The 53,978-nt window shown below is 31.2% G+C and carries 42 protein-coding genes and 2 pseudogenes; 13 read left to right on the top strand and 31 right to left on the bottom strand.

The window, feature by feature from the left end; genetic code table 11:
• Positions 1-5,135: pseudogene (locus tag Q0998_RS06715) on the bottom strand (hypothetical protein); the annotation flags it as partial.
• 477 nt (positions 5,136-5,612) lie between these two features.
• Between Q0998_RS06715 and Q0998_RS06710 the strand changes: the two are divergent.
• The 3 genes from Q0998_RS06710 (at position 5,613) to Q0998_RS06700 (ending at position 10,602) form a co-directional block, all read left to right on the top strand.
• A complete protein-coding gene (locus Q0998_RS06710) occupies positions 5,613-8,717 on the top strand; it encodes a histidine kinase (RefSeq protein WP_299667945.1) in 3,105 nt (1,034 codons plus the stop codon).
• A 255-nt stretch (positions 8,718-8,972) separates the two neighbouring features.
• Entirely contained in the window at positions 8,973-9,752 is a 780-nt protein-coding gene (locus tag Q0998_RS06705; RefSeq protein ID WP_299667942.1) for a LytTR family DNA-binding domain-containing protein, read from the top strand.
• Positions 9,753-9,828: 76 nt separating this feature from the next.
• A complete protein-coding gene (locus Q0998_RS06700; RefSeq protein ID WP_299667939.1) occupies positions 9,829-10,602 on the top strand; it encodes a LytTR family DNA-binding domain-containing protein in 774 nt (257 codons plus the stop codon).
• A 206-nt stretch (positions 10,603-10,808) separates the two neighbouring features.
• Here the strand turns inward: Q0998_RS06700 and Q0998_RS06695 are convergent, their stop codons facing one another.
• The 5 genes from Q0998_RS06695 to Q0998_RS06675 form a co-directional block, all read right to left on the bottom strand.
• Positions 10,809-12,479, bottom strand: a complete 1,671-nt coding sequence (locus Q0998_RS06695; protein ID WP_299667937.1) for a ribulokinase — start codon at positions 12,477-12,479, stop codon at positions 10,809-10,811.
• A 10-nt stretch (positions 12,480-12,489) separates the two neighbouring features.
• Positions 12,490-13,773, bottom strand: a complete 1,284-nt coding sequence (gene fucP / locus Q0998_RS06690) for an L-fucose:H+ symporter permease (RefSeq protein WP_299667935.1) — start codon at positions 13,771-13,773, stop codon at positions 12,490-12,492.
• A gap of 21 nt (positions 13,774-13,794) precedes the next feature.
• A complete protein-coding gene (locus Q0998_RS06685) occupies positions 13,795-15,564 on the bottom strand; it encodes an L-fucose isomerase (RefSeq protein WP_299667933.1) in 1,770 nt (589 codons plus the stop codon).
• Between the two features lie 99 nt (positions 15,565-15,663).
• Positions 15,664-16,878 carry a DUF6786 family protein gene (locus Q0998_RS06680; protein WP_299667931.1) on the bottom strand — a complete coding sequence of 405 codons (1,215 nt, stop codon included), beginning with the start codon at positions 16,876-16,878 and terminating at the stop codon, positions 15,664-15,666.
• Between the two features lie 240 nt (positions 16,879-17,118).
• The gene (locus Q0998_RS06675) at positions 17,119-18,132 is read right to left on the bottom strand and encodes a substrate-binding domain-containing protein (protein WP_299667928.1); all 1,014 of its coding nucleotides are present in this window, start codon (positions 18,130-18,132) and stop codon (positions 17,119-17,121) included.
• A 304-nt stretch (positions 18,133-18,436) separates the two neighbouring features.
• Between Q0998_RS06675 and Q0998_RS06670 the strand changes: the two genes are divergently transcribed.
• The 6 genes from Q0998_RS06670 to Q0998_RS06645 all read left to right on the top strand — a co-directional run bounded on the left by Q0998_RS06670 (position 18,437) and on the right by Q0998_RS06645 (position 29,509).
• On the top strand, positions 18,437-21,595 hold the full coding sequence (locus tag Q0998_RS06670; RefSeq protein WP_299667925.1) for a TonB-dependent receptor: 3,159 nt from the start codon (positions 18,437-18,439) through the stop codon (positions 21,593-21,595).
• A gap of 11 nt (positions 21,596-21,606) precedes the next feature.
• A complete protein-coding gene (locus Q0998_RS06665) occupies positions 21,607-23,346 on the top strand; it encodes a RagB/SusD family nutrient uptake outer membrane protein (protein ID WP_299667922.1) in 1,740 nt (579 codons plus the stop codon).
• A 541-nt stretch (positions 23,347-23,887) separates the two neighbouring features.
• Complete coding sequence (locus tag Q0998_RS06660) at positions 23,888-25,336, top strand: sulfatase (RefSeq protein WP_299667919.1); 1,449 nt, start codon at positions 23,888-23,890, stop codon at positions 25,334-25,336.
• Positions 25,337-25,380: 44 nt separating this feature from the next.
• Positions 25,381-26,913: an arylsulfatase gene (locus Q0998_RS06655; protein ID WP_299667916.1), complete on the top strand. Its 1,533-nt coding sequence runs from the start codon at positions 25,381-25,383 to the stop codon at positions 26,911-26,913.
• 8 nt (positions 26,914-26,921) lie between these two features.
• Positions 26,922-28,994: a glycoside hydrolase family 172 protein gene (locus Q0998_RS06650; protein WP_299667913.1), complete on the top strand. Its 2,073-nt coding sequence runs from the start codon at positions 26,922-26,924 to the stop codon at positions 28,992-28,994.
• Positions 28,995-29,149: 155 nt separating this feature from the next.
• Positions 29,150-29,509: a hypothetical protein gene (locus Q0998_RS06645; RefSeq protein ID WP_299667910.1), complete on the top strand. Its 360-nt coding sequence runs from the start codon at positions 29,150-29,152 to the stop codon at positions 29,507-29,509.
• Between the two features lie 88 nt (positions 29,510-29,597).
• Here Q0998_RS06645 and Q0998_RS06640 read toward each other — a convergent pair whose 3' ends face one another.
• The 25 genes and pseudogenes from Q0998_RS06640 to Q0998_RS06520 form a co-directional block, all read right to left on the bottom strand.
• Entirely contained in the window at positions 29,598-31,187 is a 1,590-nt protein-coding gene (locus Q0998_RS06640; RefSeq protein ID WP_299667907.1) for a solute:sodium symporter family transporter, read from the bottom strand.
• 122 nt (positions 31,188-31,309) lie between these two features.
• A complete protein-coding gene (locus Q0998_RS06635) occupies positions 31,310-32,335 on the bottom strand; it encodes a UDP-glucose--hexose-1-phosphate uridylyltransferase (protein WP_299667904.1) in 1,026 nt (341 codons plus the stop codon).
• Between the two features lie 17 nt (positions 32,336-32,352).
• Positions 32,353-33,501 carry a galactokinase gene (galK, locus tag Q0998_RS06630; protein ID WP_299667901.1) on the bottom strand — a complete coding sequence of 383 codons (1,149 nt, stop codon included), beginning with the start codon at positions 33,499-33,501 and terminating at the stop codon, positions 32,353-32,355.
• Between the two features lie 13 nt (positions 33,502-33,514).
• Positions 33,515-34,405 (bottom strand): aldose 1-epimerase, encoded by an 891-nt coding sequence (locus Q0998_RS06625; RefSeq protein ID WP_299667898.1) that lies wholly within the window; start codon positions 34,403-34,405, stop codon positions 33,515-33,517.
• A 2-nt stretch (positions 34,406-34,407) separates the two neighbouring features.
• The gene (locus Q0998_RS06620; RefSeq protein ID WP_299667895.1) at positions 34,408-35,403 is read right to left on the bottom strand and encodes a GntR family transcriptional regulator; all 996 of its coding nucleotides are present in this window, start codon (positions 35,401-35,403) and stop codon (positions 34,408-34,410) included.
• A 59-nt stretch (positions 35,404-35,462) separates the two neighbouring features.
• Positions 35,463-36,353 carry a L,D-transpeptidase gene (locus tag Q0998_RS06615; RefSeq protein WP_299667891.1) on the bottom strand — a complete coding sequence of 297 codons (891 nt, stop codon included), beginning with the start codon at positions 36,351-36,353 and terminating at the stop codon, positions 35,463-35,465.
• A gap of 14 nt (positions 36,354-36,367) precedes the next feature.
• A pseudogene (locus tag Q0998_RS06610) lies at positions 36,368-37,051 on the bottom strand (peroxiredoxin).
• Positions 37,052-37,204: 153 nt separating this feature from the next.
• The gene (locus Q0998_RS06605) at positions 37,205-37,555 is read right to left on the bottom strand and encodes a hypothetical protein (protein ID WP_299667888.1); all 351 of its coding nucleotides are present in this window, start codon (positions 37,553-37,555) and stop codon (positions 37,205-37,207) included.
• 9 nt (positions 37,556-37,564) lie between these two features.
• Positions 37,565-38,017 (bottom strand): pyridoxamine 5'-phosphate oxidase family protein, encoded by a 453-nt coding sequence (locus tag Q0998_RS06600; protein ID WP_299667885.1) that lies wholly within the window; start codon positions 38,015-38,017, stop codon positions 37,565-37,567.
• Between the two features lie 69 nt (positions 38,018-38,086).
• Positions 38,087-39,304 (bottom strand): metallophosphoesterase, encoded by a 1,218-nt coding sequence (locus tag Q0998_RS06595; RefSeq protein WP_299667882.1) that lies wholly within the window; start codon positions 39,302-39,304, stop codon positions 38,087-38,089.
• A complete protein-coding gene (locus Q0998_RS06590) occupies positions 39,305-39,895 on the bottom strand; it encodes a CDP-alcohol phosphatidyltransferase family protein (protein WP_299667880.1) in 591 nt (196 codons plus the stop codon). It lies immediately after the preceding gene.
• Between the two features lie 4 nt (positions 39,896-39,899).
• On the bottom strand, positions 39,900-40,811 hold the full coding sequence (locus Q0998_RS06585; protein ID WP_299667877.1) for a mechanosensitive ion channel domain-containing protein: 912 nt from the start codon (positions 40,809-40,811) through the stop codon (positions 39,900-39,902).
• A 16-nt stretch (positions 40,812-40,827) separates the two neighbouring features.
• Positions 40,828-41,124 (bottom strand): chaperone modulator CbpM, encoded by a 297-nt coding sequence (locus Q0998_RS06580; protein ID WP_299667874.1) that lies wholly within the window; start codon positions 41,122-41,124, stop codon positions 40,828-40,830.
• A gap of 1 nt (position 41,125) precedes the next feature.
• Positions 41,126-42,007, bottom strand: coding sequence for a J domain-containing protein (locus Q0998_RS06575; RefSeq protein ID WP_299667871.1), 882 nt, complete (start codon positions 42,005-42,007; stop codon positions 41,126-41,128).
• The gene (locus tag Q0998_RS06570) at positions 42,007-42,219 is read right to left on the bottom strand and encodes a hypothetical protein (RefSeq protein ID WP_299667869.1); all 213 of its coding nucleotides are present in this window, start codon (positions 42,217-42,219) and stop codon (positions 42,007-42,009) included. The genes Q0998_RS06575 and Q0998_RS06570 overlap by 1 nt, the downstream gene beginning before the upstream one ends.
• Before the next feature lie 8 nt (positions 42,220-42,227).
• Complete coding sequence (locus Q0998_RS06565; RefSeq protein ID WP_299667866.1) at positions 42,228-42,680, bottom strand: hypothetical protein; 453 nt, start codon at positions 42,678-42,680, stop codon at positions 42,228-42,230.
• Positions 42,681-42,754: 74 nt separating this feature from the next.
• A complete protein-coding gene (locus tag Q0998_RS06560; RefSeq protein WP_299667863.1) occupies positions 42,755-43,429 on the bottom strand; it encodes an ABC transporter ATP-binding protein in 675 nt (224 codons plus the stop codon).
• Positions 43,430-44,692 carry an FtsX-like permease family protein gene (locus Q0998_RS06555; protein WP_299667860.1) on the bottom strand — a complete coding sequence of 421 codons (1,263 nt, stop codon included), beginning with the start codon at positions 44,690-44,692 and terminating at the stop codon, positions 43,430-43,432. It lies immediately after the preceding gene.
• Positions 44,689-45,771: an HlyD family efflux transporter periplasmic adaptor subunit gene (locus Q0998_RS06550; protein WP_299667857.1), complete on the bottom strand. Its 1,083-nt coding sequence runs from the start codon at positions 45,769-45,771 to the stop codon at positions 44,689-44,691. The genes Q0998_RS06555 and Q0998_RS06550 overlap by 4 nt, the downstream gene beginning before the upstream one ends.
• A 2-nt stretch (positions 45,772-45,773) precedes the next feature.
• Complete coding sequence (locus tag Q0998_RS06545; RefSeq protein WP_299667854.1) at positions 45,774-46,862, bottom strand: site-2 protease family protein; 1,089 nt, start codon at positions 46,860-46,862, stop codon at positions 45,774-45,776.
• A gap of 14 nt (positions 46,863-46,876) precedes the next feature.
• The gene (locus tag Q0998_RS06540) at positions 46,877-47,488 is read right to left on the bottom strand and encodes a WG repeat-containing protein (protein ID WP_299667851.1); all 612 of its coding nucleotides are present in this window, start codon (positions 47,486-47,488) and stop codon (positions 46,877-46,879) included.
• A 123-nt stretch (positions 47,489-47,611) separates the two neighbouring features.
• Positions 47,612-47,818: a hypothetical protein gene (locus tag Q0998_RS06535; protein ID WP_299667848.1), complete on the bottom strand. Its 207-nt coding sequence runs from the start codon at positions 47,816-47,818 to the stop codon at positions 47,612-47,614.
• Positions 47,808-48,206 (bottom strand): DUF302 domain-containing protein, encoded by a 399-nt coding sequence (locus Q0998_RS06530; RefSeq protein WP_299667845.1) that lies wholly within the window; start codon positions 48,204-48,206, stop codon positions 47,808-47,810. The genes Q0998_RS06535 and Q0998_RS06530 overlap by 11 nt, the downstream gene beginning before the upstream one ends.
• 4 nt (positions 48,207-48,210) lie before the next feature.
• Positions 48,211-48,609 carry a hypothetical protein gene (locus Q0998_RS06525; protein ID WP_299667842.1) on the bottom strand — a complete coding sequence of 133 codons (399 nt, stop codon included), beginning with the start codon at positions 48,607-48,609 and terminating at the stop codon, positions 48,211-48,213.
• A gap of 198 nt (positions 48,610-48,807) precedes the next feature.
• On the bottom strand, positions 48,808-49,578 hold the full coding sequence (locus Q0998_RS06520; protein WP_299667839.1) for an N-acetyltransferase: 771 nt from the start codon (positions 49,576-49,578) through the stop codon (positions 48,808-48,810).
• A gap of 154 nt (positions 49,579-49,732) precedes the next feature.
• On the opposite strand from Q0998_RS06520, the gene Q0998_RS06515 reads away from it, so the two are divergent.
• The 4 genes from Q0998_RS06515 (at position 49,733) to Q0998_RS06500 (ending at position 53,397) form a co-directional block, all read left to right on the top strand.
• Positions 49,733-50,977: a PAS domain-containing sensor histidine kinase gene (locus Q0998_RS06515; protein WP_299667836.1), complete on the top strand. Its 1,245-nt coding sequence runs from the start codon at positions 49,733-49,735 to the stop codon at positions 50,975-50,977.
• Positions 50,974-52,026 (top strand): response regulator, encoded by a 1,053-nt coding sequence (locus tag Q0998_RS06510; protein ID WP_299667834.1) that lies wholly within the window; start codon positions 50,974-50,976, stop codon positions 52,024-52,026. The genes Q0998_RS06515 and Q0998_RS06510 overlap by 4 nt, the downstream gene beginning before the upstream one ends.
• A 118-nt stretch (positions 52,027-52,144) precedes the next feature.
• Positions 52,145-52,999, top strand: a complete 855-nt coding sequence (locus Q0998_RS06505; protein ID WP_299667832.1) for a universal stress protein — start codon at positions 52,145-52,147, stop codon at positions 52,997-52,999.
• Between the two features lie 11 nt (positions 53,000-53,010).
• Positions 53,011-53,397 (top strand): hypothetical protein, encoded by a 387-nt coding sequence (locus tag Q0998_RS06500; protein ID WP_299667830.1) that lies wholly within the window; start codon positions 53,011-53,013, stop codon positions 53,395-53,397.
• The last annotated feature ends 581 nt before the right edge of the window (positions 53,398-53,978 follow it).

The raw sequence follows: 53,978 nt of genomic DNA, 5'->3' as shown, positions 1-53,978 counted from the left end.
GTAGTACCGTTGTAAACCAAAGTGGTTAAGGTTTCATTAGCTGCAACAAGTGCATTTAAATTGGTTAATACATCTTGTATGGTTACATTATTGTCATTGGTTCCGTCACCATCGATGTCTACTGTACCGTCTGTTACAGATACATTGTTGGCAACTGCTGTGGTGTTGATGGTGTTTACCGTTCCTGCTTCATCGGTATAAGTCATCGTTCCGTTTCCATTGTCTACCAAAGTAGTTAAGGTTTCTGTACCGTCGATAATTGCGCCCAAATTAATTGCAATAGGTGTTCCCTCTTCATCGGTATAAGTTAAGATCTCTGTAGTACCGTTGTAAACCAAAGTGGTTAAGGTTTCATTGCCGGCAACAATAGCTGCCAAGGCTACAGTTGCTGTATTTCCATTTTCTAATGTGATGCTTAAATCAGTACCTACAATACTAAAGTCTGTAATTGTTTGGTTATCTGTGTTTACGCCTGCAGCAATAGATGCTAGTGTTGCGCTTACAGTTCCCCCTGCAGAATCTGTAATTACTAAATCGCCTCCTGAAATTGCAAAAGTTGCATTGGTGGTATTGGTATCTACACCAGTAGCAATGTCTGATAGTGCAATAGCTGTTGTATTTCCTTCTGAATCTGTAATTACTAAGTTGCTTCCTATGACAGAAATTGTAGCATTTGTTGTATTTGTGTCAACACCTGCATTAATAGCCGATAATGGCACTGTTGCGGTGTTTCCATCTTCTAAAGTGATGCTTAAGTTTGCTCCTATGATACTAAAATTAGTTACTGTTTGATTGTCGGTATTTACTCCTGCTCCAATAGCAGATAAAGGGATTGATCTTACACCACCACCATCAGTAATTTCTAAATTTGTTCCGTTAATTCTAAAATTTGTAATCCATTCGTTTCCAATAACACTATCTGCATCGTTTACATCTAAATTATCTACATATTGCTTTGTAACTGCATCTGAAGCATTTGTTGGTGTATTTAAATTTGTGATTGTATTACCGTTCATATCTAAATTTCCTGTCATTGTATCTCCAGTAACATTCACAAATCTTCCATCATAAAGAGCAGCGTCAACAGGGTTAATAGCTATCCAAGTTCCTGCTCCACTACTTTCATAAACAAAAGTTTTACCAATATCAGAAGCTGTCCCAGTAGTTGAGTTCACAATATAAATATCTCCTTCCGTAGGTGCTGGGACTTCAGTTGGACTAATAAGTGATGGGTCTGATGTAGGACCTGTAAATACTCCTCCAGGACTCACTACAACATTACCAGATGCGTCTGGTAATGAACCATTTACACTTGCTACTCGCAATTGAGTAATCCAATCTGTACCATTCCAAAAAATACCAGTATTCGCTGCAGCTCCATCAACAAACATGGGTAGGCTTATTTTTTTTGATAAGTCTACACCCGTTCCGTTGGTAATATTTAATGTGGTTGCTGTTAATGTTAAATTTTGATTATCTGTATTCACCCCTGCAGCAATGTCTGATAGTGGAATAGCTGTTGTATTTCCTTCTGAATCTGTAAGTACCAAATCGGTCCCTAAAACTGCAATTGTAGCATTTGTTGTATTTGTGTCTACTCCTGCAGCAATTGCTGATAAAGGGACTGTTGCTGTATTTCCATCTTCTAAAGTGATGCTCAAGTCGCTTCCAATGATGCTAAAATTAGTTACCGTTTGATTATCTGTATCAACGCCTGCAGCAATAGATGCTAGTGTTGCGCTTACAGTTCCTCCTGCAGAATCTGTAATTACTAAATCGCTTCCTGAAATTGCAAAAGTTACATTTGTGGTATTCGTATCTACACCAGCAGCAATGTCTGATAGTGGAATAGCTGTTGTATTTCCTTCTGAATCTGTAATTACTAAATTGGTTCCTATAACGGTAATGGTAGCATTTGTTACATTGGTATCTACTCCTGCAGCAATATCTGATAATGCAATAGTAGCTGTATCTCCTTCTGAATCTGTAATTACTAAATTGGTTCCTATAATTGAAATTATAGAGTTTGTGGTTCTATTATCTATTAAGTTTAATGTTTTAGAAACACCTTTCTCATCTTGATAAGTTAAGACATTCGAAGTGGCATTGTAAGATAATACTGTTAATGTTTCGTTGGCTGCCGTTATATTGCTAATGTTGTTTAAAACATCTTGTACTGTTACATTGTTGTCGTTAATTCCATCACCATCAATATCTACGGTGCCGTCTGTAACCAAAACATTGTTGGCAATAGTAGTTGTGTTGATGGTAAAGATATTGCCATCTGAATCGGTATAAGTCATCGTACCATCTCCATTGTCTACAATGCTAGCGGCAGTTCCTGACCCGTTGATAATGGTTCCTAAATCGATTGGGGTGGCATTTCCATCTTCATCTGTATAGGTTAACACTTCTGTAGTGCCATTATAAACCAATGTGGTTAATGTTTCATTGGCCGCTGTTATATTGCTAATGTTGTTCAGAACATCTTGTACTGTTACATTGTTGTCGTTAATTCCATCACCATCAATATCTACGGTGCCGTCTGTAACCAAAACATTGTTGGCTATAGTAGTTGTGTTGATGGTAAAGATATTGCCATCTGAATCGGTATAGGTCATCGTACCATCTCCATTGTCTACAATGCTAGCGGCAGTTCCTGACCCGTTGATAATGGTTCCTAAATCGATTGGGGTGGCATTTCCATCTTCATCTGTATAGGTTAACACTTCTGTAGTGCCATTATAAACCAATGTGGTTAATGTTTCATTGGCCGCTGTTATATTGCTAATGTTGTTTAAAACATCTTGTACTGATACATTGTTGTCGTTAATTCCATCACCATCAATATCTACGGTGCCGTCTGTAACCAAAACATTGTTGGCTATAGTAGTTGTGTTGATGGTAAAGATATTGCCATCTGAATCGGTATAAGTCATCGTACCATCTCCATTGTCTACAATGCTAGCGGCAGTTCCTGAGCCGTTGATAATGGTTCCTAAATCTATTGGGGTGGCATTTCCATCTTCATCTGTATAGGTTAACACTTCTGTAGTACCATTATAAACCAATGTGGTTAATGTTTCGTTGGCTGCTGTTATATTGTTAATGTTGTTCAAAACATCTTGTACTGTTACATTGTTGTCGTTAATTCCATCACCATCAATATCTACGGTGCCGTCTGTAACCAGAACATTGTTGGCAATAGTAGTTGTGTTGATGGTAAAGATATTGCCATCTGAATCGGTATAAGTCATCGTACCATCTCCATTGTCTACAATGCTAGCGGCAGTTCCTGACCCGTTGATAATGGTTCCTAAATCGATTGGGGTGGCATTTCCATCTTCATCTGTATAGGTTAACACTTCTGTAGTGCCATTATAAACCAATGTGGTTAATGTTTCATTGGCCGCTGTTATATTGTTAATGTTGTTTAAAACATCTTGTACTGTTACATTGTTGTCGTTAATTCCATCACCATCAATATCTACGGTGCCGTCTGTAACCAAAACATTGTTGGCAATAGTAGTTGTGTTGATGGTAAAGATATTGCCATCTGAATCGGTATAGGTCATCGTACCATCTCCATTGTCTACAATGCTAGCGGCAGTTCCTGACCCGTTGATAATGGTTCCTAAATCGATTGGGGTGGCATTTCCATCTTCATCTGTATAGGTTAACACTTCTGTAGTGCCATTATAAACCAATGTGGTTAATGTTTCATTGGCTTCTATAATATTTTCTATATTGTCTATAAATTCTTGGAAGGTTACGTTGTCTGGAACGCCATCTCCATCAATGTCAATATTATTTATAGTGATGGCTCCTACTACTTCAGATAAATCAACAGTATTTGTAGTACCTTCTTCATCTAAATATGTTAATACAATAGCATCATCTGCATTGCCTGCAATACCATCTAATCCGTCTGGTGAAGTACCTACTACTGTTAATGTTTCTTCTCCTTTAACAATATTGGTAATATTATTTATAAATTCTTGAATGGTTACATTGTCTGGAACGCCATCGCCATCTACATCTATGTTGGTTATAAATACATTATCGCCATCTACTGAGGTTGTGATGATATTAGAAATACCGTCTTCACCTTTATAGGTCATGGTACCGTTACCATTGTCTACTAAAGTGGTTAGTGTTTCGTTTGCCTGAACAACATTTTTTATATTGTCTATAAATTCTTGGAAGGTTACGTTGTCTGGAACGCCATCTCCATCAATGTCAATATTATTTATGGTGATGGCTCCTACTACTTCAGATAAATCAACAGTATTTGTGGTACCATCTTCATCTAAATATGTTAATACAGTAGCATCATCTGCATTGCCTGCAATACCATCTAACCCGTCTAGTGAAGTACCTAACACCGTTAAGGTTTCTTCTCCTTTAACAATATTGGTAATATTATTTATAAATTCTTGAATGGTTACATTGTCTGGAACACCATCGCCATCTACATCTACATTGGTTATAAATACATTATCGCCATCTACTGAGGTTGTGATGATATTAGAAATACCGTCTTCACCTTTATAGGTCATGGTACCATTACCATTGTCTACTAATGTGGTTAGTGTTTCGTTTGCTCCAACTAAATCTACTAAACTAATTGTATTAGAGGACCCGTCTTCGTCTTTATAAGTAAGTGTGTTGGCTGTTCCATCATACACCAAAGTAGTTAGTGTTTCATTGCCATCTACTAAGTCTAAAAGATTTATTATATTATTAACACCGCTCTCATCAGTATACGTTAATGTATTTGCCACATTATTATATATTAATGTAGTTACCGTTTGAAGTGCTGTTACGTCTTGCTCAGCAACAAACCGAATCCACCTACTACCACTCCAGTAATAATATCCAGGAAATACATCACTCGCTGTTGCCGTATTGTACACCAATAAACTTTCAACATTGCCATTGGCCATAGTTGTGTTATCTATTGTACCTGTTAGAGTAACTCTAGGAATTAAAACTCCTCTTGAGCTAGACTCAATATCTAACATAGAAGAAGCATTGGGTAATGGTGTACCTACCCCTACTTGTGCATTACTGCTAAATACAACTAAAAATAGTGCTGTAAAGACGAAAAAATTAATGCGTAACTTTTTATTCATTTTTCAATTTATTTAAATTATTTTTTTTGAAAATTATCTTAAGATTGGGGAAAGTCTTATAAGATTTACGAATAGGGGGGTATCGGAGTTTACTGGGTACAAATGTATGTATGATTGAGCATTAACCTAAAAATCATGTAACGAACGTTTCATAAGGAAGCATTTACAAAAATATACAACAACTTGATTGTTAACTATTTGTATTTATTTTTCGCTTTAAAAAATATGAAATTGATGTGTTTCGTGTAATAAACGTTTAAATAAGTGCTAAAAATAGGGGTGTATCTATAGTATAATCTTTGCCAATTAAGTATCTATTAAAAAAATGCACATATCTATTAAAAAACTCTTTATTTTAATACTAAAGACATTTTCTTTATTTACATTACATTATATTTCTAAAAAAAATTTCTAAAAGAAAAGAAATCGATGCCATCTAATGAAAAATCTTACAAACAAGATTAAAAAAAACGCCTCTTGAAATTCTTATCAAATAAATTATATTTCTTATTTTTCTTTGCTTTTGTTTTTACTTGTGGTACCCTGTTATCTCAAAACATTAGAACAATTTCCATTGATAGTAAAGGAGCTTCTAAAGTTTTTAAAAATAGAGCAATGGTTTACGACAGTAATGGTATGCTATGGTATGCGAATCCACAAGGCATTGTAAAAGAAACAGGTACTACCAATTTTTTCTTCCCTTTTGAAAAACTGAATAACCGAGGAATTAAAATTGGAAGAGTTACGAATCTTATTTTAGTAAATAACAATGAACTATGGTTACTAAGTAATTCATCTCACATTTACAGATTTAATATAGACACTCAAAAAGGGAAATGGTTATCTCTTGATTCTATTTACCCAACCAAAATACTTGGAGACCATGATGGAAATGTTTGGATGAACAGCAATTCAAATAGTGTAATTAAGTTTAACACAAATTATACTTCATTTAAAAATATTACGCTACCAGATAAAATATCTTCTAGAAATGAGGAATACATTCCTTTTATCTTTATGGTAAACGGTAAAATAATCATTAGAGGAGCTCATCATTTTTTTTATATGGTTAATGGCACTGCATATAAATTGGAAGATTTGCCATTTATTAGTGGTAATAAAATCATCCAGTTACGTCCCTTTGAAGTTGGATATTTAAGAAATTCTAAATCGTCTGGATTTTATAAGTATAATAATATTATGTATACCATTACGTATAGTAAAACGCTCGATTGCCACTTTGCAGAATTGCCTAAGGTGCTTTCTAGAGATTCCTCTAATATAGCAGACTTAAATAAGGTTAGTTTTACAAAATTAATTCCGAAAGATCATTCTATTAGAAAAAATAGCAGTCTCGATTTATTGAGTATTAAAGGTAATATATTAAATTGTTTTTCATTACAGACCAACACTAAAATACCAGAATTAATACTTGAGAAATCCATAAAATTATCAGGCATTGGAAGTGCTATCGCTTTGGGTGCTGATGAAATAGCTGTTCTCTCTGGAAACGCTATTGATGTGATACAATTAACTAACGATAAGCTCTTTGATGGATTCCTTAATAAAAATCTTAATACCATCGTAAGACCGTTAACAGAAAGTATTGATGGCACCTTATATGTACAAAGTAGACAAGGTTTATACAAAAAAAAAAACAATCAGTTTTATAAAATTTCTGATAGCCTCAATTTAAATACACAAGCATATAATGCACACATAAAAACGTATGATATGGAAATTGATAGCCATTCAAATCTCTGGATGTTTGGATGGGATCAATTATTAAAAATAAACCTAAAAAATTATTCTCATAAATATTATCACTTTAATAAATTATACAGTCAGAACCATTTTTTACTTTTTAAAGATGCGGACGCTTTCAAATTAATCATCCCTTCAGAAAAAGGGCTGTATGAATTTAGTGCGAACACAGAAAAACTTACCTCAAAAAGTAAAATTAACAACAATATCAAATTAACACATGTTGATTTTATTCTTAAAGATGATGCACAAAATTTTTGGCTATCTGGTAGTCATGGTATTCTAAAATTAAATACCAATTATGAAGTGGTTCAAAAATTAGTATTCTCAGCGCTTACCAAAAAACTAAAGAATCAAAAAGTAAAGCGATTGTTTTTAACAGATACCAAACATGAACTTTGGATACTATTAGATAGTAATGATATTCTTAAAGTGAATCTACTAACGGAAACAGTAATAAGTGATGAGTTTTTTAAAACGAACTATTTAAAAATTGCTAATATTCTGCAAGATGCTGATGATATTTGGGTAGCGACTTTTAATGGTCTGTATCATTTTAACATAGCTTCTCCCCAAGAAAAACAACGCTACTCTACTTTAGATGGATTGCCAGATAATGAATTTAATACAAACTCCTTTTTAAAATTAAAAAATGGCACTCTTTTATTTGGTGGAATGAATGGTTTCATTCAATTTAAAAGCAAGGATATTTTAAAGGGAAAAACGTTTTCAAAACTAATGCTTGTTAACAATTGTACAGATCAAGATACCATTGATTTAATAACTGTAAATGAATTTAAACTACCCTATAAAGCAGCTAACATTTGTTTACAATTTGCCACTAATTTAGGTCTTTTTAAGGCCGATAAAATAAACTATTACTACAGGATTTTAGACAGAACAAATCATTGGACAGCATTTAATAATAATGGATTGTTAGAATTACAAGCACTACGTGAAGGAAAACATATACTGGAGGTAAAAGCATCCTATAGAGGTAACGATTCTAATATATTGAGTTATGAAATTTTTGTAAATAAGATATTTTATAAACAATCTTGGTTTATTTTTCTAATAGTAGGGTCTGTATTGGTTTTGTTATATGCTTTCATGCGGCATAAAGAATTTTTAAGGCTCCTAAAATACAACAACCAAAAGAACATAGATCAATTAAAGTTAAAAGTTATTCAAGCTCAAATGAATCCTCATTTTTTATACAATACGATTAATAATTTACAGAATATATTGATACATAAAAAACGTGAAGAAATTGATCTCTATTTTAAAGAATTTACAAATTTAATAAGAAAGACTTTAGATTTAAGCCGACTTAAAAAAGTATCTCTTGAAAAAGAAATTGCATATCTTAATTCTTATTTGATTTTAAATCAGATGCGGTTAAACGATGAATTATCTTTTACTATAAAAGTTAATCCGAATATCGATCCTAAAAATATGTATATTCCAACGTTATTAATACAGCCTCATATTGAAAATGCTATTATACATGGGTTAAAACCTAAGAAAGGCTTGAAAAAACTAGAAATTTCATTTCAATTAACTAACAACAAACTAGAAATAATAGTCTTTGATAATGGTATTGGGCGAAAAGCATCTTTAGCGATACAGCGTAATAGTATTTTAAAAACAAGTTCGTTGTCTTCAAATATTTTTAAAAATTACCTACACATGAACAATACAATTAATAAAGATAGTATTCAGATTAAAATTATAGATTTAACACCAGAAACCCATAACAATTTTGGCACTAAAGTAATCATTAGCACTAAGTTTTTTTCTTCAATGAACATTAAATAATAAGCTATCACAAAAAGAAAGAACCAAAATATATTCAATAGTAATATCTTCTGGTTTAAAAGATACAATCAACGTAGACAGACAGACAGACAGACAGACAGACAGATAGATATATAGATAGATTAAAGTCTTGAATTTTAAATATGTTTATTTTGTTTACTATTTTAACTAAATTAGCAAACAATATTAATGTTATTTCATACATTTACCCATTGTTAAATTAATTATGATCCCCCAACTATTAAATTAGAGATCATGAAATTATCTGCGATTATTATCGATGATGACAACCAAAGTACAAAAGCATTAAGCTATATTCTTAAGAAACATGCTTCAAATACTATTAAAGTTGTTGCTACTTCAGACAATACAAAAGAGGCTGAAGATCTGATTAATCAACTTCAACCAACACTACTATTTCTAGATATACAGCTAGATATAGGTACTTCATTTGATTTATTGCGTAAAATAAAACCATACAATTATATTGTGGTTTTTGTAACCTCTCACAAAGAATTTATACTAGAATCTTTTAACTACAATGCAGTATATTACATTGTAAAACCTATTAATATCAAAGAAGTTACTACTTCGGTAACTCTTGCATATAAACAATATCAGTTACAAAATTTTACAGGCAAGAGTCAAATAAAAAAAATAGAAAGCATAATTCATAATCTTGAGGCTAATGATCATAAAAAATTCTTAGAAATTTATAACAAAACAGCCAAAGAACCTGTAAGTTATATTCGACAAGATTTTATTTTATATTGCGAATCTAAAGAGAATTTTACGCAAGCTTATCTTATTGATGGACGAATTCAGATTTCTGAAAAAAATATAGATTATTACGAAGAAAAGCTATCCAGTAAATACTTCTCTAGAATTCATAAAAACTTTTTAGTGAATTTATCTCAAGTAGAATCGATCATCAAAGAGGATGGAAATTACTGTAAACTACACAGTGGTAAATTATTATCCTTAGCAAAAAATAAAACTTCAGAAATATACCAAAAGATAAACTTAGTTGATTAAAACAGCACAAAAAATGACCAAAGAAACTTTAAGATATTCATTTTAAATAGTTAACCAGAGCCTAAAGTTTTCGCTTATGAAATTATCAGCAATCATTGTAGATGATGAAAATCAAAATATAGACATATTAAATTCCACCCTAGAAGATTATGCCACACATTCAATAGATGTTATTGCTACTTCAAACAATGCAAAAGAAGCGGAAAATATTATCAATGAACTTCAACCTAAAGTATTATTTCTAGATATCAAATTAGATATAGGCACTGCTTTTGATGTACTGCTTAAAATAAAGCCATACGACTATATTGTTGTTTTTGTAACCGCCTATGAAGAATATATTTTGGAATCTTTTAGTTATAATGCAATGTCTTATATTGTAAAACCTATTGGAATCAAAGAGATTGTAACTGCGGTAAATTTGGTACACAGACAATACCAATTGCAAAATTTCACTAACAAAGATCAAGTAGAAAAAATAATTCACAATCTTAATCCCTCTAAAAAAGAGAACGCCTTAAAGTATCTTCCTATTCCAGAAGTAAACAGAATTAATTTGGTTGAATTTGATAAAATTCTATTCTGTAAATCCGACGGGAGATATACTGAAATTCATACGGAAAATGAAGCAATTATTGTCTCTGCAAAAAACTTGGGTGCATATGAAAAAATGCTACCAGAAAAATTATTTTTTAGAATGCATAAAAGTTTTATTGTCAATTTGAATAAAATTATAGAAGTAATAAATGATAGAGGAGGAAGTAGTTGTAAGATGTTAAATGAAGAAAAACTGCCTGTCTCTAAAAGGAAATTCCAAGAATTTTTAAGGCGCTTAGATTTAAATACTTAACTAAAAGAATACATTTTATGACACTAACACTCCACCCCATTGTCATTAAATCTTTTATTTAAAAGGAAAATTAGATATTGTATTGGGAGGTAAGCTTTTGTCAAATTATTTACATATTTAAAATTGAATTTATACAGTAAAAGCAACTTTTTGATTCAGATGCTCCCTTTTAAAAATCTACCAAAACTAATGGCTTCTCTTGTAGATTAGTTTTTAAAATCCAAAAAAATTCCTGCTTTTTTATACTTCTGATAACGTTTATTATAGATTTCTGATTTTGTTTCATCAGGTTTATAAATTTTATCAAAACCATGTCCCATACTAGAAACTGCCGTTGTTACATTTTTATGAACACCAGCAATAACTGAGGCAAACATTGCAGCACCAAGGGCACAGGTTTGTTCTGATGTATTTACTTTTATAGACGTTGAAAGTACGTCTGCCATCATTTGCATCACAAAGCCTGATTTTTTTGCAACACCTCCTAAAGCAATAATGCCATTTATTTGCACACCTTGTTCTATAAAATGATCTATTATTTTTTTTGATCCAAAACATGTAGCTTCTACCAAGCTCCTATAGACTCTTGGTGCATCACTACCCAAATTTAAATTAAAAATCGCTCCTCTTAAGTAAAGATTTGCATTTGGTGTTCTTCTTCCATTAAACCAATCTATGGCTAATTCAGAATTTTCGTCAAAAGGTAATTGGTTTGCTTCTTCACCTAGTTTTTTTAGAATGTTAGTTTCTATTTCTTTAATTAATTGTTGTTTGCTACTTTTATCGATATCTGAATCTAAAATATACTTAATGATAGTTTCCGTAAGTAATTTTTTAAACCAATCATAAACATCTCCAAATGCAGATTGGCCAGCTTCAAAACCAATCATTTCAGGTAGTATAGAACCATCTACTTGACCACTTATTCCTGAAACTACTTTATTATTTATTTTACTTTTTGGAATGACCAGCATATCACAGGTTGACGTGCCCATAACTTTACTCAAGTAACCTGGTTCTATTTGACCACCAACAGCTCCTAAATGGGCATCTAATGCACCTATTCCTATTTTTACATTTTCTGAAAGACCTAGTTTTCCTGCCCATTCAGCACATAAATTTCCTGCTAATTTATCTGTGGTATAAACCTCTGAAAATAAAGGATGTTCTAATGCTGTAAAAACAGCATCTAAACTTGTAAAAAAATCTTTTGGTGGTAAACCTCCATGTTCATCAGCCCACAAAGCTTTATGACCGGCAGCACAAACACTGCGTTTTATTTTTTTATAATCATTTCCTCCTGTTAATAAAAAAGGAAGCCAATCACAATGTTCTACCCAAGAAACACAGGCTTTTCTAACTTTTGTATCCATTCTTAATGCGTGAAGCAATTTTGCCCAAAACCATTCTGAAGAATAAATTCCTCCTGAATATTGTAGGTATTTTGTTTCAAATTTTTCTCCATGTGCATTTATTTCATCAGCTTCTTTTTTAGCAGTATGATCTTTCCAAAGAAAAAACATCGCATTGGGGTTTTCGCTAAACTCATCATGTAAAGCTAATGGAATCCCTTTTTCACAAACTGCAATGGGTGTTGAACCCGTTGTACCTAATGAAAGTGCTTTTATTTGTGCAACTATTTCAGGAGGCGTATTTGCTACAATCGTTTTTATGGTGTACTCCAAACCCTCTAAATAATCTAGTGGGTGTTGACGAAATTGATTTTTAGAGGGGTTGCAATATAATCCCTTTTTCCATCTTGGATATTCATATTCAGCTTCGGTAATAATAGTTCCGTTATTGGCGTTCACAAGAATAGAACGAACAGAAGCAGTGCCATAATCAACTCCAATTACATAAGCTTCGTTGTTTTTCATTGTTTATATATTAAGATTCTAAAATATTAGGTTGAATTTTCTTCTGAATTGCTGCATAAACTGCAACAATCGTTAAACAAAACAAAGGCATATAAAAAGATAAATGAATGCTAGCAGTTGTATCTGAAATTACACCTTGAATAGCGGTAAGAACTGCCCCTCCTAGAATAGCCATGATTAAACCAGAACCTCCAATTTTAGAGTCTTCTCCTAACTTAGCCATCCCTAAACCATAAATAGTTGGGAACATTAACGACATACAGCCAGAAGTTAAAATTAAGGCGATGACCCCAACAATACCACTACTATAAATAACTGTAAATATGCACAATACACCAAACAATGCAGCGTACAATAATAATTTTCTTGGCAAAATATATTTCATTAATGCAGTAAATACAAATCTCGATGCAGAAAACAATACAATAGATGCCAAATAATATACGGAAGATTCGTCTTCATTTTTACCTAATTCTTGCATTACATAACGAATCGTATAAGACCATAGACCGATCTGCGCGCCCATATAAAAAAATTGAGCAACAACAGACCATACATAATTTTTATTTTTTAAAAGTCTTTTTAAAGTGGGTAGAATATCTAAATTTTTAATTTTGTCAGAAGCCGTTGGCATTTTTGTAAACTTCACCAATAACCAAACAAATAATAGGAAAATTGCGACACCAACATACGTTCCCATAATTGAGTTTAATTCTTGAGACTGTATGGCTTTTAAACCATCTGCACTCATAGTTGCACGTTCTTCTGAATCTAATAAATTTAAATTAGAAAGTATAAAAAATTTACTCAAAAGAATACCCGCTATAGAACCTATTGGATTAAAAGATTGTGCTAAATTTAATCTTCTGGTTGCAGTTTCTTCAGAACCCATAGAAATAATATATGGGTTTGCAGCAGTTTCTAAAATTGACAAACCTCCAGCAAGGATAAATAAAGCCAATAAAAAATGACTATAAACCATGGAAATACTGGCAGGATAAAACAATAAAGAACCCAAAATAAAAAGCCCTAGACCAACCAAAACTCCCGTTTTATAAGTATATTTTTTAATAAGAATTGCTGCAGGTAAAGCCAATAAAAAATAAGAGCCGTAGAAAGCCATTTGTATCCATGAGGTTTGAAAATCTGTCATGCTCATAATTCGCTTAAAAGCAGCTAAAAGTGTATCTGTCATATTATTTGCTAAACCCCACAAAAAGAATAAGCTGGTTATTAAAATAAATGGCCATTTATTTCCAGGTGCTATAACTGGAATCCGATTGTTTTTTTCCATGATTTGGCTGTATTTATTTGATTAATTATTGCCTCCGTAAAGAGAACCATACGTTTTACAAGCCCTATAGTCTGAAGTTTCTTTATCCATACCAAAGCCATTCCATGCAGAAGGTCTAAAAATCTTTTCTTCATCAACATTGTGCATACAAACAGGAATACGAAGCATAGCAGCTAATGTGATTAATTGATTGCCGATATGTCCGTAACTAATGGCACCATGATTAGCGCCCCAATTATTCATAACGGAATACACATCTACAAAAGCGCCTTTACCAGTTAATTTTGGTACAAACCAAGTGGTGGGCCACGTTTTATCTGTTCTATCATCTAAAGTTGTATGAACATTTTCAGGTAAATCAATCGTATATCCTTCTGCAATTTGAAGTGTTGGTCCTAAACCTTTTACTAGGTTTAATCGACACATCGTTACTGGCATTTTTCCTTTTGTAAGATAATTAGAAGAATAACCTCCACCTCTAAAATAACCTACATTAGCAGGATACCAAGTTGTTGCATCTAAACAATCTTTTACTTCTTTTTTGTCTATTTCCCAAAATGGTTTCATTATAGGATTGCCATCTTTGGTTTGTTGTCCTGAACCGTCTAAAGTTGCAGAACCCGAATTTATCAAGTGTATAAATCCGTTAGAAGCATCTTCTTCTGCTTCCCAACCTGTAACTCTTTTAACGGCATCTGGGCTCCAATAAGTTCTTACATCTGCGAAAATTTGAGCAGTATTTGTCAGTAAATAATTAAAAAGCATGGAAACTCCGTTAAGCGCATCGTTTTCTGTTGCCACCATATAAGGTGGTCTTATACCATTCCAATCAAATGATGAGTTTAAAATAGCTTCAGCAAAATCACCATTTGGTAAAAAATCTGTCCATTGTCTTTGCCCTTGAAAACCCGAAACAATTGCATCATGCCCCATCGCTTCTTCACCATACCCCATGTCTTTTAGTTTTGGATTTCCTTTCATCAAATCACGAATAATTAATGTCATTTTTACAACAAACTCCCAGTCTTCATCTTTTTGATTTCTTGAGCGTTGTATTTTTTCATCATTAAAATCTTGTCCTTCTTTACAGTTTTCTTTGGTCCATTTTAGCGCTTTTTCAAACTCATCTTTATCATAAATATCGTTTTGAATTCTTCTTAAGACTTCAGATGAATCTACATATTCATTTCGCATCCCAAGAAAATCTTGAAAAAAATCTGGATGTATCATCGATCCAGCAATTCCCATAGATACACTTCCAATAGCCAAATAACTTCTGTTTTTCATTAATGCTACTGCCAAGCCAGCCTTAGCGAAAGTCAACAATTTATTTTTTACATCAGCAGTTATTTCTGTATCGTTCAAATCCTGTACATTTTCACCATAAATACCAAAGGCAGGCAATCCTTTTTGATTGTGAGCAGCCAATGTTGCAGCCAGGTATACTGCGCCTGGGCGTTCTGTTCCGTTAAAACCCCAAATAGCTTTTGGTAGCATAGGATCCATATCCATTGTTTCTGTACCATAACACCAACAAGGGGTTACGGATAAAGACACCCCTACATTATTTTCTGAAAATAGCGTTTGGCAAGTTACTGCTTCTTTTACACCACCAATACAAAAATTTGGTATGATGCATGCTACAGGAGAACCATCAGGATATTTTAATTCTTTTTCAAACAATTTGGCTACATTTTTAGCCATATTCATGGTAGTCGTTTCCAATGATTCTCTTACACCTCCTAATCTTCCATCTATAATTGGACGGATTCCTATTTTTGGATATTTCATCTGTTTATTTTTATTGTTTTTAATAGGTCAGATGTAATTCGCCATTAATCATCTTGGTGGGTATCAAGATTTGTTATGGCTCATTTCATATATTCTGTTTTATAATGCGTTGTTTATTTCTTCTAATGCTACTCCTAGCACCCTCTTTGAAATTGAATTTAACTGCTCTAATTTCCCCATAAAATGAAACACAGTGTGATTATGTGTTAGTTTTTCATTTGGTTTTAAAAATGCTGCAGGAGATACACTTTCTATTTCATAAAAAGGCCCCATTTGGGAACCGTCATCTAGAGGTCCATCATTATATGCGTTGATGGCATCGCCAACAAAAGGGTTTCCTTCTAATTTCCATTCTTGATTTAAGTAGGTAGCATTAGCATCTACATCAAACAAAGTAATTGTTAAAATTTTATTGATACCATCATAACTTCCCGCAATATTGTTTGCTCTTTTTGGGCCAATACCTAGTTTACCACGAGATTTCCCATCTGCTTTAAAATATAACGTTCCGTTATTTGTAGTAACACGATTTTCTGGAATTTGACCAAAATAATCCGTTGTTGCTATCTTACCTTCTGCATCTGTATTGTATGGTACTACAACTGTTGTTTTTTCTGATGGAGGAAACATGTCTAATATCCAAATACAAGGTGCGCCAGTGGTTTCTGTCCAAGCAAAATTTCCGTTATTTTCTATGGAGTTTTTAGTTTTATAACCTACAACTTTTAAGTTTTCTGAACTAATTTTCAAAATCTTTTCAATTTCATTTTCCGCTAAAATTAAAATTTCTCTTTCTACATTCATATTAAAATCAACATTTGAATAATTTTTTAGTCGCATTTTTTTGGTAAGTAAAATTGAATTTCCATTCACCCGTATTACGTCCCAAGATTCATTGTCTATAGGTGCAGGTGTTTTCCAATTATCAAATATCATTGCTGTTTTTGGTTCAAAAAAAAGCGAAAAAACACCTCCTTCTGGGCCTAACCAAAATCTATTTTCACCACCATAAGCGTTCATGTGTTTGTTTTGTTTACCAAAAGCTTTGTAATTAATCCATCCCAAACTTTTACCTTCATTTCCATCTGCAGTAGAAGTGAATACTTTCGCTTGAAATTTGGGAGAAACAATAACCTTTGCAGCTCCACTTTTTAAGATGACAAGCTTTTTATCGTGCTTTTTTAAAAAGGCTGCGTCGTACCCAAAAGTGCCTTTGTTATTCGATTCTATTTCCATATTATTTTTTGTTTTATTCTCTTTTTTACAAGCAATAATTAGAATGAGAACAATTATAAAAACTAAATTTTTCTTCATAAGTATTTTGATTTATTATTAAGATTATTTTTTATGCTGGTATTTGAAATAAAAAATAATAACTTCTTTTATAGAAATCAGTAAAGGAATATAAATTTATCAAAAGACACTATTTAATCGTTTAAGTAAATTTTTAAAAAAATGCTAAATTATTTATCAAATCTATCACTTAAACGTTTAAGTAACAAATAAATTTTTGCTTTTTTATAAAACAAAACAAATTTTGACAGTAAATTATAATTATTTACAAGAATCTTTTTCTACCAAAATAGCCTTTAAATTAAGTTTAGAATATTTTTTTTCTGGCGTATTTATTTGGTTAACTAAAATATCTATGGCCTGTTTTCCTATTTTTAAAAGTGGTTGTTTAATATGGGTTATGGGGCAATAATAAAAATCGAAAGCTTCTGCAGCATCAAAAACAACAACAGAAATATCATTTGGTACTTTGAGGTTTAGTTTATCAATAGTTTTTAATCCATGAATTGCTAAGGTATTCGTGGTAAAAAAAATGGCGGTAACTGGTTTTGGGGCACTTAAAAGTTCTCTTACTTTAATATACACATCTTCTATTAAATTGGAGAACGCTACTTTTTTAATTCTATTATTGTCTACCTTAATGCCCTTCGCCTCTAATGCTTCAGAATATCCTCTAATTCTTTCTTTCATGTGGTGTAAATCACTTGAGTAGGCAATCAATCCAATATCACTGTTCCCCGTATCAAGAAGTCTGTTGGTAACGTCAAAAGCAGCTTTGTAATTATTTATAGTAACGTAATTGCTCTCAATTTCAGGGAAATGTCTGTCAATTAGAACAAATGGAATATTTTGTTTTTTTAAGTTTATAATTTGTTCTTGAGAACCTTCTGTAGGCGCAATGATAAATCCATCTACTTGACGATTTACTAAAAGGTTGATTAAGTCTGATGATTTTGTAGCATTTTCATCAGAGCTTCCAAATACAACTGTATAATTATGTTTTTTGGCTTCGTCTTCTATAATTCTAGCAATATTGGCAAAAAAAGGATTAGAGATATCTGCAACAATCAATCCAATAATGTAAGATTTTCCACTTCTAAGACTTTGGGCAATTTGGTTTGGACGATAATTAAGTTCTGCCGCAATTTTTTTTACTTTTTCAGAGACTTCATACCCAATTCCACTATTCTCACCTTTAGTGAGCACATAAGAAACTGTTGCAATTGAAACTTGCGCTCTCTTTGCAATATCTTTTAAAGAAACTTTTTTATTCATGTCCAAATATAGTTATTTAAAAAAATAAGAAATCACTTGACTAATACTTTACATTAAAAAAAGTTTGTAAAATCAATTTTTATAAAAGTTTAAAACTTTTATAAAAAACAATATTACTGAGTAATATCATATAAAATATGGCTAAAAATACAGAATTATGTAATTTCAACAGCTAAAAAATAATAAAATCATTTATTTAAACGATTAAGTATTGCATATTTAATATTTTAATACTACGTTTGTAATAAATAAGTTTAAATCTTTGACTCACTACTTAAACGTTTAAGTAAAATATTTTAGAAGTATGAAACATAAATTTAAAGTGAATGGTACTTATCTTTTTATGAATTACCATTGTAAAAAAATATTTTTTTTAACTCTTGTCTTTTTACTTTCTTTTGGATCGGTATATTCATCTCATAAGGCATTAGTACCTGTATTCGCAAAAGCAGATAAACAAAAAACCATTGTGGGAACTGTAAAAGATACAAACAGCAAGCCAATTCCTGGAGTAGCTATATTCGTAAAAGGTACCTCTACAAGTACAATATCTGATATTGATGGAAAGTTTAGTATTGTTGCCAGTGGTGATGATACACTTATGTTTCACTATCTAGGTTTAAAAACAGAAGAGGTTCTTATTCAAAATCAAACACTTATAAATGTAACTATGGTTGAAGATGTGCAAGGTCTTGATGAAATAGTAGTTGTTGGATATGGACAAAGAAAAAAAGCCACACTAACGGGTTCTATTTCTACAATTGATGGTGATGACATATCTGAAGCACCTGTAGGTAATGTGACTTCTGCTTTGGCAGGACAAGTAGCTGGTTTAAAAGTTGTAAATAGAAGCGGACAACCAGGTAGTGATGGTTCTTTATTAAACATAAGAGGTTTTGGTGCTCCATTAATTCTGGTAGATGGTTTGCCACAAGATTTTGGTTATTTAGACCCAAATGAAATTGAAAGCATTAGTGTTCTAAAAGATGCCTCTAGTTCTATCTATGGGGCAAGAGCTGGTAACGGAGTAATTTTAGTGACTACAAAAAGAGGTAAAGAAGGAAAACCTATATTTAACTTCAATTATGCTACTAGTATTTCTGCTCCTACAAAAATTGTTGATTTAGCGAACGCAACTCTATATGCACAACTTGTAAATGAGGCAGACATAGCCGATGGTAATACCCCTACTTTTTCTGATGAAGAGGTAGCAAAATTTAAAACGGGAACAGATCCTAGATATCCTAATACCAATTGGTGGGATGAAACTTTTAGTGATTGGGCACCAATGACAGATTATAATCTAAATGTTAGAGGGGGTGCAAAATCTGTGAATTATTTTCTTTCTCTTGGCTATTTGAATCAGGAAAGTATGTTGAGATCTAATGACATAAAGTTTGAGCGATTCAGTTTTAGATCCAATATAGATGTTGATGTTTCAGAAAATTTTAAAATTGGTCTTGATATTAGTGGTAGAAAAGAATACAGAAATGAACCCGGAAGAGGTATCGGAGTTATTATGACTGCTGTTCAGGCTGCAAAACCAACAAAACCTGCATATTATCCAGATCTTACAAAACCAACATACCCAGGTTTTGACGCAGATTGGGCAAACCCACTACCTATTTCAGACAAAGATTTTTCTGGTTATGTAGACAATCAATTTCAATCTATTAGAGGTACTTTAGATCTAACCTATGATTTTAAAGACTTCGTAGAAGGTTTAACCGCAGAAGTGAAAGTAGACTATAGAATGAATGATGCTTTTATAAAAAATTGGAGAACACCTTTTGATTATAATGAATATGATTATGACAATGATACCTATACTGTTGCTACAATTTTTAACGGTGGTAGAACTAGTTTAAATCAAACGTATAACAAAGATTGGCTAGCGTATGGTTATTTTAAGTTAGCATATAATAAATCTTATAAAGAGCATAGCTTCTCTGGTAAATATTTAACAGAAGCACAGGCATCTAGAGGTGATGATTTTAATGCCTATAGAGAAGGATTCATTACGCAAGAAATAGATCAGTTATTTGCAGGTAGTGATGAAAATAAAGATAATAATGGAAGTGCCAGTGAAGATGGTAGAATGTCTCATTTGGCAACCCTTGGCTATAATTACAAAGAAAAATACTTTGCAGATTTGATCTTTCGATATGATGGTTCTGTTCGTTTTAAAGAAGGTTATAGATGGGGTTTTTTTCCTGGAGTTACTGTAGGATGGCGTTTAAGCGAAGAAAGTTTTATAAAAAATAACTTTAAAAACATAGACAACCTAAAATTGAGAATGAGTTACGGACAGGCTGGAGATGAAGGAAGCGTTCAATTTAATTATCTTACGGGTTATAATTTTGGTAGATCTTACATATTTGACAGTAGTGAAGAAATTGCAAGAGGACTTGCATCTCGGGGTTTAGCGAACCCTTTTGCTAGTTGGGCAGAAACAGAAACCTACAATATTGGTTTAGATGGATCTCTTTATAACAGACTTTTATTTTTTGAAACAAATGTTTTCTATCGTAAAAAATCTGGTATTTTGGCTACTCGTGTTTTTGCGACTCCCAGTACTTTTGGAGGAGATCTTCCCCAAGAAAACTTAAATAGTCAAGATAATAGAGGTTTTGAAGTAGAATTAGGCCATACGAACAGGGTAACTGATGATTTTAAATACAGTGTTAAAGGAAATTTTTCGTGGTCTCGTGCAAAATGGATTCATTTTGAAGAAGCAGAATTTACCACAGAGGCAGAAAGAGCGCGAAGACAACTAAGTGGACAATGGACAAACATTGCATGGGGTTTTGAATCTGATGGCTTGTTTTCTTCTCAAGAGGAAATTGATAATTGGGCAGATATTACAAATGGTGGAAATAACAACGTTATTAAACCTGGCGATATCAAATACATAGATCAAAATGATGATGGTGTTATCAATTGGGAAGATGAAGTTGAAATAGGTAAAAGTACGTTGCCTGAAATTTTTTACGGGCTAAATTTAGACTTCACCTATAAAGATTTTAGTTTAAATGTTTTATTTCAAGGAGCCACAAATTATTCTGTTTTTTATAGCAACCAATTCACTGCTCCTTTTGGCGTAAATTTTGTGCCATTTGCTTTTTGGGAAGACAGATGGACAGAAGAAAACCCAGATCCAAATAACAGTTTACCAAGGGTGCGTTATGGCGCTTCTGGAACGCACCCTAACGGAAATAGTTCTACTTTTTGGACTATAAAAAACGCATATTATGTTCGTTTAAGAAACCTTCAGTTAAATTATAATATCCCTAATAATGTAACAGAAAAATTAGGCTTAAAAGATTTAAGAATCTATTTACAAGGTTTTAATTTAGCAACATTTACAAACGTAAGACATAGAGATCCAGAGTCAGACAATACTGCTGGAAGAAACTATCCACAACAAACAAGTCTTAGTTTAGGTCTCAATTTAAAATTTTAAAATTATTTGTGATGATAAAAAATAAAATATTATTTTCAGTATGTATACTGTTCATTGGCTTAACTTCCTGTGAAGATGTCTTAGACAAAGAGCCACTAGGAATTATTTCAGACGCTCAAGTATGGAATGACGAAAATCTTGTAGACGCTTCTTTAACACACCTTTACAGTGTTACTAATTTCAATGACGTTTTTGGAGATTTTCAATATAAAAATGTAGTAAATACAGACGAAGCAAGAACCTGCTTTGGTTGGAGTGACATTCTAAATGTATTTACGCTAGGTATTATCAATCCAGACAATATTGGAAACGGGGCATATTTAGGGTATTGGGACTATAACGTAATAAGAGGTTATAATGAATTTTTAACCTTTTTAGAGCAAAGTACACTATCTACAGAATTTAAAGTACAACGTGCTGCAGAAGTTCGGTTTTTAAGAGCTTTTCACTATTATAATTTAGCCATGAGATATGGTGGTGTTCCTCTCATAACGAAACCTCAAGACATCAATGATCCAGATATTTTTGTTTCAAGAAATACAGAATTAGAGGTGTATAACTTCATTTTAGAAGAGTTAAACGCAGTTATTGAAATTTTACCAGAACAATATGATTCAGAAAATCAAGGTAGAATTAGTAAATACGGTGCTTTAGCTTTAAAAAGTCGTGCAATGTTGTATGCGGCAAGTATTGCAGAATATAGCACTGTACAATTAGATGGCATTTTAGGTGTGCCACAAAGTGAAGAAGCTCGGTTTTACCAAGAATCTTATAATGCTTCTAAACAAATTATAGAAAGCGGGCATTTTACATTATTCAATAGATATCCAAATGACAAAGCAAGAAATTACCAATCTCTTTTTTTAGAAGAAAACAATGCTGAAGTTATTTTTGCTAAAAAATATGTTGGTGTAGATTATGGTAATGATTACGATTACTATAATCAACCTCTATCTTACAAACCTTTTGTAGCAAGTGTTATAAATCCTACTTTAGAAATGGTAGATTCTTATGAATTTAAAGATGGTTCCCCAGGAACTTCTATAAATTATAATCAAGAAATATCTACTGCTACTTTATATAGTAATAAAGATCCACGCTTTCATGCATCCATATTATATAATGAAGCTTTTTGGATAGACACGCAAATTGAAACCTATTATTTTACAATTCCTTCTAACATTAATACAGATCCCAGAAATAATTCTTTATCTGGTAGAGGAAAAGATGTAAACAACAACCCGAATGCAGGAGCAACACAAACAGGTTTTTGTGTGAAAAAATACCTAAAACCAGAAAGAGACATTCCTTTAGGAAGTGAAACAACTACAGACTTTATCATTTTTAGATTGGGAGAAATTTATTTAAATTTATCTGAAGCAGCATTTGCTTTAAACAAACCCGCTGAAGCTTTAACGAACTTAAATATAATAAGAACCAGAGCAGGAATGCCCGATAAATTATCAATAGATATGGACATCATAAAAAACGAAAGAAAAGTTGAGTTGGCTTTTGAAGGGATTCGTTTTTGGGATGTAAGAAGATGGCGCACAGCAGAACAAGATTTAAGTGGTGTTTTTAGTAAGTTAACAACATATTACATAAGATCAAGAGATACCTATGGGTATTTAATTCAAAATGCACAAGGTAACAGAAGTCGTAGCTTTTTGAAGCAACACTATTACATGCCATTAAGAAGAATTCATATCACAGAGAATCCTAATTTAGTACAGAACCCAGGATACAATTAACAGAATCATATCAGTATTCTAGTAGAACACACCTGATAGGCAGGAGAAAAGATGAAAAAATTTAATATAAACTATAGAATGAATAATAAAAGACTATTTATATTGAGTCTAATAGCTTTAGGATATTTTACTTTGCTATTCTTAAATGGATATGTAATAAAATCCGACTTTATTATTATTGGAGTTATCCAAGAGATAACAACTATTCCAATGCTATTATTTGTATTATTTTTATTTTACTTTTCAATTAAATTTTGTTCAGAGAACAAGTTTTCATTAAGGAAATCTTCATTTTGGTCTTTTGCTATATTAACTTGTCTTGTTACAATTATAATTGGAAGTTTTTTAAAATAACTATCTATAACAAAAGGTATAACAGGTTGCCAGAAATATCTGAATATTGATAATAAATAAGATTGAGTTTAAATAATTGATATTCTAATGGGGTACATTTTGATTACTATAACCAACCTTTATTCTATTTTTGGAAGAGCAATCAACTATAAAATGAAACAAGATTCAAAATATTATTATAAAGTTTATGAAACAAAAGAATTCCAATTCCAATAATTATTATCGTTTCAGTTTAACTATGCTTATATTGGGTTTAACAACAATTAACTATGCTTTTAAAGTATCTTCAAAAAAATATGAGCAAATAGAAACTGGTCAAAAGACTCCTAATATAATAATTATTTTTACTGATGATTTAGGGTATGGAGATTTAGGTTGTTATGGCCACCCAAGTATTCGTACACCCAATATCGATAAAATGGCAAATGAAGGGCAGCGTTGGACAAATTTTTATGTGGCAGCAAATGTATGCACACCATCTAGGGCAGGTCTTTTAACTGGAAGATTACCCATAAGAAGTGGTACCGATACCGATATAGGGCCAAGAGTGTTTTTTCCTAATTCAGCAGGTGGTCTTCCTGAAAAGGAAATTACAATTGCAGAAATACTGAAAGAGAAAAACTATCAAACGGCTGCAATAGGCAAATGGCATTTAGGGCATCTCCCAAACTTTTTACCAACCAACCAAGGTTTTGATTCTTATTACGGAATTCCTTATAGCAATGATATGGATCCTACAACAAAACTATCCCATGGTGAAGCAAATGTGAATCCTAAAGTAGCGTATTTTAATGTTCCATTAATGAGAAATAATAAAATTATAGAAAGACCGGCGCAACAACATACAATAACTAAAAGGTACACTAAAGAAGCTGTAAAATTTATAAAAAATAATAAAGACAAACCTTTCTTTCTTTACTTGGCGCATACAATGCCACATGTTCCTTTATTTGCTTCGGATGAATTTATAAACAAAAGTAAAAGAGGGATTTATGGAGACGTAGTTGAAGAATTAGATTGGAGTGTTGGTGAAATATTGAAGACGTTAAAAGAACAAAACATATCAGAAAATACTTTAGTAATATTCACTTCTGATAATGGTCCTTGGACTGTTTTAAATGAAAACGGAGGAAGTGCAGGCCCTCTTTATGGAGCAAAAGCAACATGTTACGAAGGCGGAATGCGTGTTCCTGCAATATTTTGGTGGCCAAATAAAATAAAACCAGCAACAATAATGGATATTGGAAGTACGTTGGATTTATTTCCCACAATTGCAAAACTTGTAAATTCAGACATAAAAAAAGATAGAGTTTATGATGGTTTTAGCCTCACTCCTACACTATTCGAAAGTAAGAAAAGTACAAGAGAAAGCATCATATATTATCATGGCACTAAAGTTTTTGCTGCTAGAAAAGGTGACTATAAATTATATTTTTATAAAAATAATCCTGAAGGATATCCAAGGAACCTTCAAAAATTAGAAAATTTTGAATTATTTAATGTTCAAAAAGATCCATCAGAAAGGTTTAACATCCTAAAAAAACATCCTGATGTTATAAAAGAAATAAAAGATGTAGTACAAAATCATAAGAGTACAGTAACACAAGTAGAAAATCAGATGATAAAAAAAATTTAATGATTTAAACTAAAACTAACAGAATAATAAATTCAATAATGTAAATGAAAAATATAACCACTTCTTTTTTAATAACAGGTCTCTTTGTGGCCTGTTTATCTGTAAACAGTCTTGCGCAAATTATAAAACAAAAACCAAATATTATCATTATCAATGCAGATGATTTGGGGTATGGAGATATCGGCATACAAGGTGCCACTAAAGTTAAAACCCCCGCCATTAATCGTTTGGCTTCAGAAGGGAAAAGATTTACAGATTTTCATGCTGCTTCTGCAGTGTGTTCTCCGTCTCGGTACGCTTTACTAACAGGCAGATATCCTGTTAGAAGGAATTTTTGGAATCCAATTTTCTTAAAAAGTACGCTAAAGATAGCTACCAATAGAATGACTTTAGCAAATCTGATGCAAAAGGCAAATTATAAAACCGCCATTATTGGCAAATGGCATTTGGGTTTTGGTAATAAACAACCCGTTAATTGGAACAAACCTCTAAAACCAGGTCCTTTAGAACTTGGTTTTGACTATTATTTTGGTGTTCCTGTGGTAAACAGTCATCCTCCTTTTGTGTATGTAGAAAATCATTCTGTAGTTGGTCTTGTTCCAGAAGACCCTCTGGTTTATAATAAAAAAGCTAAAACCAGATATTTTGACGAAAAATTTGGAATGGATGAAATTGGAGGTGCAACCGCTGCTCATGAAAAATATAAAGACAGAATGGTAGGTACCGTCTTAAAAGACAAAGCTATTAGTTGGATAAAAGAAAACAAAACAGCGCCGTTCTTTTTATATTTTGCCACAACAAATATTCACCATCCATTTACCCCTGCTCCACAATTTATTGGTACAAGTGAAGCGGGCCCTTATGGAGATTTTATTCATGAGTTAGATTGGATGATTTCAGAAATAGTAAAAACACTAGAAGAAGAAGGTCTTTCAGAAAATACGTTGCTTATTGTTACGAGTGATAATGGTGGCATGTTAAACAGAGGCGGTCAAACTGCAAGAGAAGCTGATCATCATCAAAACGGAGCGTATTTAGGTTTTAAGTTTGATGCTTGGGAAGGTGGCCATAGAGTGCCTTTTATAGCAAAATGGCCTGGAAAAATTACGCCAGGAACTACCTCTAATCAAGTTGTATCTAATGTAGATTTGTTTGCAACTTTAGCATCTATAATAGATTATAAACCTAAAAATGATGAAGGTCCTGATAGTGTAGATATGCTACCAGCATTATTAGGAAATCCGAAAGAATCACTAAGAGAAAATCTATTGATATCTCCTAGTTCTCCTAGACATTTAGCGTTACGTAAAGGAAAGTGGATGTTCATCTCTGGCAAAGGTGGAGGTGGCTTCGGAGACAGAAATTTAGGTGATCATACATTTGGAAATGCAGGCGCTTTTCCATTTACAAAACAGGTAAATAGTGATATTGAAAACGGAAGAATAAAAGAAGATGCTCCTATTGGTCAATTATACAATCTTGAAATTGATCCTTATGAAAGTAAAAATGTTTACAATAAGCATCCAGAAGTTGTAGCAGAAATGAAAGAACTCATAAAGAAAATTTTAAATAAATAGTAAGAATAATGAAAAAATTAATGATTAGTAAGTTAGCTTTGGCAGTCAGTGTTTTTATGCTTGTCTTTTACACCTCTTGTCAGGAAAAAGAAACTGAAAAAATAACCTATGTAAATTTAGTAAATAGACTAACAGACCTTGAAGTGTTGGCGCAATTGCCAAATGAAGGTGAAAAAAGTGAAATGTGGGCAAGTTATGATCGAAGAAGCAAAGTAGATTCCATAACAGGCGAATTTATAAATTGGGCCGCAAATAATGACGGCTTAAACCCTCAATTTATAAGAAAAGAAGGCAATAATGAAGTGTTAGCAGAAATGACGGGTCCTGGCGCTATTGTTCGTATTTGGTCTGCAAGCCCTAGAAAAGGAAAAGTAAATATTTATATAGATGGAAGTGAAACACCAATGATTAGTGAATCTTTTATAGACTATTTTAAACCTACTATCCCTGCTTTTGATTTTTCTGAATTGGTCTATGAAACTAATGCAAAAGGATTTAATAATTATGTGCCTATCACTTATCAAAAAAGTTGTAAAATAGTTGCAGAACCAGGTTGGGGTCAATACTACCATTTCAACTATATTACTTTTAAAAAGGGGACTGAAGTTGAGAAATTTGACCCTAATTTAAATGAACAAACTACAGGTGCTTTGACAAAAGTTAATACCTTCTTTCAACAAAAAATGGGAGAAAACCCCAGCAATAACGAGTTAACAATGTCATCCCAAAAAACAACTTTAGAAAGTGGTAAAAGAACTATTGTTTTTGATTTAAAAGGCAAAGGAGCTATTGCTAGTTTAAAAGCAAAGGTTCAAACTCCAAATTCAAAAAATATAGAAGAAATTTTAAGAAAAACAATTCTTGAAATTGCTTGGGATGGTGAAAAAAATCCTTCCGTTTGGTCTCCTATTGGCGATTTCTTTGGTTCTGCCCCAGGTTTTAATACTTATAAAACGTTGCCAATGGGAATGGTTGGTGATGAAATGTACAGTTATTGGTATATGCCTTTTTTAAAAGGGGCTAAAATTACTTTGCATAATTATTCAGATCATCCTGTAGATGTTACTTTAGAAATAGGAGAAGATGAACTTCAAGGAGATTCAGACAACTATGCTAGATTTCATGCAAAATGGCATCGAGATTTGGCTCCAGTAGAAAAAGCACGTTGGCCAGATTGGTTATTGCTAAAAACTGAAGGTAAAGGTCGATTTCTTGGTGCATCCTTATCTCTTTGGAATCCTAAAGGAGGTAGCAATACCAATGCTGGTGAAGGTCACTATTGGTGGGGAGAGGGTGATGAAAAGTTTTTTATAGATGGTGAGAGCTTCCCTTCTACTTTTGGCACAGGAACAGAAGATTATTTTGGGTATGCATGGTGCGATCCATCAATTTTTGAACAAGCATTTCACAGTCAATCTATAGATAGTGATAATATGGGCTATCAATCTGTAAACAGATGGCAAATCATAGACAACATTCCGTTTCAAAAATCTTTTAATGGTTATTTAGAAAAATACTTTGCGAATGATTGGCCAACACAGTACGCTACTGTTGTTTATTGGTATTTAGATGCAGATGGTAAAGATCCCATAAAAGCGACTCCTGAAGATGAATTATTTGGTTACGAGATTCCTTTTGAAGTGTATAGACAACCCGATGCTTTAGAAGCAGAAAACTTAAAAGTTACTAAAAACACTGGTGGTTGGGTAAATACAGATGCTTTTGCTCATGAATCTATGTATAAAGATGTTAGCGGGCATAAAATGTTGTTTTGGGGAACAGATAAAAATAAAAAGAACAATCTTGTTACAGAATTTAATTCCGATAAAGAAGGTAGATATGATGTGTATGCAAACATCATAAAACAAAAAGAAGGCGGTGTTTTTAAAATTTCTATCAACAATCAGAAATTAAAGAATATCAATTTTAAATCTTCTAATGATACAAAGTATACAGAAAGGGTAAAACTAGGAACAGTGGATCTTAAAAAAGGAAGACAAGAAATTATATTTGATTTACTAAAAAAAGATAAATTTCCTCAAAAACTTTGGATTGATTATTTCGAATTTAAAAAAAGATAGTTGATTTTGGTTATTGAATTAGTAAGTATTCGAGATAGTATTTTATTATTTCGAATACTTTTTCTTTACAAGAAAAAAAATATATTCCCTAATTTTTCTTTAATTTTTCATTTTTTACAGCGTATATTTAAATTTAATATTATCTCGCAGAATAAATGAGAATTGAAGATTTAGTTGGTAACTATCAGATTATAGGAAGCAATCAAAATGCTGAAAAAGAAGACTCTTACAAAGGAACACTCTCGTTAACTTTAGACAGTAACCATAGAATTGTGGCAAAATGGCGCATCAATAAAAGTCAACAACAATTTGGAACTGGTTTTTTTAAAAATAATATATTGGTCATTAATTTTCAGTATCAAGGTGATGAAGATACTATTTACAAAGGTGTGGTGGTTTACAAATGCATTTCTAAAGATATTTTAGAGGGTTTTTGGTCAGAAAAATACGGAGATCCACAATTTTTGGGGGAAGAACGTTGCTTTCGAATTAAAGAAAAGGAACTGTTGAATTAACTTCATATTTTAAAACTTTCATTAGAACATAAAAAACTCAAGATTACTTACAATCTTGAGTTTTTTAGTACATATTATTTAATTGCTACTAATTTGCAAAGTAGACATAAATTCCTACTACAATCAAACAAATAGCGATTCCTGTTACTTTCAAATATTTCCAAGGTTTGATATCAACTTGGTTGGTGTATTCTAATTTAAAGGCTTCAACACGAGGCTTAAATTTACCAATAATCAACATAATGATGATATTGAGCACAAATAAAATAGCCATTACATGTAAAAAGTGAGGATAATTCTCTTCGCCTACAACAAACGGTTTTAAGATAAATTGACTGATACTATACAAAACTACACCAGAAATGATAGCTACTTTTGCAGCAATTGCAGGAACGTATTTTGTTAAATATCCTACAACAATTATAGTTAAAATAGGAATGCTATAACATCCATTTACTTCTTGCAAATAACCAAACAGTCCGTCTGGAGCATTCGCAATTAATGGAGCAATACACATAGACAATATCGCCAAAACAACTCCGAAAGATTTACCTGCAAAAACAGTTTGTTTTTCAGTTGCATCTTTTTTAATATGAGATTTATAAATGTCTATTCCGAATAATGTTACAGAACTGTTTAAAGCTGAATTAAATGAACTTAAAATTGCCCCAAATAAAACGGCTGCAAAAAAGCCAACTAAACTTGCTGGTAAAACTTCTGTTACTAATTTAGGATATGCTTGATCTGGATTTGTTAATGTATCTCCAAACATATGAAAAGCAATAATACCTGGTAAAACAACAATTAATGGGCCTAGTATTTTTATAAAGGATGCCAATAATAATCCTTTTTGACCTTCTTTTAAATTTTTAGCTCCTAATGCTCTTTGTATGATTGCTTGGTTGGTTCCCCAATAAAATAACTGCACCAACATCATCCCTGTAAAAATTGTACCAAAAGGAACTGACGCTTTTGAACCTCCTAAAGAATTAAATTTTTCAGGATTCGTGTTTATTAATATCGAAAATCCTTCAGTTAAGCTACCATCTCCAATTGCCCACAAACCAAAAACAGGAATCATTAAACCTCCAATTAATAATCCAATTGCATTTATTAAATCTGATACAGCAACTGCTTTTAATCCGCCAAAAATGGCATAAATAGAACCTATAATTCCAATTCCCCAAACTGTAATCCAAAGCGCCTTTGTTTCACTTACATTTAATAATGCAGGCACATCAAACATTGTATTTATTGCTAATGCTCCAGAATATAAAACGATGGGTAACAAAACAACCACATAACCACTTAAAAACAATCCCGAAGTAATGGTTTTGGTCATTTTATCATATCTTTTTTCTAAAAATTGAGGCACCGTTGTAATTCCGCCTTTTAGATACCTTGGTAAAAGAAAAACAGCAGTTACCACCATTGCAATTGCAGCCAATGTTTCCCAAGCCATTACTAAAATCCCCTCTTTAAAAGCGGCTCCGTTTAAACCTACTATTTGTTCTGTAGATAAATTTGTAAGTAGCAAAGAACCTGCAATTACAACTCCAGTTAAACTCCTACCTCCTAAAAAATAGCCATCTGAAGAATTCTCGTCTGTATTTCTGGTTTTTAAATAAGCGATCACTGCTACTAAAATAGTAAAGCCTAAAAATGTTAGTATTTGCATAATTATTTAAATTTAAAAGTTTTAAAAAGAATTCGAGGGTGAAAGTATAAAATTTAAAGGACTTTGTTTGAATACTTAATTTCCATACAGATTCATGAGTTTATTTATAGACTAAAAAAGTTTTATTTTACCAATTCTCTTAATTTTATAGCTGCAATTTCTGCCGTAATATCTCTCTGGGGAGAACCAAACATCTCATAGCCTACCATAAATTTTTTAACCGTTGCACTTCTTAATAAAGGTGGATAAAAACTCATGTGCCAATGCCAATAGTCATTTTTATCTCCATTGGTTGGTGCTTGATGAATTCCGCTTGAATACGGAAAAGAGGTATTGAATAGTTTATCGTACACTTTTGTAATTACAGAAATTGCTTCCGCAAAATTTAGCGCTTCATTTTCTGTCATTTCTGTGAGATCTCTTTGCTGTTTTTTAGGCGCAATCATTACTTCAAAAGGCCAAATTGCCCAAAAAGGTGTTAATACAATGAAATCTTTATTTTCAAAAACAATTCTTTCAGCTAAATCTTGTTCTTGCTTTAGATAATCCTCTAACAAACTCCTGTTGTTTTCTTGGTAATATTTTAGTTGTTGTTTGTTCTTTTTATACACTTCATTTGGTAATGTAGATTGACTCCAAATTTGTCCATGAGGGTGTGGGTTGCTACAGCCCATAACAGCTCCTTTATTTTCAAAAATTTGAACATAATTAATTCCTTCAATTTTACCAATAGCACTGTATTCTTCTTGCCATGCGCGCACTACTTTTTGAATCTCTAAAACACTCATATCTGCTAAGCTTTTAGAATGATCTGGACTAAAACAGATGACTTTACAGATCCCCTTTTCACTCTGTGCTTTTAACAAACCATCATTGACTTTAAAGGCTGGCGAATCTTTTTGCAGCGCAGCAAAGTCATTTGTAAACACAAAAACATCTTTATAATCAGGATTTATTTCACCATTGATTCTTGTATTGGTTGCACATAAATAACAACTAGCGTCATAAGAAGGCCTTTTTTCTGTTGTTATTTCTTCATTCTGACCTTGCCAAGGTCTTTTAGCTCTATGTGGTGAAACCAAAACCCATTCTCCTGTTAGTATATTGAATCGTTTATGAGAATAATCTTGCAAATCTGTATTTTTCATGATCTTATTTTAGTTGCTTATTTCACCAAATGCGTGCCATCAGAAAGGGTTACATAGTAAACAGAACAATCTTTATTGAATTTATTTTTATAGGCTTTAGAAGCTGTTTGGGCAAAGTTTTTTGCTTCACTTTTTTTAATGAGGTTAATGGTACAACCTCCAAAACCACCACCCATCATTCTTGCACCTAGAACGTGTTTATTTTTCTTAGCTTGATTTACTAAGAAATCCAACTCATCACAACTTACTTTGTATTGATGTTGCAAGCCATTGTGTGATGCATAAATTAGAGCTCCGAGCTTTTGTAAGTCATTTTCTTCAATCGCTTTTGCAGCTTTCTGAGTTCTTTCTATTTCTTGAATTACATACAATGCTTTTTGGTAATTTTCTGGCGTTACTTTGTCTATAATTTTTTTAAGGTCTTCTTCAATTGCTTCTCTTAAAGTTTCTATTCCTAATAATTCGGCAACACGCTCGCAAGCAGAACGTCTATCGTTATAAGCGCTATCAGACAAACTATGTTTTACATTTGTGTTTATTAATAGGAACTGATGCTCTTTAAAATCTATTTTATAAGGTTTGGCTTCAATTGTTCTACAATCTAACAGCAATGCGTTATTTTTTATACCAAACATGCTGGCATACTGATCCATAATTCCGCATTTTACGCCAACATAATTGTGTTCTGCTTTTTGGGAGATTAAAATCATTTCTTTTTTGGTCAACCCTAAATCAAACAATTCATTCAAACCAAAAACAACACTATTTTCTAAAGCAGCAGAAGAAGACATGCCAGCTCCTCCAGGAATATTTCCTTTAAAAATGATGTTAAAATTGCCAATAATTTTATTTCTATTCTGAATTTCTGCAACCACACCAAAAACATAATTCTCCCAACTTCCTTCTTTAGAAGGTTTTAATTTGTCTAATTCAAATTCTATAACACTATCTAAATTTAAGGCAATTGCAGTACAATTTCCAGTATTGCTTTTTTGTATAGCCGAAGCGATTCCTTTGTCTACAGCAGCAGGAAAAACAAAACCACCATTATAATCTGTGTGCTCTCCGATAATATTTATTCTTCCTGGGGAAAAAATAAGCAAAGGGTCTGTAGAAAACTTTTTTTTGAATGCTTCTTTTACCTCTTTTATTAGTGTAGTACTCATAATAATTTGGTTGTTATAAAAGTTTTAAAGTCCATTTTAAATTGTGTGACGCATTTGGTGCTAAAACTTGCAATCCTATCTTATTATTAAAACTATTTGAAATTCCTGTCATGGGTTCTATAGCAATTGCTGATCTATTTTTGGGAGTATATAATTGTAAAAAATTTTCTTTACTATTTGATGAGAGTTGAACATGATATTTAGAGGTAGAAAATTGTACAGCATTGTCTTCAAGAACAAAGCAGTCGTCTAATTGTTTACTTTCTATATGAAATTTACCGACTGTTTTCTTTGATACAATTTCTTTGGTAATTAAATTTTCATCGTACATAATTTTTTTATCACTTTTAAAATTCAGATAACTGCTATCTAAATCATCACTTATAAAATATGGATGCCAACCTAAAACGAAAGGAAAAGCTTTATTATCATCGTTTTTGACAAGTACCTGTAATTGCAACTCATTTTTTAAAAGTGTATATGTTAAATACATTGAATATTTAAAAGGAAAACCTTGACTCTCATTTTTTTCTGAATAATAGATCTTAACAGCACAACTATTTGAAGAGTATTTCTTTTCTAAGATTTTAAACTCCTTATTGTAAACTAGCCCATGTAATGCATTTTTACCATCGCTTTGATTGCAATTAAATTTATATTTTTTGTCATTAAAAGTATATGCTCCGTTTTCAATTCTACTAACAAAAGGAAATAAAATGGCAGAAGCATAAGAATCCTTATAATCAAAATTTGCTTGATCCTCAATTAGACTGATTGCATTAAATTTCAAATTTTGCAGCCTCCCTCCTTCGCTTAAAGAAATTCTTGCCATTGAACCATCTTTGGTGTTTTTTAATTCTAAAAACTTAAAACTATTCTCAGCTATTTCATCAACTCTAAACATTTTTATATCGATTTTCTTAAAATTAATTTACTTGGATTTTCAATTTTTAATTGTTGATTGTTTAAAATCATTTCAGCAAGTCTTTCTCCCATTAAATTAAAATCTGTAGAAATCGTGGTAATTCCGTTTGCTACAACTTCTTTTAATAAACTATCATTAAATGAAATGATACCAATATCTTTCGTTAAAATTAACTGGGCTGTTTTTATCTTTTTAATAATTCGGATTAAGTTTTTATCGTCCAAAACAAAATAAACTTCTCCTTTTTTTGGAAGTCTATTTTCTAAAGTATTGATAACTTCAAAATTTAAATTGTGTGTATGACAAAATAATTGAAAACCTTTTAAAATTCCTTTAGGCTGTTTTTCTTTTGCAAATAACAATACAAGTTTTTCATATTTTATAAGTTTCTCTAAACCAGAAAGAAGTCCGTTAAAAATATCTTTTTCAAAATTTTGATAAATTACAGGGTAATCTTCTAGCTCTTTATGAGCTTGATCTAAAATATACACTTTGTCTTTGGGCAAATTTTCAACTGTAACTTTTACATTTTTAAGATTGGCTGGCATAATTATATAAGAACTATAATTGCCAATATTGTCATGTATCAGTCTATTAAAGACATCAATATTAAAATGATGAAAAAATAGATCTACCTGAGTATTTTTACCTAAGTTTTGTAAAAAAGAATTGTATAGATCTTCTTTAAAAGAGTTCAACTCATCGAAAAGCAAGAAAATTTTCTTTTCTAATACAATATCTTCACTAGAAACAAAATATCCTTTTCCAACAACAGAATGGATAATCCCTCTATTTTTTAACTCATTAAATGCATTGATTACCGTATCTCGAGATAAATTGTATTTTTCTTTGACAACATTTAAGGATGGTAACTGATCGCCTTTTTTTAGTTTCCCTTTTACAATAGCATCTTCAATAGCAGCAACAATTTGTTTGTATTTTGGTGCACTAGATTCTTTGAAATTTACAATCTCCATGCTACAAATATAAATAAATTATCCAATAAAACAACTGGTAGGTACTAGTATGTTTTTAATTAATTTTTAAAATAACCGTAAATATCTTTTAAAACAATAGCCTCTCCATTGTTCGATTTTACATTCAAATCATATCTTATATTTATTTTTGTACCTATAGGAGCATAATAATAAATAACCCAAGCATCTCCTTCTCTAGTACCAATGCATCCGTTAGAATATGCTTTTCCTAGAGTAACAGGATTTGTTGTTGGGTGAATGAGTTGCCCATATCTTAGCCCGTTTATTTCAGTTTCTATAAAAGGAATTTGTGGTAATTTTGTTATTCTTTTATCATCTCGATTGGTCACAAAATATTCGTGATTAGTAACTGGATTTACATATCTTGGATTACGCACATGAGCTACAATTTTACCTTTACCAGTCTTTGTTTTTAAATCCTGAACTCTGCCAGACATTTCTAAATACTTTTTTTCATCTTTTCCTACGCGAATAGGGAATTCGAAACGCTCAATACCGTCTTCGAAAATTCGGAGTTTAAAAGCTGGAATATTAATATCTATGCTTGTTTTTTGAAAAGATTCGATAATTTTCTTAGCTAAAACTGCATCTGGTAAAATTAAGTGATCCCCCTTATTTAACACAACCATTTTCTTTTGATCATAGACAAATCTGCCTTTAGCTTTTTGAATGTAATAATCTGTATTTTGAAGTGTATCAATAATCCACGGATTGGCTCTCACCAAAAGATGCTCAGTTAAATTATAAGGTGTTATGGCATTGTATTTTAATACAATAGAATCTAGAAAAGAGAAGTAATTTCCTATTGTAATCGTTTTATCAACCACAATTTTTTCGTTTTTTAAAAAGGAAAATACAGTTGTATAACCCACAACAAAAGTTGTTAATAATAGTAAAACTATAAAAAACTTTTGACCTTTTTTATGCATCGAATGCTATTCAGTTAATTCTTTAACAACTCACTTAAAATCATCTCTTTGTCTAATTTCTTGGTGCAAAAGAACCAATCTTCACATTTTAAATCGTCTGTGGCTGTCATTCTTTCTTCGGCAACACCATAAGAAGCGGCTGGCGAAATAATAACATCATCACCAGGATTCCAATCTGCAGGTGTAGCGACAGAGAATTTATCTGAAGTTTGCATGGCAATTAAAGCTCTGTAAATTTCATCAAAATTTCTTCCTAAACTCAAAGGATAATAGATAATTGCTCTAATCATCCCTTTAGGATCTATAAAAAAGACAGCTCTTACCGCTTGTGTTTTACTTTCTCCTGGCTGAATCATTCCATATTTTTCAGCAACTTCCATAGTAATATCTTCAATTAAAGGAAAAGTTACTTCAATATTTTTCATACCATTGAATTCAATTTTTTCTTTAATAGTTCTTAACCAAGCAATGTGACTGTACAAACCATCAATTGAAAGGCCTACCAACTTACAATGGGCTTTTAAGAATTTCTTTTCTAAGTGTGCAAAAGTCATAAATTAGCTCGTGCAAACTGGAGTAAAATCTGCTGGATGACTGAATAGAATTACCCATTCTCCAGCAAAATCTGCTGGAAAATTTAAATCTCCCTGTGTTGTTATTGCTTTAAATTCGGGTGCTTTGTCACCAATTCTGGGCATTGATATAATTTGTTCTTGTGTATTTTCCATTTTATGTGTTTTAAATAAGTTTTGGTATTAAAATTATGTTTTTTATAGAAATGTACAAATGATAATTATCAGTAAAAAAATAGGCCCAATATCATTTTCAATCTTATTGTTTTAGTATTTTATTTATTCTGAATCAATAATTTTATCCGTTCGGTATTTATAAAAAGCCAATATGGCAACTAATAAAATTAGGATATTATTAATGCTTGCAAACTTTGTGTCTTGCCAGGTTATTATAATTAAAATTTGTGAAAGACAAACAGCTACAAAGGCACTATAAAACCACTTTTTAGTATATAAAAATGCAGCCGCTACAGCTATAAAGAGCATAAAAGCGATGAGCCACAGTGCTCCAATTGGTTTTGAGATACCCAATATTTGTTTGTTTATTTCTGTTGAAAAAAATGCTTTTATAAAGCCTATTAAATGGATGATGGCATGAATTACTATCAAAAAAACAAATGCACTTCTCATTCTTTAAGTTTAGTGAATTCTATTTTTACCTGTGATCTCATCAATTGTAATTTTAAAAATAACTGGAATTTCATCCTTATATATTTTGCTAGAAAACTCACCAATAAAATGCAAATTCTTTTCTTCTTTTGTTAAAATAAGATGTTTAATTCCTGTCGCAAATTCATGCAAACTACGTTTTGCGTCATTCCCAGAAAGTTCTTCAAAAACTCCATGCGCTAAAACAGAATCCCAATTATCAATATTTTTTATTTCAGAAACTTGAAGTGAAACACGCTGGTTTTTACGCATTGCAGCTGTTTTATGACCTTCAGAAGAATATAGAATTATGGTATTTTTTCCATCAAAAAAATAAGTGATGGGTACAATAAAAGGACAGTCTTTATAGATATACCCTAAATACCCAATATAATTATTTGCTAAAAGGTCTGCAGACTCTTTTTGGCTTAAATTTTTTATCATAAGATCTGTTTTTAGATTCGTTTAGGAACTAAAGTTCTATGAAAACTGATGTAAAAACTATGATATTCGTCAGTTACAGATTTCTATGAGCGTTATTTCTGGTCTCATACCCAATCTTCCAGGAAAACCTAACCAACCCAAACCTCTGTTTACATATAAATATTGTGTTTCTTCTTGATACAAACCTGCCCAATGTTTGTATTTTAATTTTATAGGACTCCATTGAAAGTTTTTATATTGAAAAGCGGCTTGCATGCCATGTGTATGCCCAGATAAAGTGAGTGAAATGTCTGTTTTATTGACCACCTCTTCTGCCCAATGAGAAGGATCATGAGATAATAAAATCTTAAACGGAACCTTTTGAACCTGCTTGAGTGCTTTTTGCAAATCTCCATACTGTTCAAAAGGAGGTTTTCCCCAATTTTCAACTCCAATAACAGCAATTTGTTCTTTGTTTTTATTAGTGATGGTTGCGGCTTCATTCATCAATAATTTAAAATTAATATTCTTGTAAAACTGTTGGATTGCTTCAAAATTTTCTTTCTTTTCATCCATCGATTTCCATTGACTATAATCGCCATAATCATGATTTCCTAGAATTGCATATTTTCCTTTTTTTGCTTTTAGTTTTTTAAAAATAGGTGTCCAGCCATCTAATTCCCACGCATAATTATTGACCAAATCTCCAGTTATAAAAATGCAATCTGCTTTTAAAAAATTTATTTTTTCGATCGCACGGTTCAAAATAGCATGCTTATTGTTAAAACTGCCTATATGAATGTCAGAAATTTGTACAATTCTCAATCCATTAAAAGACTTAGGTAAATTAGTAAAGTGAAGTGTATGAGAATGAATTTTAAAATGGTACAACGATTTAAAAACTCCGTACAAAATGATAAAAAATGGCAAAAAACCAGAAAGCAAACCTACGAAAGGAACTAAAATTATAGAGGCTGTTTCAGAAAATAAATAATTACTATAATAAAGAATGGTAATTATAATTACAAAAATAAGCTTGGGGAAGAATGAAGAAATTGTAAGTCCATAAAATGAAGAAATTAGCAGCTGTTTTCTCTTTGGATCTATAGCATCTAATCTAATTTTTAAAACCAAAATTGAGGTAATTAATCCTAATGTAAAAGTCCAGAATAGTACATAGATACTTATTCTAAAAAAATTAGAAATAATTAATTGTGTAATAGATTGCAACCAATAAAAAGCCAAAATATCTACAATTAGAATGGCAATACACAAGAGAATTATAGTGAAAAAAGAATAGGATTTCATTTATAGTTTTTTCTTTAAGCGTCTTTTATCTCTAAGCGCCCAATAAATACCTTTTACATCAGAAGCCCAATTGTCATACATAAAAATAAGTATAATTTCTTCAAAAGTTTCTAACAAGCCTATAACTATCATACTATAAAATAAGCTGTATTCTGGAGAAAAAAATAGTGCCCAGAGAATAAAAACACTTTGTAAAACTGCGGATAGTTTTGCCAAATAAGTATGAAATGCTGTCGCTTTTCCGTACTTTAAATACGCAATACTCATTTGTAACAAATAAGGTGTAAATGCAACTACTATTAAAATTAAGTTTTTCTGAATGAAATCAGCTTCAAAATAAAACAAACCTATAAGCCCTATAATTAATGTTATTTGGTCTCCAAATGAATCTAATTGCGAACCTCTTGCACTAGTAATGTTCATTTTTCTGGCAAGATACCCATCAATAGCATCTGTTAAATAGCTAATCAATAAAAACAAAGTAAAAATTAATTGTGCATCAAAAAGAATAAAGAACAATAAAAAAGGAGCCGCAAAAATTCTATAAAATGAAAACCAATCTGCGATATTAAAATTTTTGAATGTGAACATCTTCTTAAATAGTATTTGAGGTTTTTAAATCAATTTTTACATCAGGAATTTTTATTACTTCTAAAGTTGTAGAAGCCAACATAACGCTACCATTCGTTTTTTCTATTTCTTTTCTGATGCTATCATGTAAGGTGTTTTTTGTAAGTCTTCTTTTTTTGAAATCGACAATGTATCTTAAGTTGAATTGCATCCAATTGTCAGTGAGTGAAATCGCTAATGTGGGATTTACTTGCGCATCTTCAATATAATATTTATGAACGACCTCATTCCATTGCGACCTTGAATTGATGGTATATTCTGAAAGGGTTTCGATAGCCGTTTTAACAACAATTGATTTTGCCAATTCGACGTCAGATCCATATCGTATGGGTAAATTAAATTCATCCCAAATAAAAGGAAAATCTTGCGAGTAATTGTACACAGGGCCTTTAAATACAAAGGCATTGCTTAGCTTCACAATTCTACCTGTATAATTATCACTGCTTACCCATTGTCCAATTTCCATCATTGTTGTATATATACTATCTACATCAATCACATCTCCTTTAATTCCATGAATCTCAATTCGATCTCCGGGTTTATATACTTTCACTAAAAAAATATAGACAGAACCTGCAATACTTAATATTAATTCTTGTAAGGTAAAAGCCATACCAGCGGTAAACAAACCTATGATGAGCGTAAAATCTTTAATAGTTCCTGTAAAATAGGTAATGGCCATAATTAGTAATAACACATATCCTAAAATTTCGACGCCTTTTTGAGATTTATAACGCACCGATACGTTAGGAATGTTCTTCTTTAGTTGTTTTCTTAAAAATTGAACAAAAAAGAAGACGAGTACAACTAAAACTAGAAACTTTACAATGTTCCAAAACAAAGGATAATCTTTTATGAATTGTTGTATCTGTTCCATTTTAGGATGAATTTATCTACAAATTTTTATAAAAATTTAATTTATTATTTAGTCTTACAATTTGTTCTTGTAAGGTTTCTACTTGTTTCAATAAATTATAAATAGCATCTACACCTTCTAAATTAATTTGAAGTTCGTAATGCAAACGGATTATTTTTTCTACTTCTTTTATTTGTGATTTTGGTAAACACAAAGTTTTCTCTACCCTAATTATTTCAATTAAGTCTAATTCCTGCAACTGATTTATAAAGGATACAGGAACCTTATAATGTGTACAAAACTGTTCTACCGAAATTAAATCTGTAAGCTCCATATTATCTTAATTTTGATAATTCTATAAAAAGTTCTTTTTCTTTAGTTGAAAGATTTGTGGGCGTTTTTATCCTATAGGTAATATACAAATCGCCATATTGCCCTTCTTTTTTATACTTCGGAAATCCTTTCCCTTTTAATTTAACTTTTGTTCCGTTTTGAGTTTCTGGTTTTATGGTAAGTTTTACTTTTCCATTAAAAGTATTGACCATTACTTCTCCCCCTAAAAGCGCTTTATACAAGTCTATATCAAGCGACGTATATAAATTTTCGCGATCTCTTTTAAATGTGGTGTTGTTTACAATTGAAAATTGAATATACAAATCGCCATTAGGCCCATTATTCATCCCTTTGCCTCCATGCCCATTTATTTTTATGACTTGTCCGTTTTCTACTCCTGCGGGAATGGTGATTCGTATTTTTTTATTATGTACCGTTAGCGTACGTTTGTGTGTAGTATAGGCCTCTTTTAACGTTAATTGTAATGCAGCATTAAAATCTTGACCTCTAAATTGAACATTACGTCCTTGAGTTCTCTGTGAACTCCCTCCGAACATATTTTCAAAAAAATCTGAAAAATCTTCTTCAGAATATCTGCCCGATTTACCTCGACTATTTGCATATTGTTCTTGTTGTCTGGCTTTCTCATACTCTTCTGCATGTTCCCAGTGTTCGCCATATTGATCGTATTTTTTGCGATTTTCTAAATTGCTCAATACTTCATTGGCTTCATTTACTTCCTTAAACTTTTTTTCTGCTACTTTATCATTCGGATTTAAATCTGGATGGTATTTTCGCGCCAACTTTCGATATGCTTTTTTAATCTCTTTGTCAGTTGCTTTTTTAGTAAGCCCTAATATTTTATAATAATCAATAAATGCCATTATGCGCTATGATGGTTTTTGATATAGTGATTTAATATTTGCTTTAAGCTATCTAAATACTCTTCCAGAAGATCTATAGTGATAGCTGGATTCCCTTCGGAAGGAATTGTGAGAGGATTTTCATCTAAAACAGCATACAGTTCAGGATAATTCGTCTCGATATGATTCGTTATTTTTAGTATTTGAGTAGTGCTTTTTTGTAAAGTTTTCATAACCTTTCTTAATTATATTTCCAGATAAATTGAGGTTTCTCGCTTTCTAAAATATTCTTGGTTATTTTAAAAACAGTGTATTTAAGTACTTTTAATAGCGCTTTAAACTCTGAAATTTCATCCTCAAATATTTCATGTGTATATCTAAAGGAAATTGTACTATTGTTAAAAGGTTCATTTATGATATTAGCAATATGGGTTATATGATTTAGAATGCTTTGCTGCATATTTTTGCATTGTTTTTTTGCTTCAGATATATCTTTTTGTAGCTCTCTTAAAACATCAAAATTTTCTTGAAGTAAAAGTTTTACAAAATAAGTTTCAATCAATATTTCTAAAAATGCTATCTCAAATGCATAAAATTCTAATGAATTTTTCCATCTTTCAGTTAGTATCTGCAATTCTTCCCAAGTGGCTTCTTGGTTGTAATTTCCTTTAGGTCTGCTTCTGTAATTACTCAAAACTATTGTGTTTAGATGTTAAAAGTAATTGTAAATTATAGTATTAGAAATGATGAATATCATAAACCCAAAAGCTAACTGATAATCTTTCCATCTCCCATCTGTATGATTCGATCTGTTTTATCTGCAAAATCTTGATCATGTGTAACCACCAAAAAAGACAAGCCTTGCTCGTCACTTAATTGTTTAAATATATCAAAGACGTTTTCTGCGTTATAACTATCTAAATTTCCTGTAGGTTCATCGCCCATAATAATAGAAGGATTATTGATAAGCGCTCTTGCAATGGCAACACGCTGTTTTTCTCCACCAGAAATTCTTGAGGCTCGTTTTTTAGCTAAATGGTCTATGTGCAACATTTTTAATTTTTGCATCGCATCGCTTTCAATCTCCTTTAATGATTTTTCTGCCAACTTTTTTGCAGGTAATAATACGTTTTCGAGCACAGAAAATTCAGAGAGTAAATAATGAAACTGAAATACAAAACCAATATGTTTATTTCTGATATAAGAAAGGTGGTCTTTATCTTGACCTGTAATAAGCTGATTATTTAAAAATAATTCGCCTTCATAATCGGTATCCATCGTAGATAAAATATATAGCAAGGTTGATTTTCCGCAGCCAGATTTCCCCATAATGGAGGTAAATTCTCCTTTATTCACTTGAAAATTAATATCTTTTAAAACGTGAAATAAAACAGGTTTTTTAAAATACTTATTGATGTTTTTCGTTTTTAAAATAGCTTCCATTTATTGTCCTCTTATAATTTTTACTGGATCTATCTTTTTTGCTTTTATAGCAGGTAAATACCCTGCTAAAAAAGTAGAAATCATTGCAAACAAGAATCCTATGACAAAAAATAACGGATTCATATTTATAGGATAGGTTTCTACTGTTGGTAATGCTTCTGTTTGAAACGGAATGGTGCTTATAAGACTTGTCAATCCATACCCGATAAGCAGCCCTAAAACACCACCCACAAAACCAATAATCATTGCTTGACTCATAAAAATATACTGTACATCTTTACCCGAAAAACCAGTCGCTTTTAAAATGGCAATATCATTCATCTTTTCATAAATGAGCATATTTAAAATATTATAAATTCCGAATCCAGCTACAATTAAAAGTGTTATTGAAACGGCGTAGGTAATTAAATTCCGTATGGTAGTGCCTGTTTCAAATTGTGCGTTGGCAGTTTTAATATCTATTGCTGTAAGGTTAAACTGGCGTTCTATTTTTTTTGATAAAGGCAAGGCCTCCTCAATATTGTATAATTTTACATTAATATCTGTAATATAATTTTCTGCTTCGCCTAAAATTTTCTGTGTTGTCTTAAGATTTACAAAACTCTGTATATTATCTATCTCAGAAATTCCACTTTGATATAATCCCACAATTTTAAGTGGAAAAACAGCTCCTTTTATCGTGCTTATTTGCACACGATCTCCAACATCTAAAGACATTTTTTTAGCGATTCCTATACCTAAAAGAATTCCGCTTTCGTTATTGTACAAATCTTTTGGAGTTCCTTCTACAACATAGTCTTGTAGGTTAAAGAGCCTCGCTTCTTCAATGGGTTGTATGCCCGTTAAATTCCCACCCAACTCAATAGATCCAGCAATGTAAAATATGGTTGCTTTTATTTGAGGAATTGCACCACGTACGTTCTCATTTTGATTTAGATAGGCAATAATTGGGTTTGCATTGTGAATCTTTTTCTGACTCAATCTTGGCTTTATAGAACGAATTACTGAAAATGAGTTTTCAACATTATGATAGTAGTCTAAAGGTTGTTTTTCTGAAGGTTCAATTTCATTATACACATGAATATGAGGTGTTTGATTTAAAATTAAATCATCTAACATGGTATTCAATCCTGTCATAAAACAAACCAGCGTAATGTAAGCTCCAATGCCAAAAGTAACACCTAAAGCTGCAGTAGCTGTTTGTTTTATTTTGGTAAGTAAGTGTGTTTTCGCAATGGTTAATATGACTTTCCAATGTGTCATTTCTCTGTTTTATAGATATAGGTATCTTTTGTAATTCCTGATAAAACCTCAACATATTCTAAGCTTTGTAAACCCAAGTTTAGAGTTACCAATCCGTTATCTGTTTTTACTTTGTTGTTTTCTATTAAGTACTCTTTAGGAATTGTCAACGCATTCTTTTTCTTGGCAATAATAATATTCGCTTCACCAGAAAGTCCTGGATACAATTTCCTAGGCGCTGCATTAAAAACAGCTTCTACTTTAAAAGTCTGATTTCGCTCGTCCTTTTTTGGATATATTTTAGAAACTTTCCCCGTAAAAACAACACCTTTGTAAGCATCTAAATTAATAACGACTTCTAATTGCTTTGAAATTTGAACAATATCTACTTCGTCTACCAACATTTCTATGACAAAACGAGTGGCACTTCCAACCAAAGCAATTGGTTCTTGAATAGTTACCAGTTCTCCAGGTTCTTTTTTCAACTCATATACTTTACCCTTAATTTTACTTTTTACGGTAAAATCTTTTGTATTGATGAGTGACGTTTGAAAATTATTTTCAGCTTGTTTTAATGCGGTTATCAATTGATTTTTTGTTTGATGGTACTTCCCTTTTAAAAGTTGTAAATTGTTTTTTGACAGTTGATATTTTAGCTGTTTCGTGTCAAATTCTACTTTCGAACCAATTTTTTGATTCCAAAGATTTTTTTGTCTTTGAAAATTAATAGAATCGTTTTTAAAAGAGAGCGTTGCAGAAGCAATTTCATCTTGAATACTTTTTAAAATAGTTGCGCTTCCTTGATAGTTGTCTTTAGCTAGCGATAATGCCAATCGCGTATTTGCTGTATTTAATTTCGGCGTATTATTTATAATTTGAATCAATGCTTGTTGCTTTAACACAAGATCTCCTTCTTCTACCAAGTTTTTATCTATAATTCCTGAAACAATGGAATACACTTGGTATAAGCTATCTGGTTGAATAATAACAGAAGAATACACAGATTCTATTAATTCTTGCTCTAAAGGAAGTATTTTTTCTTGTTCTTTCGCACAGGATAAAAAGAAAAATAAAATAACTATAAAAAAAATTAACTTCATAACTAATGTGTTAATTTAGCTTGAATTAAAAGATATTCATTCAGGTTTATAGCATCTATAACTCCAATTAATTCATCTTGTTTTACTACGGGAAAAAACGTATTTGATTTGCTGTAAATTAATTCATATACTTTCTTAAGATCATCTTTTGCTTTAAGTAAGGTAAATTTAGTGGTCATCATATCTTTTACCAAACAGTCTTCTTTATGAGAATTTTCTATGATATCTTTATGGTAAAGTACTCCTATAATCACAGCACCTTTCAATACAATAAAATTATTTTCAGTACCAGATATAATTGTTTTTAGAACTTTATTAATTGTATCATTAGGGTTAAAAGTAGTAATATTCGTCATCATTGCCTCTTGTACTTTATGCCCATTTAGAATCGCTAAATGATTCACTATTTGGTTTTCTCCATAAGCTCCCAAAAAAATAAAAAGTGCTATAAATATTAAAATTGGGTTGTACAGCAAACCAAATATTAAAAACAATACTGCAAAAAACTGACCAGTACTTGCGGCTATCTGAGTGGCTTTTACACGATTCATCTTCATTGCCAGAGCTGATCTTAACACTCTTCCGCCGTCCATAGGAAAAGCAGGAATCATATTGAATAGCACCAACCCAACATTTACTAAAAATAAATAAAAAAGAAAATTCTGAAGCGTAAAACGACTAAAAAACACATAAGAATCGTTAAAATTCTGATTCAAAATATCATGTATAGGAATTGTAAAAAATAATAAGGCTGCAATACATACATTTACTAAAGGACCTGCAATAGCAACCAAAAATTCTTGTTTTGGTGATTCTGGAATTCTTTCTAAACTTGCAATACCTCCTATAGGTAATAATGTTATTTTTTTAGTTTTTATTTTAAAACGTTTCGCCATTAAAGCGTGACCCAATTCATGTAATATCACACATACAAATACGGTAAGAATAAATGCAATATTATATAAAATACTTGCGGTATTACCTCCTCTTTTCATCTGGTCGAAAACAATCCAAACAATTAATAAAAAAAAGGTCCAGTGAACGTTAATTTTAATTCCAGCAATACTTCCTAAGCTTAAATTTGCTTTCATCTCTTCTACTCAGATTAATTCGTGATTCTTTTTAGCATCCATCTTTTATTTTTGTTTAGGACTGCAACCAATTGTTCTGAAAGTAATTTTGATGTAATTTTTGGTGGTTTAAGAAGAAATTTTCTCTCCAAAACTATATTTTTAGGCGCGGTTAGATTTTCTATCATTTCACCTTTCTTATTAATAATTACTTCTGAATAGGTACGGTAAACAATACTCTTTCCTATAACATTATTGTAACCTGCTATCTCTTTCTTTAACTCTAAAACTATGGCTACATTATTTTGGAAGTTTTCTGCATTTAAAAAAGTGGGTTCTATCACTGTTTTTCCAACGGTATCAATATATCCGAAATAAGAAATATGCTCTTTTTCTTTTACGATTAAACATCGGTTGTTCCTAAAAACTGGGTACACTCCATCATTTGTTTTTGTAGTTACTAAATCATCTCTAAAACCAATTATAATAGCACCTTTCGTATTTATAAAAGCCCATTGATTTCCTTTTTTTATAGCAGAAAGACCTTCATAAAAAGGAGAAATCTTTTCAAAAGTATCTTGTGTTTGGGTAAATGCAAAAAATGGCGTTAGAAATGCTAAAAGAAATAAGATGACGACTCTTTTCATAACAAATTATTTTATAGTTACAACTTTTCAAAAATAGCATAGTATCTTCTGCTATAAAATGATATTCATCATACAAAATATCTTTTTTGTTTAAAGATTCTCTATAAAACAAGTTGTTTAAAGCTATTTTATCATAGTATAAAATGTGTTTGCACGTTCTTTTAAAGTTGTTGTTTTTTTTCTAAGAAATGAATCTGAAACTATTAATAATGCGAATAAACTTTTCCTTTTGAAAGGTTCCTGATGCTCTTTAAACCTGTTCTCCACCTTTAAAAAATCAATTAAAACAATAGCATTTTTGTTGATAATACTGTTAAAATCATTTTTCATTGTGTATGATTTTTATCACATTTTCTAATTTATGACTCACCTTTTCTGCAAGACGTTCTAATTGATTGTTTTCAACTGCTTGCATAGAAATTAAAGGATTTATAGCTGAAACTTCAATTTTATTATTTTTATTTTCTTGCACAATCACATTACAAGGCAACATGGTTCCTATTTTATTTTCTGCTTGCAATGCTTTGTGTGCAAAAGACGGATTACAGGCTCCTAAAATGGTGTATTTTTTAAAATCTACATCGAGCTTATTTTTAAGTGTTTCTTGTATATTAATTGTTGTTAATACTCCGAAGCCTTCTTTTTTAAGCGCTGCTGTTACTTTGTCTAAAACACTCTCAAAATTCCCTTTTATAATGGTGGTAAAATAATAACTCATGACATTAGTTTTTTAAATGAAGATTCAGTTTTGCTAGCATAATTAGTTCAGATTTATTTTTACCAGCATAAGCAAGCGCAATTTCCTCTGCTGTTCTCATAATTAAACGATTTATTTGATCTGTAAAAAAATAGGGATGTTCATTTTTATAAGCAATAAACTCATTATAGCAATCATAAGCATCTAACCCTTTTAATTGTAACCATTCGAAAACAAATTCAATTTGATACGCAGCATCTCTAGTATATTTGTCTTCGCTTCCACTAACATATCGCCATTGATTCTTTACAAGTTTTTTTAAAGCCGAAAATTCTTCTTCCCTAATGATTTTGTCAACAGCAGCAATTGCGTAAAATAATTTGGCAATACTTTGGTAAAACTTAGCATTCAATCTTTTATGCATAACATTATTATTTGTGACTCGTAACTTAAAAAAAGTGATCCTTTTCGGTTAAATACAAGCTGATAATCCTCTTCTTTTTCTTCTTCTTCTTCTCAAGAACTTAAAATAAAAAAATTGGCAGACTTGTAAATACATCTTCATCTCAATTTATTAACTAACTATTTAGAGGGTATCACAAAATCTATTAATCTTTCTTTTTTATTTTAATTTCTCTATAACCTTGTCAAATCTACTGTGCATACAAGCACTAATATCAGTTGTTATAAATTTCCCATTTAAAAATAGGCTGAAAATGGTTGCTGGACTTGGTGAATTTTGTGCTTCTTCCATCGTTTTCAATTTAATTAATTTTAATGGCAGGTTTCTCTTTTGTGCGGTTTCTACCAATGATTCATTTGCGTGAAATTCAGCAAAAGGACATCTATTAGAATAATAAACTACAATTCCATCTTTTTCGGAACATTCTCCACTTTTAACAGATTCATTAAACTTAGGTGTTGCTGCTTTTGGATTTAACTTTTTTACTAACAAGCTAAAGCCGCTTGAAATTCTTTCAATATCTTCAAACCCTTGTTTTAGGAGCCATTTTGTATCGCTCATAAAATGAAATTTTTTAGTTCCCACAACAGTTATTAATCCATCTTTGCCTTGCTTTTTTGCATCTTCTATTGCAGTCTTTAATAGTGCCTTTCCGTATCCTTTCTTTTTATATCTTCCAGCTACCCAAAAACAATTAATATTCAAAAAATTTGGTGCAGTAATAGGAATCCATGCATTTTCAGCAGGCCCATATTCTATAAAAACTTTTGCTCTCTCATTAATTCTTCTAAAAACATATCCATTATTAAATTCTTTGGTTAGCCAATCTTTTTTTGCTTGATAACTATCAGCACATTTCTTGTCAGATATTGCACAGCAAATATGTTCTTCTATTATGTTTTTTTTATTTAGTTCAATTAATTGTTCCATTATATTGTTTTTTTAAATGCATCGTAACCTATAATTTCTAGAGACAAAAGTATCATTCATAAATTCTTTTAAGAATGATATATATCAGGATTCCTTTTTAGAATGCATTTTTTGTATCTTTAACCCTTTGATTGCTAACTAAATTTCCCCCAAAATGTTTAAAGAATACCAAGCTGTTTTCAACCTCCTCTTAGGAACTATTTCTGAAGGAGTACTTGTTGTTAACGAACATCAAATTATTATAGAAGCAAATGAATCTGCCAAACGTATGTTTGGTTATGATAAAGAAGAACTGCTAGAGAAACCCCTAAACATTTTAATCCCCAAAAATTATCGTGCAGGTCATGATGCTCATTTTAAAGGCTTTGTGAAAAATTGTAAACATCGTAAAATGGGACAAGGACGTGATATTTTTGGCCTTAAAAAAGATGGAAGTTCTTTTCCCTTAGAAGCAGGATTAAATCCGTTTACGCTGTATGGTAAAAATTATGTGATGACGATCGTTATAGACATTACCATTCGTAAAAATCAAGAAGAAAAAATTAAAAGTTTAAACAGCAAGTTAGAAGAAAAAATTGAACAAAGAACACAAGAGTTAAAAATAGCTATTGATGAACTTAAAACACTAAATATTGAACTTGATAGTGAAAATAAAAAGCGAATACAAGTTGAAGAAGAAATTAAGACTGCATTAAAAAAAGAACAAGAACTAAACGAATTAAAAACGAAGTTTCTATCACTCGTTTCACATGAATTTAAAACACCTTTAAGTGGTATATTAACATCTGCGATGTTGTTAAGTAAATATAAATTAACAGATCAACAATCACAAAGAGATAAACATATAAAAACAATAACAGATAAAGTACATTACTTAAATAATATATTAAACGACTTCTTATCGGTAGAAAAGTTAGAAACAGGTAAAATTATTTATACACCCACTACGTTTAAATTAAGCAAAGTTGTGAATGAAGTAATTTACAATATAAATATGTTACTAAAAGATGGTCAAAAGATTAATTACCCTGAAGATATTGATGATTTTTCATTATTTCAAGATGAAAAAATTATAGAACTAACCTTGTCTAACGTAGTACACAACGCTATAAAGTATTCCTCTGAAAATACTGCCATAGACATTTTTATAACGCAAGATCATTCAAAAACTGTTTTTAAGGTAAAAGACAATGGAATTGGAATACCTGAAAAAGATCAAAAAAATATTTTCAATCGTTATTTTAGAGCAGAAAATGCACTATTTACGCAAGGTACTGGTATTGGCCTTAATATTGTGAAAAATCATCTCGAAAATTTAGGAGGAACTATATGCTTTACAAGTACAGAGAATGTAGAAACTATATTTACAATTACAATTCCTAACAATGCTACCTCATGAAAAAAATACTATTAATTGAAGATGATGCCGTTTTAAGAGAAAACACAGCTGAACTGCTAGCCCTTTCTGACTTTAAAGTTTTGGTGGCACCTAATGGAAAGATTGGCGTAGCATTAGCTTTAAAAGAGCAACCAGATATTGTAGTTTGCGATATTTTGATGCCAGAATTAGATGGCTATGGTGTACTGAAATCTTTGGCAAAAAATGATGAAGCAAAGCATATTCCTTTTATTTTTTTATCAGCAAAAACAGAAAGAAGAGATGTAAGAAAAGGAATGGATTTAGGAGCAGATGATTATATCACAAAACCTTTTAGTGAAGAAGAACTGGTTAGTGCGATTAAAAGTCGTTTAGCAAAGGCGGCTATTTTAAAGGATGAGAGGAATAACATTGTCACTAAAGAAATAGCACCAGAAGAAGAGATACAAACCCTTAACGATTTAAAAAATTTTTTTGATGACAACGGAGAGGTTTTTACTTATAAAAAAGATGCCATTATTTATAAAGAAGGGTACAATTCTAACTTTATTTATTTAGTCTTAAAAGGAGTTGTAAAGTGTTATAAACTAGATGAAAAAGGAAAAGAACTAATTACAGCCTTATACAAAGAAGATGATTTGTTTGGTTATACTTCATTTACTCAGAACATTTCGTATCAAGAAACCGCTAAAGCCATCAAAGAATTAAAATTAGTAGGTATTTCTAAAAGTGAACTTCAGAATATATTGACGAATAATCATACAGTGGCATTAGAACTTTTAGAATTATTGAATGAAAATATTTTAGGTATTAAAGATCAATTATTACAAATGGCTTACAGTTCTGTAAATAAGAAAACCGCTGTTACCATTCTTAAATTTGCAGAAAAACTAAATGTAAAGCCTAAAGATCCTATAAAAATTTCTCGTAATGATTTGGCAAGTGTCGCTGGTATTGCCCCAGAAACGCTCATTAGAACCATATCGAGCTTTAAAAAGCAAGGCCTTATAGCTATTGAAGGGAGGAATATTAAAATATTGGACATTCAAAAACTAAAAAACATGTATTAATCAAACATCTCTTTACGTTTTTATTAAAAAAAGAAACTATTTCTATTATGAATGTAGCAGGAATATAGAATATGATGAATATCATTTTTTATAAAATGTCTTCATTTTAAATTTGCTTATGAAGCAAATATTGATGAAAAATATTTTATTACCAACAGACTTTTCAGAAAATTCATGGAACGCCATAGCCTATGCTATCAATTTTTATAAGCATGATGTTTGTACTTTTTATGTATTAAATGTAGGTGGTTTTAAAAACATCGTATTAGATTCCCCTTACATTCCTGATTCTAACGTTTTAGAGCAAGCCTATATCAATCCTTCAAAGATAAAATTAAGAAAAATTTTAAAACGTATTTCTCGAGAATTTCCAGCTAATAAAAAGCATAAGTTTTATATACTTGCAGAATACAGTTATTTGATAGATTCTTTAAGAAAACATGTCAAAGAGAAAAAGATAGACATGATTGTAATGGGTACAAAAGGTGCTTCTGGTCTCAAAGAAAAAATAGTGGGTAGCAATGCAGGAGATGTTATTACAAAAGTAGCTTGTACTACGCTAATTGTACCAGAGAACACAAAATTTAAAGCCCTAAAAGAAATTGCATTTCCAACAGACTTTGTAGAACATTTTAATATTCAGGTATTGGAACCCCTTTTTGAGGTCATAGAAAACAAAGGTGTTGCGTTAAGAGTTGTTCATATTCATAAACAAGAGGTACTGTTAAATAACGATCAACAAAATAACAAGAATTTACTAAAAGATTTATTTTATAATTACAACTATAGCTTTCATACATTAACCAATGAAAAGTTTGAAGATGCTGTGCAATGTTTTGTAGAAAGTAGAGGCATAGACATGATTGTAATGGTGGCTAAAAACTTAAACTATTTCCAGCAATTATTTTTTCATTCAAATGCAGAAAAAATTAGCTACCACACAAATGTTCCTTTTTTAGTATTACATGAATAAAACAAAATATAATGGATATTTCAATTTTTTTAGCAAAGTTCTGGGGATGGTATTTTATTATTTTCTTTTTAATACTAAGCTTTAACCCCAAAAGAATACGGCAGATATTTAACGATTTAAAAGACGAAAAATTCTTAATCATATCTTCCTTTATATGCATTATTATAGGACTACTTAACATTCTATTTCATAATATCTGGCAACCCGATTGGAAAATCATCATTACCTTAATCGGTTGGATTTCATTATCTATTGGCCTCTCTTTATTTATACTGCCCAAAAGAACAGTTGTGTGGTTAGAATTTATGAATATTAAATTTGTACAAACAGTCTATACACTTCTTTTCTTTTTGGGTATTTTTTTACTGAATATAGCTTACGGAATTGTGCTTTTTTAAAAAAAAGTAGAAAAAATTTCAAAACTGATATATATCATATTTCATTTCTATAAAGTAATGTAATTTAGTACCAGAATTAGAAACCGTTCTTTGAAAATTCGTAAAAATAAAAAAAAGTAGTTTTATAAATCGTAAGGTTTGTAGACTATAAAAAAGAGTTGAATTTCCTTAATTGATTTGCTTCAATTTTAATGAATTCTTTAGCAATAGAGCATGTACTTAAAGTTAGCGAATTGAATAAAGAAAATAGACTCTTAAAGAAACAGGAAGTTTCGGCTTCCTGTTTTTATACAAGACACAGATTTTGCATTGTAAAATGTATTATCTGTTATGAAGTCTCAAAATTATCAGTTAACCGTAAGGGGGTTTTTAGGAGTTCTTGTTAGCAATAATTAGAAAGATTAAAATTACTAGAAAGTTAACTATAAAATTGAATAACTTCAGAAGACAGGAAGTTTCGGCTTCCTGTTTTTTTAAAACAGCAATTAATTAAAAATATGCCTATAATTATCTATACGATAGTTTAGGAGGTTGTGAAGATATTTTAGCTATTATAAAACGTTACTGTTTTCTAATAATTT

The organism is uncultured Polaribacter sp., assembly GCF_947501385.1.
In the GTDB taxonomy this organism is placed as follows: Bacteria; Bacteroidota; Bacteroidia; order Flavobacteriales; family Flavobacteriaceae; genus Polaribacter.
Note: the sequence above shows the minus strand (reverse complement) of the source record. Positions and strands in the feature narration are given on the sequence as shown.

What these genes read in the sequence shown, in the direction of transcription:
- Q0998_RS06705 (WP_299667942.1), top strand. Translation starts at nt 8,973, where the DNA reads ATGAAATTATCTGCGATTATTATCGATGATGACAACCAAAGTACAAAA.
- Q0998_RS06700 (WP_299667939.1), top strand. Translation starts at nt 9,829, where the DNA reads ATGAAATTATCAGCAATCATTGTAGATGATGAAAATCAAAATATAGAC.
- Q0998_RS06695 (WP_299667937.1), bottom strand. Translation starts at nt 12,479, where the DNA reads ATGAAAAACAACGAAGCTTATGTAATTGGAGTTGATTATGGCACTGCT.
- fucP (WP_299667935.1), bottom strand. Translation starts at nt 13,773, where the DNA reads ATGGAAAAAAACAATCGGATTCCAGTTATAGCACCTGGAAATAAATGG.
- Q0998_RS06685 (WP_299667933.1), bottom strand. Translation starts at nt 15,564, where the DNA reads ATGAAATATCCAAAAATAGGAATCCGTCCAATTATAGATGGAAGATTA.
- Q0998_RS06680 (WP_299667931.1), bottom strand. Translation starts at nt 16,878, where the DNA reads ATGAAGAAAAATTTAGTTTTTATAATTGTTCTCATTCTAATTATTGCT.
- Q0998_RS06675 (WP_299667928.1), bottom strand. Translation starts at nt 18,132, where the DNA reads ATGAATAAAAAAGTTTCTTTAAAAGATATTGCAAAGAGAGCGCAAGTT.
- Q0998_RS06670 (WP_299667925.1), top strand. Translation starts at nt 18,437, where the DNA reads ATGAAACATAAATTTAAAGTGAATGGTACTTATCTTTTTATGAATTAC.
- Q0998_RS06665 (WP_299667922.1), top strand. Translation starts at nt 21,607, where the DNA reads ATGATAAAAAATAAAATATTATTTTCAGTATGTATACTGTTCATTGGC.
- Q0998_RS06660 (WP_299667919.1), top strand. Translation starts at nt 23,888, where the DNA reads ATGAAACAAAAGAATTCCAATTCCAATAATTATTATCGTTTCAGTTTA.
- Q0998_RS06655 (WP_299667916.1), top strand. Translation starts at nt 25,381, where the DNA reads ATGAAAAATATAACCACTTCTTTTTTAATAACAGGTCTCTTTGTGGCC.
- Q0998_RS06650 (WP_299667913.1), top strand. Translation starts at nt 26,922, where the DNA reads ATGAAAAAATTAATGATTAGTAAGTTAGCTTTGGCAGTCAGTGTTTTT.
- Q0998_RS06645 (WP_299667910.1), top strand. Translation starts at nt 29,150, where the DNA reads ATGAGAATTGAAGATTTAGTTGGTAACTATCAGATTATAGGAAGCAAT.
- Q0998_RS06640 (WP_299667907.1), bottom strand. Translation starts at nt 31,187, where the DNA reads ATGCAAATACTAACATTTTTAGGCTTTACTATTTTAGTAGCAGTGATC.
- Q0998_RS06635 (WP_299667904.1), bottom strand. Translation starts at nt 32,335, where the DNA reads ATGAAAAATACAGATTTGCAAGATTATTCTCATAAACGATTCAATATA.
- galK (WP_299667901.1), bottom strand. Translation starts at nt 33,501, where the DNA reads ATGAGTACTACACTAATAAAAGAGGTAAAAGAAGCATTCAAAAAAAAG.
- Q0998_RS06625 (WP_299667898.1), bottom strand. Translation starts at nt 34,405, where the DNA reads ATGTTTAGAGTTGATGAAATAGCTGAGAATAGTTTTAAGTTTTTAGAA.
- Q0998_RS06620 (WP_299667895.1), bottom strand. Translation starts at nt 35,403, where the DNA reads ATGGAGATTGTAAATTTCAAAGAATCTAGTGCACCAAAATACAAACAA.
- Q0998_RS06615 (WP_299667891.1), bottom strand. Translation starts at nt 36,353, where the DNA reads ATGCATAAAAAAGGTCAAAAGTTTTTTATAGTTTTACTATTATTAACA.
- Q0998_RS06605 (WP_299667888.1), bottom strand. Translation starts at nt 37,555, where the DNA reads ATGAGAAGTGCATTTGTTTTTTTGATAGTAATTCATGCCATCATCCAT.
- Q0998_RS06600 (WP_299667885.1), bottom strand. Translation starts at nt 38,017, where the DNA reads ATGATAAAAAATTTAAGCCAAAAAGAGTCTGCAGACCTTTTAGCAAAT.
- Q0998_RS06595 (WP_299667882.1), bottom strand. Translation starts at nt 39,304, where the DNA reads ATGAAATCCTATTCTTTTTTCACTATAATTCTCTTGTGTATTGCCATT.
- Q0998_RS06590 (WP_299667880.1), bottom strand. Translation starts at nt 39,895, where the DNA reads ATGTTCACATTCAAAAATTTTAATATCGCAGATTGGTTTTCATTTTAT.
- Q0998_RS06585 (WP_299667877.1), bottom strand. Translation starts at nt 40,811, where the DNA reads ATGGAACAGATACAACAATTCATAAAAGATTATCCTTTGTTTTGGAAC.
- Q0998_RS06580 (WP_299667874.1), bottom strand. Translation starts at nt 41,124, where the DNA reads ATGGAGCTTACAGATTTAATTTCGGTAGAACAGTTTTGTACACATTAT.
- Q0998_RS06575 (WP_299667871.1), bottom strand. Translation starts at nt 42,007, where the DNA reads ATGGCATTTATTGATTATTATAAAATATTAGGGCTTACTAAAAAAGCA.
- Q0998_RS06570 (WP_299667869.1), bottom strand. Translation starts at nt 42,219, where the DNA reads ATGAAAACTTTACAAAAAAGCACTACTCAAATACTAAAAATAACGAAT.
- Q0998_RS06560 (WP_299667863.1), bottom strand. Translation starts at nt 43,429, where the DNA reads ATGGAAGCTATTTTAAAAACGAAAAACATCAATAAGTATTTTAAAAAA.
- Q0998_RS06555 (WP_299667860.1), bottom strand. Translation starts at nt 44,692, where the DNA reads ATGACACATTGGAAAGTCATATTAACCATTGCGAAAACACACTTACTT.
- Q0998_RS06550 (WP_299667857.1), bottom strand. Translation starts at nt 45,771, where the DNA reads ATGAAGTTAATTTTTTTTATAGTTATTTTATTTTTCTTTTTATCCTGT.
- Q0998_RS06545 (WP_299667854.1), bottom strand. Translation starts at nt 46,862, where the DNA reads ATGAAAGCAAATTTAAGCTTAGGAAGTATTGCTGGAATTAAAATTAAC.
- Q0998_RS06540 (WP_299667851.1), bottom strand. Translation starts at nt 47,488, where the DNA reads ATGAAAAGAGTCGTCATCTTATTTCTTTTAGCATTTCTAACGCCATTT.
- Q0998_RS06535 (WP_299667848.1), bottom strand. Translation starts at nt 47,818, where the DNA reads ATGAAAAATGATTTTAACAGTATTATCAACAAAAATGCTATTGTTTTA.
- Q0998_RS06530 (WP_299667845.1), bottom strand. Translation starts at nt 48,206, where the DNA reads ATGAGTTATTATTTTACCACCATTATAAAAGGGAATTTTGAGAGTGTT.
- Q0998_RS06525 (WP_299667842.1), bottom strand. Translation starts at nt 48,609, where the DNA reads ATGCATAAAAGATTGAATGCTAAGTTTTACCAAAGTATTGCCAAATTA.
- Q0998_RS06520 (WP_299667839.1), bottom strand. Translation starts at nt 49,578, where the DNA reads ATGGAACAATTAATTGAACTAAATAAAAAAAACATAATAGAAGAACAT.
- Q0998_RS06515 (WP_299667836.1), top strand. Translation starts at nt 49,733, where the DNA reads ATGTTTAAAGAATACCAAGCTGTTTTCAACCTCCTCTTAGGAACTATT.
- Q0998_RS06510 (WP_299667834.1), top strand. Translation starts at nt 50,974, where the DNA reads ATGAAAAAAATACTATTAATTGAAGATGATGCCGTTTTAAGAGAAAAC.
- Q0998_RS06505 (WP_299667832.1), top strand. Translation starts at nt 52,145, where the DNA reads ATGAAGCAAATATTGATGAAAAATATTTTATTACCAACAGACTTTTCA.
- Q0998_RS06500 (WP_299667830.1), top strand. Translation starts at nt 53,011, where the DNA reads ATGGATATTTCAATTTTTTTAGCAAAGTTCTGGGGATGGTATTTTATT.